We start from the raw sequence: 54,790 nt of genomic DNA on the forward strand, positions 1-54,790 counted from the left end.
CTGCCCGTTAAACAGGAGGGCTTACGCCCCTGTTCGCCACCGATTGTACCCGTTCGCAGGCCTGCATGCACGGGATTTCGGGGGAGCGGGGTCCGGGACGGGCCTCGTCTCCCCCACGATCGGCGAGAAGAACGCCCGCTCGCGTCACCCCGTGTTCTGCAGGCCGGCGGCCACGCCGGAGACGGTGCAGAGGATAAGGTAGGTGAGCCGCTCGAGCTCCTCCGGCGCGAGGCCGCCCGCGCGCAGGCGACGCAGCGCGAGCGCCTGCGTCACGGAGAGCACGTTCACGAACGGCAGGCGCATGCGGATCACGGGCCCCAGCACGCGGCGGTTCTGCAGCGGCCAGTCATCGCCGGCGATCGCGAGGACCCAGCGCCGCGTGAGCTCCATCTCCTCCAGAACCTTGGCCGCCAGGTCGTCGCGGTCGCCGAGCGCGAGGTAGAGCCGCGCGATCCGCTCGTCCACCTTGGAGAGCGACATCTCGATGTTGTCGACGAACGTCTGGAAGAGCGGCCACTCGGCGTAGGCCGCGCGCAGGCGCGCGAGGTCGCCCACGCGCTCGCAGGCGGTGCCGAGGCCGTACCACGCGGCCAAGTTCACACGCGCCTGGCTCCACGAGAAGATCCACGGAATCGCGCGCAGGTCGTCCAGGGAGGCGGCGCCCAGGCCACGCTTGGCCGGGCGGCTGCCGATCGGCATGAGGCCCACCTCGGCGAGCGGCGTCACGGTGGAGAACCACGACGCAAAGCCCTCGGTGTGCAGCAGGTCCAGGTAGCGCTCGCGGCTGGCGGCGTCCAGCTCGGCCGCGAGGTCCGCGTACTTCTCGGTCATCTCGGTGTTGGTGAGCTCGACCGAGGGCGCGCTCGACAAAAGCGTGGCGCCCGCGACCGACTCCACGTGCCGGCGCGCCAGCGTGGGGTTGCCGTAGCGCGCGAAGATGACCTCGCCCTGCTCGGTAAGCTTGAAGCGGCCGTTCACCGAGCCCGCCGGCTGCGAGAGCACCGCGCGGTTGGCCGGCCCGCCGCCGCGCCCGACCGCGCCGCCGCGGCCGTGCATGAGGACGAGGTCGATGTCGTTGTCCTCCGCCCAGCGCGCGATCGCGCCCTGCGCGGCGTGCAGCACGAGCGTGGCCGCCGTGGGGCCCACGTCCTTGGAGGAGTCCGAGTAGCCCAGCATGACCTCCAGCCGGCGGCCCGTCTGGGCCAGGCGGCGCTGGACCTCGGGCAGGCGGACGATCTGGTCGAGCGTCTCCACCGCGTGCTCGAGGTCGGTGGCCTGCTCGAAGAGCGGGATCACGTCCAGCACGGGCACGTCCGCCTCGTGCGCGAAGGCCAGATGCGCGAGCTCGTAGACCGCAGCCACGTCCTCGGCCGAGCGCGTGAACGAGATGATGTAGCGGCGCGCCGCGTCCACGCCGTTCCTGCGCTGGATCTGCGAGATCGCGCGGAAGGTGTCCAGCACCTCGCGCGTCATGGGCGCGAGCTCCCCGCGCTCGCCCCAGCGGCCGTGCTCGCGGATGTCCGCCAGCGCGCGGGCGTGCACGAGCGAGTGCTGGCGGAACTCCATCTCCACGAGGTGGAAGCCAAAGGTCTGGGCCTGCCAGATCAGGCGCTGCACCGGGCCGTACGCCGCGCGGGCGGCACCGGCGCGGGCGAGCGAGTCCTGGACCACGCGCAGGTCGGCGAGGTAGTCGTCCACGCTGCGATACATCACGTCGGCCGTGCGGGCCACGGTGGCGTGCAGGCGCTCGGCAATGACGAGCATCGCGGCGCGGTGCAGCTCGCTCGCGGAGATCCCGAGGGCGCGCGCCGTGAGCTCCTCGCTCATCTCGACCTGGTGGTTCCAGAGGTTGACCAGGGCGTCGGAGGGCGGCGTGGACACGGCGTCGAGCGTGAGGTTGCGCCCGCAGGTCTGCGTGGCGTCGGCCAGGCGCTCCAGCACGTGGACGCGGAACTTCTCGGCCACCTGCCGGCTCACGCGGGCGGTGACGTTGGGGTTGCCGTCGCGGTCCGAGCCAATCCAGCTGCCGGGGTGGAAGAACGCCGGGCAGACGGGCGGCACGGTGCCGGCGCGCTCTCCGAGCTCCCAGTCGTCAAAGCGCCGATAGACGTCCGGCACCATGTCAAAGAGCGTGCTGTCAAAGATCTCGACGATCGTGTCCGCCTCCTCGACGGGCGTCGGCTTCTTGTGCGCGATCGGCGAGGTGCGCAGGAGGGCGTCGATCTCCTGCAGCAGGCGCCGCTCGTTCTCCGCGAGCGCGAGGCCGCCCAGACGCGAGCGCTCCTCCAGCAGCGCGGAGATGCGGCGAATCTTGCCCTCGACGGCCTTTCGGCGCGCCTCGGTAGGGTGCGCGGTGAAGACCGGGCGAAACTCCAGGCGCTGGAGCAGCGCGGCCGCCTTGCCGCGCCCGCACTCGTCCACCAGGCGGCGGTAGGCCACGGTGAGGTCGTTGATCGGGTCGGCGTCCGCGGCAGGGTCCACGGCCGACTCGCGCTCGCGCAGCGAGGTCACGCGGTAGTGCTCCTCGCAGATGTTGGCCAGGTGGAAGTAGGCCACGAAGGCGCGCATGAGCAGCGTGGCACCGCGCTCGTCCAGCGCGTCAATCGTGCGCTCGAGCTCGTCGAAGGCGGCGCGCTCGTCGGGCGTCTCCGCGGCGGAGTCCGCGCTCGCGCGGAAGGCGTCGGAGAGCAGGACGTCAAAGGTCTCGAGCAGAGACGGGTCAAACTCCTCGAGCACCGTGCGCACCAGCCGCAGGAACAGGTCGAGGTTCGCGGCGATGCTCTCGGGGACGTTGAGGGACGGCATGGTATCGGTCAGGTCTGCCGTGCGCACGTTCTTCTCGGCCAACGTTGCTCCTTTGCCGGACGGACGGTCACCCATACGATACCCCGAGCGCACGGGAACGCGGAAGCCCGCTCAAGAAAGACCCACGCGAGAAACGCGATGTTCACGTGCGGGCGGGACGAGGGCAGGCCGATCCGGGAATTGCTGCCCTTGTTCCGGTGGCTTCCGGGAAATCGCGCCCGTGTACCAAAATGGGGCCCATCGCCGTGACAAGGTCGCCGATTGCTAGAACCTGGGCGACAAGAACCCGGATTCTTAGAAGATTTTGCGACAAGGGCGGCGATTCCCGGACGCCCCCGGAACAACCCCGCGCTTTCCCGGACGGCGCGACCCAAACAAGGCCCGCTCCCGTGTTGCGCCCCCGCGACAGAATCGTTCCTGTCGCCCCTCGGCGCTACAATCAGGACCCGAGAAGAACGAGAGGAGTCCCAACAGCATGGCCTTCAATCCGCTCAGCCATCTGAGGCGCAAGGACCCGACGCCGGTGCGACCCGCCCCGGGCGCGCAGGTGAGCCCGCGCACCCCGCGCTACGGCGTGGTGACCAAGGGCCGGCGCGACCGGCGGGCGCAGCCGGGCCCCGACCGGCAGCCCACCTTCCTCGCCCGCGTGGCCAACGACTGGTGGAACCGGCTCATCTCGGCCGTCTTTGGCGGCAAGTTCTCCGAGCAGACCGAGCAGTACCTCGCGCACCAGACCAAGCGCGACTACATCTGCAACACGCTCGGCCAGGCCGCGTGGGGCATGCTCTTCCCGGTGCTCACGATGGTGGCCACGTGGCTCGTGGGCGCCGAGCAGGCAGGCCTCTTCTCGATGGCCTTCACGGTGGGCACGCTGCTGCTCTTCCTGGCCAACTACGGCGTGCGGACCTACCAGGTCTCGGACCTGGACGACATGCGCTCCTTCCTGGACTACCAGATCAACCGCTTCCTCACCTGCGCCCTGATGCTGCTGGTGGGGTGGCTGTGGTGCCGCTTCCGCGGCTATGACGCCCACATGTTCTCGATCTGCATGGGCGTGCTGGTGTTTCGCGCGGTGGACGGCCTCGCGGACGTCTACGAGGGGCGCCTCCAGCAGAAGGACAAGCTCTACCTCGCCGGCCTCTCGCAGGCGGTCCGGTGCGTGCTGGGGCTCGCGGCCTTCTCGCTCGTGCTGCTCGTGACGCGCGACCTCGCGGTGGCGAGCTTTGGCATGGCCGTGGGCGCCGTGGCCTCGCTCGTCCTGCTCACCGTGCCGCTCGCGTACTTTGAGACCGAGAAGAGCATGCCCGCCACGCTGCGCGGCGTGAGGGAGCTCTTCGTGGAGTGCTTCCCGCTCTTCGTGGCGCTCTTCCTCTACAACCTGATTGACTCGGTGCCCAAGTTCGCGATGGAGGGCGCGCTCTCCTACGACAACCAGCTCTACTACAACGCCATGTACTTCCCGGCGCACTCGATCCTCATGGTCGCGGGCTTCATCTACAAGCCGCAGCTCGTGCGCCTGGCGCGCATCTGGGACGACCCCGAGAAGCACCGGCGCTTCGACCTTTTGGTGCTGGCGATGGTGGGCGTGATCGCGCTGGTCACGGGCGCGATGGCGCTCTTCATGGGCACCGTGGGCATCCCGGTCATGAGCTTCATGTACGGCCTGGACTTCGAGCAGTTCCGGGGGCTGTGCCTGGTAATGGTTGGCACGGGTGGCGTGTGCGCGTGCATCGACTTCCTCTACCAGATCGTCACGGTGCTGCGCGCGCAGGGCGACGTCTCCAAGCTCTACCTCATCGCCTTCGCGTTCTCCGTGCCGGTGGCGATGCTGCTCGTCAACTTCGCGGGGCTCGCGGGGGCCGTGGTGGGCTCGCTCGTCTCCATGGCGATCCTGCTGACGCTGCTCGTGATGGAGTACTTTGGCATCCGCAAGCGGATGAGCCGCGGGTACTAGCGGCGCCGGCGCAGGCGCGCGTCGGCCGCTCCGGCGCCCGGCGCCCGTTTTCCGCCGCTGCCAGGCTTCTGGGCCCGCGCGCCACCCGTCACGCGTATGCTTGAGCATATCTGTTCGTACCATCTCCGGGAGGCGCCATGACACAGGGAGCCAACGCGCGCGGCGGCGGGGCGGCTGCCGCGCTCTTCTCCTGCACCTTCGTCCTGCTCGCAGCGCTGCTCGTGCCCCTCGCCTACCTGAGCGCGCTCATGGGCGGGGTGCTCGTCCCGTCCGGCGGGCCGCTCGGCACGAGCCGCCTCGACGCGGCGCTCTGCTCGCCCGTCACGCTCGCCATCCTCGCCGTGCTGGCGCTGCTCGCCGCAGGCGGCGTCGTCCTCGCGTGCGCGCGGCGACTCCGGGGCGTCCTGCTCGCGCTCGGCCTGTCGCTGGTCGCGGTCGCCGCGCTGACGACGCTCGTCGCCCTCCTGTGGGCGCCGATCACCGGCCTTCTCGGCGACGCCTGGGGGCAGGCCCTCGCCGGGACCTCCGACTTCTACGCGTCCTGGGCGCTGCCATGCGCCTGCGTCCTTGCGGCCGTGGGGGCGGTGCTCCTCTCGGCCTACGTGAGCGTCAGACTCGTTGAGAGGAGCCGCGCATGAGCGGGCAGCGGAAGGGCAGCGGCGCGCGTCGCGGCAGAAGGGGCCCCGTCGTCGCGATCGTGGTGGTGGCCTCGGTCGTTATTGTCGCGTGCGCGGCGGTGGCGATCGCCGTCGGCATCGACCGGAGGAGCGGGTCCAACACGGTCACCACGCCCCTGGAGGAGCTCGCCGAGCAGAGCGAGCGCGTGGACATCGACGAGTCGAGCGGCATCGTCTACGTGAACAACGAGATCCTCGTCTACACGACCACGGACGCCGACCCCGACGAGGCCAAGGCGCTCTTCTCGTCCGTCGGCGCCTCGGACGTGGACGAGACGATGGCCGACATCGGCCTCTATCGTCTGGTCTTCTCGGACGCGATGAGCTACGAGGAGCTCAACTCCGTCGTGGAGACCCTCTCGGAGAGCCCGCTCGTCGACACCGCCTCGATCGACCCGGTCTCCACCCTCGAGAACGACGACGCCGGTGCCGAGGGCGGCGAGGGCGAGGCCGCCGCGCCGCAGCCCGTGACGCCCGACGACCCGTGGAACAACGCCTCGTGGGACGTCGACGTGCCCCGTGACGAGAACTGGGGCATGGAGGCGATCGACGCCCCCGGCGCCTGGGCCTACCTCGACCAGCTCTCCGACGTGCGCCTGGGCCTCATCGACACGCCCCCCAAGACCGACCACCCCGACCTCGACGGCTCGCTGGCGGACTGCACGTACCTGCTGGTCGACGACGACGCGGGCACGATCAGCGAGGCGCCCGCCTTCGCTGCGGAGGACCACGGCACGCACGTCGCGGGCATCATGGCCGCCGAGTACAACAACGGGAGCGGCGTCTCGGGCGTGACGGGTGGAAAGGGGTCCGTCTCCTACTGCGCGGTCTTCTACCAGGCCGAGGGAGGAGCCGAGCAACGCTACGGGACGGCGTACAGCTACCTGCTCGAGGTCGACCGGCTGCTCGACCAGAACGTGCGGGCGATCAACATCAGCCAGAACACCAACCGCCTCATCGGCTTTGCCGCGAGCCGCGGCAACCAGAACGCGCTCAACTACCTCCAGAAGCAGGCCGACCTCTTTGGGAAGGGCCTCGCGCGCATCGTCGCCCAGCGCCAGGCGGCGGGCCTTCCCGACTTCGTAATCTGCGTCGCGGCCGGCAACAGCAACACCATCACCTACTATCCCGACGCGAACGAGACCTACGGCTACCGCACGGAGCCCAAGTGGTCGGAGTCCCCCGCCAACGGCGAGGTCGGCAACTCGCTCGCGGTCTACAACAACTTCATCAGCCTCGCGGACGAGGAGAGCGTGCGGGACCGCGTCATCGTCGTGGGCTCCGTCGACATAGACCCCAACGCCTCCACCTCCTCCCAGACGCGCCTCGAGTACTCGGACTACTCCTGCGTCGGTGATCGCGTTGACGTCGTGGCGCCGGGCGGCAACAACAACGGGAGCCTCGTCTACAGCTGCGGCGTGAGCCAGGAGTACCTCGGCGCGGCCGGGACGTCCATGGCGACCCCGCACGTCACGGGCGTGGCGGGCCTCGTCTTTGCCGCGAACCCGGAGCTCTCCGGACCGGACGTCAAGCGCATCGTCGTGGCGTCGGGGGACGCCACGAGCCGCTACTACCACGGCAGCAGCTGGAGCACCCTCGTCGACGCGCGCACCGCCGTGGAGAGCGCCCTCAGGACCCGCGAGGAGTCCGTGAGCCGCGTCGTCGCCAACAACCAGACCAACGGGCTCGACCTGTGCTTCGTCGTGGACACCACCGGCTCCATGGGAGACGACATCGACAACGCGCGCCAGAACATGGAGCAGATCCTCTCGAACCTCGCCACGCGGACCGAGAACTACCGCGTCGCCCTCGTCGACTACCGCGACTTTGCCTCCCGGACCAGAGATTCGGACGACTACGCGAGCAAGGTGCAGCTCGACTTCACCAACGACGATGCGGCCATCACGGCGGCCATCGACCAGCTCGACCTGGGCTACGGCGGAGACAACGAGGAGACCGTCTACTCGGGCCTCATGCAGGCCGTCAACCTGGGCTGGCGCGACGACGCAAAGAAGGTGGTCATCATCCTCGGCGACGCGGCGCCACTCGACCCGGAGCCCTCGACCGGCTACACCTACGAGGACGTCGCGCTGGCGCTGTTCAACGGCGGCATCGGCATCGACTACACGAGCTCGGACTCCCGCGTGCTCGGGACGCCGGACGAGAGCCTCATCAACGTCTATTCCATCGGCGCGGATGCGAGCTCGGACGCGCTGGACTTCTTCGAGGACATCTCCTCCTCGACGGGCGGCAGCAGCGCCGACATCGACGACGCCTCGGGCGTGAGCGACGCCATCACGAGCTCCATCGACCAGATCGAGGTCGAGGCGGGCGTCACGGCGGAGCTCGACTTCGGCGGCGACATGGCGGGCCACCGCGTCGACCTCTACGCGGCGACGGGGACGGCCGACGCCGTCACCGATTCCACCGATTCCACGGGCGCGGGCGAGAAGGACGACGGCCCAACGGCGGGCACCTACCTCTTCTCGTTCACGACCGACGAGTCCGGCCGCTTCACCCTCGACGCGCTGCCCGCCGGCAGCTACGTGTGGACGACCGACGGCCCCTCGGGCGGCGGCACGCTGAGCGTGGCGACCGGCGGCACCGCTCCGGCGCTCAGCACCTCCGGCTCGTTCTGGTTCTCGCCCGTCACGCGAGCCTGGGACCGTGCGGCCCCGCTCATCGTCAGCGGGCTGCTCGTTCTTCTTGCCCTCTGTGTGGCCGCGCCGCTCGTGATCGTGCGGCTCGCCGCGCCGCACAGGCCCGGCAGGCCCGGCGGGGGCGGCGGCCCGAGGCGCTGCCCGTACTGCGGCGGCGAGATCCCGGCCGGCGCCCGCTTCTGCCGGCACTGCGGCCGGACCCTCGGCTGAGGCCCGCGCGGCGGACGGCGCTACCGGCGCCGGCGTCCCCTCCCCTTGGGCGGGCGCCGGCGCACGGAGTAGCCAAAGCTCCCGATGCGCCGTCCCAGCTCGAAGTACTCCCCGTGGCTGTAGGCGGTGAGGTTGGCGCGCGCCAGGTCCAGCCGGCCGCCCTCGTCGAGCAGCGCCTCCTCCACCTGCACCGCCAGGACGTCGGCCAGAAACAGGTGATGGCTCCCCAGCTCCAGCACGTCGCGCACGCGGCACTCGATGCTCACCGGGCTCTCGGCGATCGCGGGCGCCAGCTCGAGCGCCGTGGCCGGCGCGGGCGTGAGGCGGCACTCCGTGAACTTGTCGTGGTCACGCCCGGAGCGCACGCCGCACCAGTCGCACGCGCGCTGCAGGCGCGCGGTCACGAGGTTCACCACGAACTCGCCTGACTCGCGCACGATGTGGTAGCTGTGCCGCTCCGGGCGCAGGGAGATCGAGAGCATCGGCGGGTTGGTGCAGACGGTCCCCGCCCACGCCACCGTGACGATGTCCTTCTCGCCCGCCGCGTTTGCGCAGCTCACCATCACGGCGGGCAGCGGGTAGAGCATGTTGCCGCCCTTCCAGGCCTGCTTTGCCACGTTGTTCTCCCTGCGTCAATGAACCCGAACCGGGTGCCCAGTCTAGTCCAGCTCCTTGGCGCCGGTCCAGAGCTGCCAGTACTCGCCGCGCTGGGCGAGAAGCTCCTCGTGCGTGCCGCGCTCCACGATCCGGCCGTGCTCCAGCACCATGATGGCGTCGGCGTTGCGCACGGTCGAGAGCCGGTGCGCGATCACGAAGACTGTGCGCCCCGCCATGAGGGCGTCCATGCCGCGCTGGATGAGCGCCTCGGTGCGCGTGTCGATGCTCGAGGTGGCCTCGTCGAGGATCAGCACCGGCGGGTCCGCCACGGCTGCCCGCGCGATGGCCAACAGCTGCCGCTGGCCCTGGGAGAGGTTGGCGCCGTCGGCCACCACCGGCGTGTCGTAGCCGCGCGGCAGGCGCGAGATGAAGCCGTCCGCGCAGGCCAGCCGCGCCGCCGCGCGCACCTCGTCGTCCGTGGCGTCGAGCTTGCCAAAGCGGATGTTGTCCGCGATCGAGCCCGAGAAGAGGTGCGTGTCCTGCAGCACGATGCCGAGCGAGCGGCGCAGGCTTGCCTTCTCGATGTCACGCACGTCGATGCCGTCGTAGGTGATCACGCCGGAGCGCACCTCGTAGAAGCGGTTGATGAGGTTGGTGATCGTAGTCTTGCCGGCGCCCGTGGAGCCCACGAAGGCGATCTTCTGGCCCGGCTTGGCGTAGAGCGAGAGGTCCGCGAGCACGGTCTGCCCCTCCTCGTAGCCAAAGTCCACGTGGTAGAACTGCACGTCGCCCTGGAGCGGCACGTGCTCTCCGCAGATCTCCCATGCCCAGCCCGCGGCTCCCGCCGCCGCGCGGGCGGCCTCCACGTCGTCGGCGTGGACGAGGCGCACCTTGCCCTCGTCCACCTCGCCCTCACGCCGCATCACGGCGAAGATCCGCTCCGCGCCCGCGAGCGCCGTGAGCAGGAAGTTCCCCTGCTGCGTGAACTGGTTGAGCGGTGCCGCCGCCTGCCGCACGAAGACCAGGTAGCTAGCGAGCGAGCCCACGTCCGTGAGCCCCCGCACCGCAAGCAGCGCCCCCAGCACGCACACGATCGCGTAGTTCACGTAGCCCACGCAGACCGTGACCGGCACCATCGTGGAGGCGTAGGCCTGCGCCGTGGTGCCCGCCGCGCGCAGCCGCTCGTTGAGCTGCCCAAAGCGCGCGAGGTTGGCCGCCTCGTGATTGAAGACCTTGACGACCTTCTGCCCGGCGATCATCTCCTCCACGTAGCCGTCGAGCCCGGCGAGCTCCGCCTGCTGGCGCGAGAAGAACCGCCCGCTGCGCCCGCCCGAGAAGCGCACGTAGAGCGCGATCGCCGCGTCGCACGCGACCGTGACCAGCGTGAGCCGCCAGTCAAGCACCAGGAGCAGCACGAGCGTGCCCACGATCTGCACCGCCGCCTGCACGAGGTTGGCAAAGCTGTTGTTGAGCGCCTCGGAGACCGTGTCCACGTCGTTGGTGAAGTAGCTCATCACGTCACCATGGCGCGCCCGGTCGAAGAACGAGAGCGGCAGCCGCTCGATGTGCGCGAAGAGGTCGCGCCGGATGTCCAGCACCACGCGCTGCGCCGCGCGCACCATGAGCTGCGTGTAGCCGGCGGCCGAGGCCACACCCACCACGTAGATTACGGCGGCCACGGCCACCCCGCGCAGAAACGCCGCCTGGTCGCCCGCGCCCACCGCGTTCACCACGGGCTTGATCATGTAGGTGCCGAGCAGGTTGGCGAGTCCCGCCAGCGTGACCAGCACCGCCACCATGAGCATGAGCCAGCGGGCGTGGCTCATGTAGGACAGCAGCTCGCGCAGCGTGGCGAGAAGGTCGTGCGGCCGCGACGGGGCGGCGTTTCCGCGAGCGGGCATCTAGGCCACCTCCCCGCTGATCCCCGAGCCCACCTGGGACGCGTAGATCTCCTGGTAGATGGGGTCGGTCGCAAGCAGCTCCTCGTGCGTGCCGCACGCGTGGACGCGCCCGTCGTCGAGCACCACGATCTTGTCGGCGTCCATCACGGAGGCCACGCGCTGCGCGATCACGATCTTGGTCACGTCGGTGAGGCGAGCCAGGTTCGCCCAGATCGTGGCGTCCGTGGCCATGTCCACGGCGCTCGTGGAGTCGTCCAGGATGAGGACACGCGGGTGCTTGAGCAGGGCGCGCGCAATGCAGAGGCGCTGGCGCTGCCCGCCGGAGACGCCGGCGCCGCCCTGGCCCAGTGACCCGTCCAGCCCGCCGATGCGCTCCAGAAACTCGTCCGCGCGCGCGAGCCGGCACGCCTCGAGCATCTGCTCGTCCGTGGCTGCCGCGTCCCCCCAGGCTAGGTTCTCGCGCACCGTGCCGCTAAAGAGCACGTTCTTCTGCAGGACCACGGCCACGGCGTCGCGCAGGGCCGCCAGGTCGTAGGCGCGCACGTCGTGGCCGCCCACGCGCACCGCGCCCGAGGTCACGTCGTAGAGCCGCGCCACGAGCTGCACGAGCGTCGTCTTGCCCGAGCCCGTGCCGCCGAGCACGCCCACGGTGGAGCCGGCCGCAATCTCCAGGCAGACGTCCGAGAGCACGTCCTTCTCGGCCTCCTGGGCGTACTTGAAGCAGACGTGGTCGAAGACCACCGAGCCGTCCGGCACCTCCGTGAGCGCGTCCGGCGGCGAGACCAGCGTGGGCCTCTCGTCCAGCACCTCGCGCACACGCTCCACGCTGGTCACGGCGCGCGCGAGCATGAGAAAGACGTTGGAGATCATCATCAGCGAGTTCACGATCTGCAGAACGTAGCTCATGAAGCCCGTGAACGCGCCCACGGTGAGCGTCCCCGCCAGGATCATCTGCCCGCCAAAGAGCAGGATCGCCACGCTGGTGGCGTACATCGCGCCCTGGAGGATGGGGACGTTGAGGACCGCAGTGCGGAAGGTGCGCGTGGCCGTGTCCGCCAGGTGCTCGTTCACCTGGGCAAAGCGCGCAGCGACGTGGCCCTCGCGCACGTAGGCCTTGATCACACGAATGGCGGCGAGGTCCTCCTGCAGGGCGTCGTTCAGCTGGTCCATCGCGCGCTGCAGCACGCGGTAGCGCGGCGCCACGCGGGCCACCACGGAGAGCATGGCCACCGCGAGCAGCGGCACCACCACGCAGAACACCACCGCGAGCTCCGGCGACATGAGAAACGCGTAGACGATGCCCGCCACGAGCGCCGAGGGGCCGCGCACGAGCGGGCGCGTGCCCGTGACCAGGGCGTTCTGCACCACGGTGACGTCCGTGGTGAGGCGCGTCACGAGCGAGGAGGCCTCGAAGTCGTCGATGTTGGCGAAGGAGAAGGTCTGGAGGTGCGCGTACTCGGCCTCGCGCAGGCGCGCGCCCAGGCCCATCGCCGCGCGGGCCGAGAAGCGCGCGTAGGCCAGGCCCAGCGCGAGCGCCGCCACCGCGCAGAGCAGCATGAGCGCACCGTCCACGAGGACCACGTGCAGGTCGCCGGCCGTGATGCCCTGGTCCACAACTTGCGCCATGAGCAGCGGGATGAAGAGCTCGAGCGAGGTCTCCGCGGCCACGCAGAGCACCGCGAGCAGGAAGTCCCGCCGGTACGGTCCCAGGAACTTTGCTATGAGCCGCACGCCGTCCGTTCTTCTCGCCTCCCCCGCCGCGCCTTACACCGTTATAACGCAGCCGCGCCTTCCCGCGTGGCTTAGGCGTCCTGAAAATCGAGGCTGCAGCACGGGCGGACTTGCGCGACCTGTGCGTTCCTGCTCGCGCGTCCTAAAAAACGAAGCTCCGGCACGACGGCACTGCCGCAGGTTCGGTTTTCAGGACACGGCGAGAAGAACGGTCGGGAGCGGGGTGGGACACCCAAGAAACGGCAAGGTTGTCCCAGCGGCATCCGGAAATCGGCACCCTTGTCCCGGCTGCGCCCGGAAGTCGGCACCCTTGTCGCGGCGCCCGTGCCCCGACGGTCCCTCTTTCCTGGAATTCGGGACCGTGCACGCCACGCACTCCATAAAACGGCGCCCTTGTTGCGGAGCGAGGCCGCCAACCGCAACAAGGGCGCATTCTTCTAGAAGGTCCCGCGCCAACCCCGGCATTTCCCGGAGGCGCACCACCCACACTGTAAATTGGGGACTGTCCCCAATTTACAGCAGGCGCAGGCCGACCTCCTTGAGCTGCTTGCCGGAGACCTCGCTCGGCGCCTCGGACATGAGGTCGGAGCCGCTGGACGTCTTGGGGAACGCCATGACGTCGCGAATCGAGTCCTCGCCGGCGAGCAGCATGCACACGCGGTCGAGGCCGAGCGCAAAGCCGCCCATGGGGGGCGCGCCGTACTCGAGGGCGTCCATCAGGAAGCCGAACTGCTCGCGCGCACGCTCCACCGTAAAGCCCATGAGCTCGAGCATGTCGAGCTGCAGCTGCGAGTTGTGGATACGCATGCCGCCGCCGCCCGCCTCGCAGCCGTCCATGACGAAGTCGTAGGTGGCCGAGCCGATGGCCAGCGGGTCCGCCTTGATCTTCTCCACGTCGAGCTCGGTGGGCAGGGTGAAGGGCTGGTGCTCGGCCTCGTAGCGCTTGGCCTCGTCGTCCCAGTGGAAGAGCGGGAAGTTGACCACCCAGAGGAAGTCGTGCCCCTCGCGCGGGACGTTCAGCGCGCCCGCCATGTGCAGGCGCATGCCGCCCAGGATCTCGTCGGCCGTCTTGCGGTCCGCCACGGCAAACATCACGAGGTCGCCCAGCTCGACGCCCATCTCCTCGCGCAGCGCCGCCATCTCCTCGTCCGAGAAGAACTTGACGATCGGGCTGTTCACGGAGCCGTCCTCGCGGAACGCGATCCACGCGAGGCCCTTGGCGCCAAACTCGGCGGCCACGTTGGCGAGCTTGTCGATCTGCGCGCGCGGCCAGGCACCGGCGCCCTTGGCGTTGATGGCCTTGACGTACTGGCCCTCCGTGGCCGCCGCGCTCGCGAAGAGCTTGAACTTGGACGCCGAGAAGATCGACGTCACGTCGTGGAGCTCCATGCCGATGCGCGTGTCCGGCTTGTCGGAGCCGTAGGTGTCCATCGCGTCCCAGTAGTCTAGGCGGCGCAGCGGCGTGGGCATCTCGACGCCCATCTTGGCAAAGGCGTCGGCCAGCACGTCCTCCAGCTCGCCCATGACGTCGTCCTGGTCCACGAAGCTCATCTCGATGTCCACCTGCGTGAACTCGGGCTGACGGTCGGCGCGCAGATCCTCGTCGCGGAAGCACTTGGCCACCTGGTAGTAGCGCTCCACGCCGCCGACCATGAGGAGCTGCTTCAGGAGCTGCGGGGACTGCGGCAGCGCGTAGAAGTGGCCGGGCTGGGTGCGGCTCGGCACGAGGAAGTCGCGCGCGCCCTCGGGCGTGGACTTGAAGAGCGCCGGCGTCTCCACCTCGAGGAAGTCGCGGCCGTGCAGGGCCTCGCGCAGCGCGAAGGTGAAGTCGGAGCGCATCTTGAGGTTGGCCGTCATGCGCGGGCGGCGCAGGTCGAGGTAGCGGTAGCGCAGGCGGACGTCCTCGGAGGTGTCCACGTGGTCCTCGATCTGGAAGGGCGGCGTCTTGGAGGAGTTGAGGACCTCGATCTGGTCGATGAGCACCTCGACCTCGCCGGTGGCCAGCTTGGGGTTGTCCATGCCCTCGGGGCGCTCGCGGACCACGCCCGTGACCTTGATCGGCCACTCGGAGCGGATGGTCTCGGCCGCGTGGAAGGCCTCGCCGCCGGAGTGCTCCGGGTCAAAGGAGACCTGCGTCACGCCGTCACGGTCGCGCAGGTCCACAAAGATCAGGCCGCCGTGGTCGCGACGGTGCCAGACCCAGCCGGTAAGCGTGACCGTCTGGCCGATGTGCTCGAGGCGCAGCTCGCCGCAGGTGTGGGTGTGCATGGTGTGGGAGTCCATTGGGGTGACCCGCCTTTCTCGTCCCGCCGCCCCGTGCCGGACGGGCGGCTCCTGCCGGATGGTCGCGGCGCACGTAGACGGCGCGCGCCGCAGCGGGGCTGATTGTACTACGGCCGCCGTCGCCGCTGCCCCCGCGAAAGCAGACAGAAACGTGGGGCCGCGCGCATGCGGCGCGAGGTTATGCGCAGTCGCGGAGGATATGCGCAGCGCCGCGGGCAGAGGTTCTTCTCGGCAATGCTGTGAGCTGCGGATATATACGACGCAACTGTGCGCATACCCTCCGCAGGCGCGCACAACCTCAGCGGGTGCGCATAACCTGAGCAACGGCGAGAAGAACGGCGCCGCCCGACGCCCGACGTGCTACCCTGTTCGGCGGTCAACCGAAGGAGCGCCCATGGCCGCCTATGCAACCGCCGTCTTTGACCTTGACGGCACCCTGCTCAACACCCTCGAGGACCTGCACCTCTCCACCAACGCCGCGCTCGCCGCGCACGACATGCCGCCGCACTCGATCGACGATGTCCGCCGCTTCGTGGGCAACGGCATCCGCCTGCTCATCGAGCGCGCCGTGCCCGCCGGCACCCCCGCCGCCGAGCGCGAGGCCGTCTACCAGGACTTCTGCACCCACTACGCCGCGCACTGCGAGGACCACACCGGCCCCTACCCCGGCGTTCCCGAGCTCTTGGCCCACCTGCGCGCGGCCGGCGTGCGGCTGGCCGTGGTCTCCAACAAGGGCGACTTTGCCGTGCAGGAGCTCATCGCGCGGCAGTTCCCCGGCGCCTTCGACGCGGTCCTCGGCGAGAACGAGGCCGCCGGCATCCGCAAGAAGCCCGCGCCGGACATGGTGCTCGCCGCGCTGCAGCGCATGGGCGCCGGGCGCGACGGCCTCGTCTACATCGGCGACTCCGAGGTGGACGTCCAGACGGCGGCGAGCGTGGGCTGCCCGTGCGTGAGCTGCACCTGGGGCTTCCGCGCTCCGGACGAGCTCGTTGCCGCCGGGGCGACCACCTTCGTGGACACGCCCGCCGAGCTGGAGCGCGTTCTTCTCGGCCGCCAGAGCTGACCGCCCACCTAACAATTCGCGAACATCCGCATAACTGTCAGCCCCGCGGGTTACACTCTTGCTAACGTCCGATTGGCCTCCGACGAAAGGGGATCGCCATGGGAAAGAAGGCAGCCGAGGCTCTCGACATCAACTACGAGGGTCTGGTCGAGTACCTGCACTGCAATCACTCCGTCTACATGAAGATCGGATCGAGCGTCTACTACCTCACGGATTGCAACTACGAGTCCTGGCGCGCGCAGGACACGAGCCGTCGCAACGAGAAGAACCACTTCGTGGACTGCTCCGAGCTCGTCCCCACGGTCGACGAGTTCCTCGCGCTCCCCTTTGTCAACGGCCAGACCATCAAGGACGTCTTTGACCACGCCACGTTCTACGCCTCCCTCCAGGGCGAGAAGGACGCGTAACCGCAGCTCACACGTTGCGCGCGGGGCCGGCACCTCAACGGGTGCCGGCCCCCTTTTGGTCTGTCGGCGCGCGCAGGTCGGGATTGCCGGTAATGCCGAGTTACGCGCGCAAGGCGCGGCGCCACAGCGCGCGTAAGCCGAGAAAACCGTCCGTCCGGACAAGAATCCCGACCTGCGCGCTCTTCTCGGCGTACGCAAGTCGGGATTTCCGGTCCTGTTAATTGGGGACTGTCCCCAATTAACAGACGCTACTCCTCGCCGAGCGCCGCGCGACCGTAGGCGTCGGCGGCGAGCATGGCGGCGGCGACCTTCTCGGGTGTGACCTCGAACGGCATGTTGCCCAGGGTGTCGCTCGGCGCGCAGGCCAGGCGCGCCACCTCGAGCACGCGCTCGTAGCTCGCGTCCTCGACGCCGAGCTGCGCGAACGTCACCGGCAGGCCGACCTCCACGCAGAAGTCGAGCACCTCGTAGAGCTCGTCGGCGTTCTCCAGCACGAGCTGCGTGAGCGTGCCAAAGGCGACCTTCTCGCCGTGGTAGTAGGCGTGGGTCTCGGGCATCGCGGTCATGCCGTTGTGGATGGCGTGCGCGCCGGCCAGTCCCGCGGACTCGAAGCCCAGACCGGAGAGCAGCGTGTTGGCCTCGATGATCTTCTCGACCGACTCGGTGCAGGCGCCGGCCTCGAGCGCGAGCTTGGCCTTGAGGCCGTCGGAGATGAGCGTCTCGTAGCAGAGGCGGGCGAGCGCCAGGGCGGCCTCGGTCACGTGGCCGCCGGCGCAGGTGGTGGCGTCGGAGCGCTTGCAGGCGCGGGCCTCGAAGTAGGTGGCCAGCGCGTCGCCCATGCCGGAGACCGTCAGGCGCACCGGACTCTTGGCGATGACGTCGGTGTCCATCAGAACGAGGTTGGGGTTCTGCTTGAAGAACTGGTACTCCTTGAACTGCCCCTCGTCGGTGTAGATGACGGAGAGCGCCGAGCACGGGGCGTCGGTCGCCGCGATCGTGGGGACGATCACCACGGGCACGTCCACGGCGGCGGCCACGGCCTTGGCGGTGTCGAAGATCTTGCCGCCGCCCACGCCCACGACCACATCAGCGCCGCACGCGCGCAGGACCTCCACGAGGCGGTCGATCTCCGCCTGGCAGCACTCGCCGTTGAACTCGTCGTAGGTGCAGGCCACGCCGGAGGCGTCCAGGCTGGCGGAGATGACCTCGCCGGAGCGGCGCCGGCCGCCTGCGGAGATCACGACGAGCGCGTGGGTGCCGTAGGCCTTCACGTACTCGCCGATGCGGGCGAGCTCGCCGGGACCCTGGACGTACTTGCTGGGGCTGATGAAGACGCGTGCCATGGTTGGTGTTCCTCTCTCTTTCTCTCATGACGAGGGCCCGCACGCGAGGCGCGGGCCCTCCAGGTCCTGACGGGTGCGGGCGGCGCCTACGCGCGGCGCGCCACGAGCAGCGGGTCGCCGATCTTGACGAGCGGGCGGCCGTCGAGCAGCGTGCCGGTGTCGCCCACGTGGTCGATCTGCGAGAACTCGTCCGGGTTGGAGATGGTGCAGCAGACCACGTCCTCGTAGCCGGCGAGCTTGATGGAGTCGTCGTTGAAGGTCATGATCGGCTGGCCCGCGCGGACGGTCTCGCCCTCCTCGACGAAGCGCGCGAAGCCCTTGCCGCCCATGTTGACGGTGCCGATGCCGATGTGGATGAGGACCTCCATGCCACCCTCGGCCGCGATGACGATCGAGTGGTTGGTCATCGTGGTGGCGCCGATCACGCCGTCGACGGGCGCGTAGACAACGCCGGTGTTGGTCGTGGGCAGGATGCCGTAGCCGTCGCCGAGAAGGGCCACGGGCAGGACCTCGTCCTTGACCTCCTTGAGGCTCACGAGCATGCCGGAGACCGGCGCGTACACGACGTCCGGGCGCGTGGCGAACGTGGCGGACGCCGGCGCGGCCTTGCCGTCACCGGAGAGCATCTTGCTGCGGATCTTGTCGAACAGTCCCATGTGGGCCTCCTTTTTCGAGTGCGCGCGACGGCGCGGTCCTTCTCGTCCCATGGTAGGCGAGAAGGACCGCGAGGAGGCGGCGCATTCGGCAACCGGTCCCTATGCGCTAGGACCTAGGAGTGCCCCCCCCCGAGCGGGAGATCATGGACCGCGAGGTGAGGTAGGTCACGAGGAAGTAGCCGCCGTAGAGCACCACCACAAAGCAGACCGTCCCCACGAGCGCCGTGCCGATCTGGTAGCCCGTGAGCAGCGCCACGATGTCGTTCACCACGCTGAGCGCCACCGCCGCGTGCGCCACGGCCACCACCAGCGGGAAGAGGAAGTACACGCCGATCTGGGCGAGAAGCGCGCGGTCGATCAGGCGCCGCTCGGCGCCGAGCTCGGCGAGCACCCGGTAGCGGCTCACGTTGTCCGCCGCCTCGGAGAGCTGCTGCAGAGCGAGCACCGTCGCGCAGCACACGAGCAGGGTCACGCCGATGTAGATCGCCAGGTAGGTGACAGACACGGTGGTGCCGGAGCTCTGGTCGAGAAGCCCCTGGGCGGTCACGAGGTTCCAGACCGGCCAGGCGTCGAGCGTGGAGCCCTGGCCGATGAGGTCGCCGTAGGCTTTGTTGATCGCGGCACTGGCGGCGTCCTCCGTTTGTTCACGCCCGCCGTTGTACATGAGGTCCACCACGGTCATGGAGGGCCCCAGCCCCTCGGGGACCACGTCATCGGGCACCACGAGCGCGCCGGAGACGGTGCCGCTCGCCGCCGTGTCCGAGTAGAGCAGGCTCACGACGGGGTCGTCGACGAAGTGCAGGGTCTGGCCGCAGGCCGTGACCTCGGGGTGCTGCTCGGTTATGGCCGCCCAGAAGTCGTTGATGGAGGTCATGTCGTTCCAGAGCGCGCACTCATCCGGCCCGAGCTCCAGGGTCTTCTCGCCCGCCATCTCGGCGAGGGCGTTGTACTCGGAGACGGGCACGAGCGTGAGGGACTGGTCGGTCTGCCCCTGGACGAGCGTCTGGACCGTCGCGTTGCTCGTGAAGTCCGTGGTGTCGACGAGCTCGGAGAGCGTGGGCTCCACGAGCGGCCGGCCGCTGGCGTCGAGCTGGTACTGGTTCACCTGCACGGCAGCCGAGAAGAGCTCGTCGAACTCCGGGATGTCCGCGCGCAGGCGGGCGATGGCGTCGTAGTCGTCCGCGGCGGCCGGGCCGTCGGAGCGCTGCTCGCCCAGCATCCCCGTGGGGTAGCTCACGAGCGACATGTCGTAGCGCGTGCCGGCGGCCAGGCTCTCGTTCATGCCCGTGGCCACCGAGAAGCCGGTGCACACGCCGCAGATGGCGATGAAGAGCATCGCGCAGACCAGGCTGATGGAGAGCCACGCGGTGTTGATGCGGCTGTTGAGCTGGCGCATCACGAACATGTTGAGGCCGGAGAGATAGGCGCGGGGGCTCGCCTGGAGCGCGCGCAGCAGAAAGCCGGAGATCGAGAAGAAGAAGAGCAGCGTGCCCACCGTGACCAGGCCCGTGGCCAGCGCGAAGTACGGGCCCTCCTCCATCATGCCGTGCTCGAGCAGCGTCTGGTACGCCACGCCGATCAGGGCCACCGACACCACGAAGAGCGCGACCGACAGCGGCAGGCTGCGCAGACGGACCTTCTCGCTCACCTTGTCCGCGTTGATGAGGTCGATCAGCTTGTAGCGGCTGACCGTGGACACGTTGAAGACGAGCGTCACGAGGAAGATGCCCGCGAAGCAGCCGACCGTGGAGAGCGCGGCGGAGGGCGAGAACGCAAAGACGAAGCCGGAGATCGTGGCCTCGAAGAGCCCCGCCGTCACGTACATCATGACCTGCGAGAGCGCGAGGCCCAGAAGCAGGCCCACCCCGAGCGCGACCACGCCCACCGCGAGCGTCTCGATGACGATGATCCAGGAGACGTGGCGGATGTCCATGCCCAACGTGAGGTAGACACCAAACTCGCGCTTGCGCCGCCGGATGAGGAAGCGGTTGGCGTAGACGACGAGAAACCCGAGGATGATGACAACAAAGACGGAGAGGCCGGACAGGATGTCCGTGAGCGCCTGCACGACGCGGCGCTGGTCCTCGGCCATGTTGAGGACGGCGGCTTGGTCGGTGATCGAGCCGAAGGCGTAGAACACGCACACGCCAAAGGCCAGCGTCAGGAAGAAGACCGAGAAGTCCCGGAAGGACTTGCGGACGTTGCCGAGCGCGATCTTAGCGTACATCGGCGCCCTCCCCTCCCAGGAAGGACACGACGTCCATGATCTCGTTGAAGAACTGCTTGCGCGTCTTGGACCCGCGGACGAGCTCGTTCCAGACGCGACCGTCCTTGAGGAAGAGCGCGCGGCGGGCGTAGCTCGCGGCGAAGGAGTCGTGCGTGACCATGATGATCGTGGCGCCGGCGTTGTTGAGGTCCTCGAGGCTCTCCAGCAGCAGGCGCGAGTTGCGCGAGTCGAGGGCGCCGGTGGGCTCGTCGGCCAGCACGAGCGAGGGGTCGGTCACGATGGCGCGGGCCGCGGCGACGCGCTGCTTCTGGCCGCCGGACATCTCGTGCGGGAACTTGTCGAGCACCTCCGTGACGCCCAGGCGCTGCGCGACGCCGGTCACGCGCGCGACGACCTCCTTGGGCGGCACGCGGTTGATCGTCAGCGCGAGCGCGATGTTCTCGCGCGCGGTGAGGGTGTCGAGCAGGTTGGAGTCCTGGAAGACGAAGCCCAGGCGCTCGCGGCGGAACTTCGAGAGCTGGCCGGGGCGCAGGGCGGTGATGTCCTGGCCGTCCACGTAGATGTGGCCGGAGGTGGGCCGGTCGATCGTGGAGATGCAGTTGAGCATCGTGGTCTTGCCCGAGCCGGACGGGCCCATGATGGCGATGTACTCGCCGGCGGCGACGTCGAAGGAGACGCCGTCGAGGGCGCGCGTGACGTTGTCGCGGGTGCCGTAGAGCTTCTCGACGTCCTGACAGGACAGGACGGGTCTGGTGTGAGCAGGTGCCATTGCGGTTCCTCTCAAGCGTGGCCGTTCGTACACGACCATACTCGCCCGGCGAGAGGGACGGTGCCATCGACGGGGCTTATCGCTCCCTTACGCTTTCGCAAGGTTGCGGGCGGGCGGCGAGCTCGCCCCCGCTGCGCCACCGGCTGCCCGCCCGGAGCCGATTAACGTGCAGAATCAAGCACAACTTTCTATATCCGCAGTTGAGAATAACGTACATGTTCGATTCTGTACGTTATTTCGCGGGGGCGGGGGCGGGCGCTACGCGCGGTCGGCGCTGTCGGGGAAGCCCAGATAGACCGTCGTGCCGACGCCCTGCTCGGACTCCAGCCACGCCGAGACGCCCATCTTCTCGCAGAGCTCGCGCACGAGGTAGAGCCCCATGCCGGTGGAGCGCGCGTAGCGCCGGCCGTTCTCGCCGGTGAAGCCCTTGTCAAAGACGCGGCCCACGTCGGCGGCCGGGATGCCGATGCCGTCGTCGGCGATCGCGAGCCGCGTCTCCCAGGCGTCGAGACCCGTCTCCTGGCGCTCAGCCCAGATGCGCACGCGACCCCCGCCGTCCTTCTCGCCCTGGTACTTGGCTGCGTTGACGAGAACCTGGCCGATCACGAAGGCCAGCCACTTGGGGTCAGCGCGCACCGTGTAGTCAAGGTTGCCCAGCTCGGGGGCCACGTGGGCGCCTATCAGCGTGCGGGCCTTGTGGCGCAGCGCGTCGCGCACCACGTCGGCGAGCGCGACCTGACGGATCTGGAAGTCGCGCTCCAGCGAGGTGCCGCGCGAGTAGTAGAGCGCCTGCTCCACGTAGCCCTCGATCTGGTCCAGCTCGGCGTCCATGGACTCGGTGGCCGGCGAGGGGTTGTTGCGCGCCACGAGCCGTGCGGCGGCGATCGGCGTCTTGATCTCGTGCACCCAGGTCTCCACGTACTCGCGGTACTCGCGCGAGCGGCGGCGCGCGGCGGCGATGCGGTCGCGCATGGAGCGGGACTCGCGCTCGAGCGCGTCGTAGAAGAGCTGGCCCTCCAGAAAGCCGGGGCGCTCGGTGAGCTCCGTGGCGAGGTAGGTCTCGTCGAGGGCGTCCAGCGCGTCGGCGAGCCGCCGGTAGAACGCGCGCCGGTGCAGCCAGTCCAGCACGAGCGCCACGGCTGCGGCCACCACGAGCACGCCGCAGACAAAGGCCACGGCCGCCGGGTCGAGCCCGTAGACGGTCATGACCAGCGCGCAGAACGCGAGCGCCACCGCGCCCACGACGAGCGGCACCAGCCGGTCCGCGACGTACGCCCCAAAGCCCACGCGCTTCTCGCCCTCCTACTCCACCAGGTAGCCCATGCCGCGCTTGGTCCGCACGAAGTCCTCAATGCCGATCTTGGCGAGCGTGGCGCGCAGGTGGCTCACGTTCACGGTGAGCGTGTTGTCGTCCACGAACTCGTCCGAGGCCCAGAGCTCCTCCTGGATGCGCTGGCGGGAGACCACCGCGCCGGCGTTGCGCATGAGCAGCGCCAGGATGCGCAGCTCGTTCTTGGTGAGCTCGGCCGTGCGGCCCTGGTAGCTCACGCGGCAGCGGGCCGTGTCCAGCGTGACGCCGCCGTGCGCGATCTCCGCCGACGCGGCCCCCTCGCCGTAGCTGCGCTTGAGCACGGTGGCCACGTGGGCGAGCAGGACCTGGTCGTTGTAGGGCTTGGGCACGAAGTCGTCCGCGCCAAAGGAGAGCGTGAGCAGCTCGTCCATGTCGTTGTCGCGGGAGGTCACCACGACGATGGGCACGGGGCTCGCGCGGCGCACCTCGCGGCAGACGTAGGTGCCGTCGACGCCGGGCAGGTTGAGGTCGAGCAGCACCAGGTCGGGCGCCGCAGCCAGAATCTGCGCGGCCACGTCGTCAAAGCTCGTGAGCGCCTTCGCCTCGTAGCCGTTGCGCCCGAGCAGCACGCAGAGCTCGTCGCGCAGGCGCGCGTCGTCCTCAACCACGAGCAGCCGTCGCATGTGTGCCTCCCGAGTACGCGGTCTTCTCGCCACGAGGGTAGCATACGGCTCGGGGCACATCCGGCAGTACGCGACTTCCAACGTTTTGGCCGCCGGAAACGTTGGAAGTCGCGTACCGGCAAAACCCAATACGCGATTTCACACGGAATCGAGCCTCAAAACGTTGGAAATCGCGTATCGGGACGCCAGGCGAGAAGAACGTCCGCCCGCGCGCCGGCACGTCACGGGTCCGTTACCGCCCGGCGAGCCGCCCGTCCCTCTCGTCCGCCGTCGGTCTATGATGGTCAGACTGTGTGACGAGACCGAAAGGCTCCCCATGACCATCGTCGACATGCTGCGCGCCAACGCCGAGCGCTACCCCAGCGAGGTCGCCCTCGTGGAGGTCAACCCCGAGCGGCGCGAGAACCGCCACATCACCTGGCGCGACTACGACCTGGTAGAGACCACCGACGACGAGCCGTTCCGCCGCGAGATGACGTGGTCGGTCTTTGACGAGAAGGCCAACCGCTTTGCCAACCTGCTGCTGTCCCGCGGGGTGCGCAAGGACGACAAGGTGGCCATCCTGCTCTACAACTGCATCGAGTGGCTGCCGCTCTACTTTGGCGTGCTCAAGTCCGGCGCCACGGTGGTGCCGCTGAACTTCCGCTACTCCGCCGACGAGATCGAGTACTGCCTGGACAAGGCGGACGTGGACATCCTGGTGTTTGGCCCGGAATTCATCGGGCGCGTGGAGGAGATCGTGGACCGCATCCGGCAGGGGCGGCTCCTGTTCTACGTGGGCGACGACTGCCCCACCTGGGCGGAGAGCTACCGCGAGCTGGCTTCCCTGTGCTCCTCGGCGGACCCGCGCGTGCCGCTCAGCGAGGACGAGGACGCGGCCATCTACTTCTCCTCCGGCACCACGGGTTTTCCCAAGGCGATCCTGCACCACCACCAGAGCCTCACGCAGGCGGCCGAGATGGAGCAACACCACCACGGCCAGACCCACGACGACGTGTTCCTCTGCATCCCGCCGCTCTACCACACGGGCGCGTGCATGCACTGGCTGGGCAGCCTCATGGTGGGCGGGCGCGGCGTGCTGTTGCGCGGCGTCTCCCCCAAGACCGTGCTGGAGACCGTCTCCAGCGAGCGCTGCACCATCGTGTGGCTGCTCGTGCCGTGGGCGCAGGACATCCTCGTGGCGCTCGAGGAGGGCACGGTGAGCCTCTCCAACTACCACCTGGACCAGTGGCGCCTCATGCACATCGGCGCGCAGCCGGTGCCGGAGAGCCTGATCCGCCGCTGGCGCGCGGTCTTCCCGCACCACGCCTACGACACCAACTACGGCCTCTCGGAGTCCATGGGGCCGGGCTGCGTGCACCTGGGCCTGGAGAACATCGACCACGTGGGCGCGATCGGCGTGCCCGGCTACCGCTGGCGCTGCAAGATCGTGGACGAGGCCGGCGCCGAGGTGGCGCCCGGCGAGGTCGGCGAGCTCTGCGTGCAGGGCCCCGGCGTCATGGAGTGCTACTACAAGGACCCCGAGGCCACGGCCGAGACCCTCGTGGACGGCTGGCTCCACACCGGCGACATGGCCCGTCAGGACGCCGACGGCTTCTACTGGCTCGTGGACCGCAAGAAGGACGTGGTCATCATGGGCGGCGAGAACATCTACCCCGTGGAGATCGAGGACTTCCTGATGGGCCACCCCGCGATCAAGGACGTGGCTGTGATCGGCCTTCCCGACGAGCGCCTGGGCGAGATCCCGGCCGCCGTGATCGAGCTCAAGCCGGACGCCACGCTCACCGAGGACGACGTCATGACGTTCTGCGGGCGGCTGCCGCGCTACAAGCGGCCCCGCCGAGTGATCTTTGCCCCCGTGCCCAGAAACCCCACGGGCAAGATAGAGAAGCCGGCGCTGCGCGCAAAGTACGGGGCGGACGCCCTCGTCGCGCGCGAGACGCGCCGCTAGGAAGCAGCACTGCCGAGAAGAACCTGGCAGCCGCACGTTCTTCTCGGCAGGCAAACGAGGAGAGGAGCAATATGGACAAGCACCTCATGTCCGGAAACGAGGCCATCGCCCAGGGCGCCTGGGAGGCGGGCGTGGCCGTGGGCGTGGGCTACCCCGGCACGCCGTCCACCGAGACGCTCGAGGCCCTCGTGCGCCACGAGGACGTCTACTGCGAGTGGTCGCCCAACGAGAAGGTCGCCTTTGAGGTGGGCCTCGGCGCCGCCATCGCCGGCGTGCGCTCGCTCGTCACGATGAAGCACGTGGGCGTCAACGTGGCCGCCGACCCCTTCATGGCCGCCGCGTCCACGGGCGTGAACGCCGGCCTCGTGCTCCTGGCCGCGGACGACCCGTCCTGCTACTCGTCCCAGAACGAGCAGGACTCGCGCTTCTACGCCGCCTTCGGCCGCATCCCCTGCCTCGACGTCACCGACTCGCAGGACTGCTACGAGATGACGCGCGCCGCCTTTGCGCTCTCCGAGCGCTTTGACACGCCGGTCATGCTGCACGAGACCATGCGCATCGCGCACACCCGCACGCTCGTGGCTGCGGCCGGCGCGCGCGAGGACGTGGCCCCGCGCGACTACGCGGACGACATCCCCAAGTACGTCATGATGCCGGCCAACGCCGTCAAGCGCCGCGCCGTGGTGGACGAGCGCCAGGCCGCGCTGGAGGCCTACGCGGAGACGTGCCCCTTCAACCACGTGGAGATGCGGGACGAGAAGATCGGCGTCATCTGCGCCGGCGCCGTCTACCAGCACGTCCGTGAGGCGCTGCCCGAGGCCTCCACGTTCAAGCTCGGCCTTGCCTGGCCGCTGCCCGCCCGCGCGCTCGCCGACTTCGCCGCCTCCGTGGACGCGTGCTACGTGGTGGAGGAGGCGAGCGACTACTTCTCCTCGCACGTCCGCGCCCTCGGTATCGCACTCGCCGAGCCGCCCGCCGCGCCGCTCCCTGTGGCCGGCGAGCTCAAGCCCGAGCTCATCCGCGCCGCCTTCGGCGAGGCGCTGCCTACGCACCTGGCGCCCGCCACGGACCTGCCGCCGCGCCCGCCCGCGTTCTGCCCGGGCTGCCCGCACCGACTCGTCTTCTGCGAGCTGCGCCGGCTCAAGGCCATCGTGACCGGCGACATCGGCTGCTACACGCTCGGCGCCGTCGCACCCTACGGCGCGTGCCACACGGTCATCGACATGGGTGCCTCGCTCTCCATGGCGCACGGCATGGAGCTTGCGCACGCGCCCGAGCGCGCGGGCCGTCCCGTCGTGGGCGTCATCGGCGACTCCACGTTCGCGCACTCCGGCATCACGAGCATGCTCGGCACCATCTACAACGGCGGCACCGGCACCCTCTGCATCCTGGACAACCGCACGACGGCCATGACCGGCACGCAGGGCAACCCCGTGAACGGCGTCACCCTCACGGACAGCTCGCACAAGATCGGCCCGCTGGACAACCCCACCGGCAAGGCGCTCGACCTTCTCGCCCTGTGCCGCGCGATGGGCGTGGAGGACGTGGCTGAGGTGGACGCGCAGGACCTCCAGGCCGTGCGCTCCGCGCTGCGCGCCGCGGTGGCCGCGACCGACCGCCTCTCCGTCATCGTGTTCAAGGCGCCGTGCCGCCTCATCGACCGCAGCCGCGGCAAGGAGCCCACGATTCGCAACTGCCGCGCGTGCGGCCAGTGCGTCAAGATCGGCTGTCCCGCGCTCGGGCGCGCCAAGGACGGCACGGCCGTGATCGACCCCACGCAGTGCGTCGGCTGCGACCAGTGCGTCCAGTCCTGCCCGTTCGGCTGCATCACGAAGGAGTAACCATGGCAGACACCGAGAAGAACGTGGAAAAGGGACAGTCCCTTTTCCACGGCACCAAGACCATCCTGCTCGTGGGCGTGGGCGGCCAGGGCACCATCCTCGCCGGCAAGCTGCTCGCGAGTGTGGCCGCCGGCGCGGGCCTCGACGTCAAGGTCTCCGAGATCCACGGCATGAGCCAGCGCGGCGGGTCCGTGAGCACGGTCATCCGCCTGGGCGAGCACGTGTCCACGATGGTCTGCGACGACGGCTGCGCGGACGTGATCGTGGCCTTTGAGGCGGTGGAGGCCCTGCGCGCCCAGCACTACCTCGCCGAGGGCGGCCGCATGTTCGTGAACGACGAGGAGATCACGCCCGTCTCGGTGAACATCGGCAACTTCACGATGCCCGAGCGCGTGGACGAGCGCCTGCGCGAGCTGGGCGCGCACCTGCTCGACGCCGGCGTGATCGCGCGCGGGCTGGGCTCGCCCCGTTCCACCAACGTGGTCCTCGTGGGCGCGCTCTCCACGGCGCTGCCCTTCGACGCCGAGCTCTGGCGCGACGCTGTGCGCGCCTGCGTGCCGGCCGCCACGGTGGAGGCCAACCTCGCGGCCTTCGAGGCCGGCCGCGACGCCGCGCTGCGCGGCGAGGCGCGGTAGGGGCCGCGGCGGGAGACTCTTCTCGCCCGCACACACGACGGGACCCCGGCCGCCACGGCGACCGGGGTCCTTCACGTCCTGGTGGGCCGGCGCGTCCCCCGACCACGCCGACCCGTCTGTTCGGGGGATGTAAAGAGATAGTACCCCAAACGGGGCTCGCATATCTAGCGGGAGCGGAACCGCCGGCGCACCGTCCTTCTCGCCGTCCTTCTCCCCGAGCAAAACCGACCGCCCGCGTACTTCTTGCCGATGTGCGGCGCGCGTCACGGTAGGGTAAGGAATAATCTGTTCGCTGCGATCATGTGGTGGTGATTTCCCATGGGACAGTACGTCGTGGTTGAGAACGAGGGCCGCTACTGCTTCAACCTCTGCGCCTCCAACGGGCACATCCTGATGTCGTCGATCATCTTCCCGTCCAAGGACGAGTGCCTGCACGGCATCGAGTGCGTGCGCGCCACCGCCGAGCAGGCGGAGGTCGAGGACAGCACGATCGATGCCTTCGACCGCGAGCCCACGCCCAAGTTCCGCATCTACGAGGACTTTGACGGCCACTACTTCTTCCGCTACATCACGCAGGAGGCCGGCGACATCGCGCGCTCGCACACCTACGAGCACAAGGAGTCGCTGCTGCGGCGCATCGAGCGCACGCGCGCGGAGGCCGACTCCTCGCTCGCGGCGGACGAGAACTAGCGGCATCAATCGGCACAGAGCGACCGACTCGGCACGCCCCCGGGACCTGCGCCCGGGGGCGTCTGCAAATTGGGGACAGTCCCCGATTTACAGAAAAGTTTTATGTGATTTGGGGACTGTCCCCAATTTGCAGACACACGGAGGAAGCGATGGACATGACGGGCGTGCGGCTTACGGAGCTCGTGGAGGCGGCCGGGTGCGCGGCCAAGATCGCGCCGGGCGAGCTCGCGGGCGTGCTCTCCGGCCTGCCGCGCCTGGACGCGCCGGAGCTCGTGGTGGGCTTTGACGCCTCCGACGACGCGTGCGTGTGGGACCTCGGCGACGGGCGCGGCCTCATCGCCACGACGGACTTCTTCCCGCCGATGGTGGACGACCCGTTCCTGTTTGGCCAGGTCGCGGCCACCAACGCCCTCTCGGACGTCTACGCGATGGGCGGCCGGCCGGCGCTGGCGCTGAACCTCCTGTGCTTTCCCAACTGCCTGGGCATCGAGATCGCAGGGCAGATTCTGGCCGGTGGTGCGGAGACGTGCCGGCGCGCGGGATGCGTCGTGGCGGGCGGCCACTCGATCAACGACCACGAGCCCAAGTACGGCCTCGCGGTGACGGGCTTCGTACAGCTGGACGAGCGCCTGGAGAACGGCGGCGCCCAGGTCGGGGACGCTCTCGTGCTCACCAAGGCACTCGGCACGGGCGTCCTCACCACCGCGCGCAAGGGCGGCATCCTGGACGACGCCGGGCTCGCCGTGGCCACGGACTCCATGACCACGCTCAACGAGGCGCCGATCCGCCTGGCGCGCGAGCTGGGATGCTGGCCGCACGCGGCCACCGACGTCACGGGCTTCTCGCTCATGGGGCACGCCTGCGAGATGGCGGAGGCCTCGGGCGTCACGCTTGCGCTGGACGCCACGGCCGTGCCCGTCATGGCGCACGCCTGCGAGATGGCGGCGCTCGGGCTCATCCCGGCGGGCGCCTACCGCAACCGGGACTTCTTCGGCCCGCGCGTGGAGCTAGCGGAGGCTCTGCCGCGCGACCTCGCCGACGTGCTCTTTGACCCGCAGACCTCCGGCGGCCTGCTGCTGGCGCTGCCCGAGTTGGACGCGGAGCGCCTCACGGACGCCCTGCGCGCCGAGGGCCTTCCCGCCGCCGTCATCGGCCGTGCCGTGACGCGCGGCAAGAAGAGCGTCGTCGTGGCCTGAGACGGGAGCAGCTCATCGAGGCCCATGGCCTCGCGTTCTGATGTAGTACGGAATGGCTAGAGCATCGCGGCGATCTTGGAGAACGGCGTGATCTTCTTGAGCTCGGGCTCCAGCTTGCGGCGTGCGACCTCGATGTCGTAGGCGGCCTGCGCACGCAGCCAGTAGCCGTCCGAGAGGCCGAAGAACCGACAGAGCCTGAGGTCCGTGTCTGCCGTGACCGAGCGCCGGCCCAGCACGATCTGTCCGATGCGCTGAGCGGGGATGCCCGTCTCCTTGGCCAGGCGATACTGGGAGATGCCCATGGGCTCGAGAAACTCCTCCTTGAGCAGCTCCCCCGGCGTGACGGGAGCGAGCGCGACGGCGTCCTCCGCCCGCTCAGTGGTAGTCGACGATCTCGACATCCTCGGCACCTCCCTCGGCCCATCTAAAGCAGATGCGGAACTGGTCGTTGATTCGGATGCTGTGCTGTCCCGCCCTGTCGCCCGTGAGCGCCTCCAGCCGGTCGCCCGGAGGAACACGCAAGTCAGCAAGGGTCAGCGCAACCTGCAGCTGACGCAGCTTCCTTAGTGCAACCCGCTCGAACGCCACAAAGCGAGCAACCCGAAACCCCGCAGCCAGCCTCTCCGTATCCCTGTCCGCAAACGTCCTAATCATAGTATCGTCTCACGTTACTATTGTCAATGTGTCCACAGTATAGAACATATGTTCTTATTTAGCAAACACGAGACGTTTGACGTTCGCAAGGAGGGACGAATCAACACGCACCCAGGGCTCTGTCACCCAACGGTTAATTGGTGCGCAACGCCGCGCGGAGGCGCCACAGGTGGTCGACGGGACCGGAGCCGTGGCCCAGGCCGAGCCCGGCCGAAAGCGCGCCGGTGAGGTAGGCCTTCGCGCGCGCCACCGCCTCGGGAAGCGCACGGCCCTCCGCCAGGCTGCAGGCGATGGCGCTCGAGAGCGTGCAGCCCGTGCCGTGGGTGTTTTCGGTCTCCACGCGCGGGGCGCGCAGCCACGTCACGCGCGGGGCGCCATCGTCCTCGACGGCCGGCTCCACCAGCACGTCGTTGGCGTCCGCCACGCCGTGCCCGCCCTTCACGAGCACCGCGCAGCCCAGACGCCCGGTGAGCGCCACGGCGGCCGCCTCCTGCTCGCCCTCGTTGCGCACCGGCTCGCCGAGAAGCGCCTCGGCCTCGGGGATGTTGGGCGTGACCACGCGCGCGAGCGGCAGCAGGCGCCCCACGAGTGCCGCGTCCGCGCCCTCGCCCATGAGCCGCGCGCCCGAGGTGGCCACCATCACCGGGTCCACGACCACGTTCTCGGCGTTCCAGCGCTCGAGCCGCTCGGCGATGGCCTCGGCGATCGCCGCCGACCCCACCATGCCCACCTTGACCGCGACGGGCGGGATATCCTCGAAGACCGCGTCGATCTGCTCGGCCACCATCTGCGGCGTGGCCTCCATGACGTCGCGCACGCCACAGGTGTTCTGCGCCGTGAGCGCGGTGATCGCGGTCTCGGCAAAGAGCCCGTGCGCGGCGATGGTCTTGATGTCCGCCTGGATGCCCGCGCCGCCGCTCGAGTCCGAGCCGGCGATCGCGAGCACTGCGGGAACGCTCCAGCCTCCCATGCCCATGAGACCCCCTATCTCGACCCCACGGCCGCCTCGGCAAGACCGCGCAGCTCGCGCGTCGCCGCCTCGATGTCCCCAGCGGCAAAGATGGCCGAGACCACCGCCGCCCCGTCCGTGCCCGTACCGGCGAGCGATCCCATCGTGCGCGCGTTGATGCCGCCGATGGCCGTCACCGGGATGTCCACGGCGGCGCAGATGCGCGCGAGGCCCTCAGGGGACACGGCCACGGTGTCGGGCTTGGTGGACGTTCCAAACAACGCCCCCACGCCCAGGTAGTCGGCGCCGGCCGCCTGCGCGGCGAGCGCTTCCTCCACCGTGTGGGCGGAGACCCCCACGATGGCGTCCGGCCCGAGCGCCTTGCGCGCGGCGGCGCACGCCGTGTCCGACTGTCCCACGTGAACGCCGTCCGCGCCGCTGCGCCGGGCCGCCTCAACGTCGTCGTCGATCACAAGGGGCACGCCCGCCGCGCGACAGACGGGGAGAATCTCCGCCGCCTCCGCCACGATCTGGTCCGTCGAGAGGTGCTTCTCGCGCAGCTGGACGAAGGTGGCTCCGCCGGCGACGGCCTCCCGCACGCAGTCGGCGAGCGTCCGGCCGGCGAGCCAGGCCCGGTCCGTCACCGCGTAGAGCAGCATGCCGTGCCGGATGGCCTCGGGCGAGAAGGACCCGCGGGCGACGGGGCCAACTTCCCTGTTATCGACATCCATGAGGGGTGTCTCCTTTCCTAGGCGCACGCCATTGCGCCGGACATGCGGACGGCACCGGCGGCGCCGGCGGCGCGGACGGCAAGCTCGGTGGCGTCGGTGATGCCGCCGAGGGCGAGCACAGGCACGTGGGCCGCAGCGATAACCTGCTCGAGAAACGCGACCCCGCGGCCCGGGAGCGGCTTGCACGACGGTGCGAAGACAGGGCTCGCCACAAGATAGTCGGCGCCGAGCCCCTCGGCAGCCGCCACCTCGGCCACCTCGTGCACGTTGGTGCCGACGAGGTCGAACCCCTCCGGGCGACCAGCGCGCCCGAGCGCGGGCAGCGGCAGATGCAGGCGCGACACGCCGAGCTCGCGGGCGGCGGGCACGTGGCCGTGGGCGACAAAGGCGACGCCCGCGCGCCCGCAGGCCGCCATGACCTCACGGGCGAGCGCGACGTACGCACCGTCGTCCAGGTCCTTCTCGCGCAGGATGAGCGCGTCGTAGGTGCCGGCGATCCGCGCCACCTGCTCGGGCAGCGGCCGCGCGCACCGGCGCCGGTCCGTCATGGCAACGCGCAGGAAGCCTCCGTCAAAGAGCGAGCCCATGGGCGCCCTCACACCAGAACGTGGTCGTTCATGACCGGCTCGAGCCCCATGCGGCGCATGGCCGAGCACATCTCGGCCAGGCTGCGGCTGTCGTCGATCTCAAACTGGTCGTCGCCCTCCTCGGCCTGGTGCGTGTGCTCGCCGATGCCCGTGGACACGCCGGCCGAGACCTTGGTGGCCGTGATCGTGGCCACGTGGTCGCGGAAGCGGGCGGACTCGCGCGACGAGACCGTGACGCCGGCAAAGGGCATGAACAGGCGGTAGGCGCAGATGACCTGCAGGAGCTGCGCCTCGCTCACGTGCGGCCCGTTGGGCGTGACGGCGCCGGCCGCCGGTCGCAGGCGCGGGCAGGAGAACGAGATCTCCGCGTGCGGGTAGGCGCGGCTCACGTAGTAGGCGTGCAGCGCGCAGGCGAGCGCGTCGTGGCGGAACTCCGAGAGCCCGAGCAGCGGCGCAAAGGCCACGCCGCGCATGCCGCCCCTGAGCGCGCGCTCCTGCGCCTCAAAGCGGTAGGGCATGATGCGCTTGCGGCCGCGCAGGTGGAGCTTGGCGTAGCGTGCCGGGTCGTAGGTCTCCTGGAACACGGTCACGAAGTCAGCGCCGGCCTCGTGCAGGCGCGCGTAGTCGGCCACGTTGGCGGGGTACACCTCGACGCCGACGTTCCTGAAGCGCGCGGCCGCGAGCTCGCAGGCGCGCGCGATGTAATCGATGTCGGACGTCACCGGGTCCTCGCCGGTGAGCAGCAAGATCTCCTCCTGGCCCGTGGCGGCGATGGCGTCGAGCTCGGCGATGGTCTGCCCCTCGTCCAGGCGCGCGCGGCGGATGCCGCTCTCGCAGTTGAAGCCGCAGTACACGCAGCGGTTCTCGCAGTAGTTGGCCAGGTAGAGCGGGGTGAAGAACTGGATGTTGGTGCCAAACCACCGCAGGCGCTCGGCGCGGGCCCGCCGGGCCATCTCCTCGAGGAAGGGCTCGGCCGCAGGCGAGACGAGCACGCCGAAGTCGGCGGGCTCCACCACGTCGGCGTCCAGCACGCGGCGCACGTCGACGGCGGTCACGGCATCGGGGTCGTAGGCCTCCACGGCGTCCAGCACGCGGTCGAACATGCCGTTGTCCAGGACGTCCATGTCGGGCAGGAAGGTCATGGGGTCCAGGCCGTAGTCCGTGTGGATGGCGCGCTCCAGGTCCTTCTCGCCCATCGCGGTGATGCGCCGGCAGCGCTTGCCCACGGGCACGGTCTCGGGCTCCGCGGCCCGCACGCTCTTCTCGTCCTCGCTCATCGCGCCTCCTCCCCCAGAAAGCCGGTGAGCGGGCTCGAGGCCTCGCCCGTGCCGTCGAGCACGCGCCCGGGGCCCGCGAGGAACCCGGCGCGGCCCGCGCGCACCGCCTCGCCGAAGGCCCGTGCCATGAGCGGGATGTTGCCGGCGGTGGCCACAGCGGTGTTGGCCATGACGGCGGCGGCGCCCATCTCCATGGCCTCGCATGCCTGCGACGGACGTCCGATGCCCGCGTCCACGATCACCGGCAGGTCGACCTCCTCGATGAGGATGCGGATGAAGTCGCGCGTCACCAGGCCGCGGTTGGAGCCGATGGGCGCGCCGAGCGGCATGACGGCCGCCGCGCCCGCGCTCACCAGGTCGCGCGCCACGTTGAGATCGGGGTACATGTAGGGCAGCACCGTGAAGCCCTCGCTCGCCAGCATGTCGGTGGCACGGACGGTCTCGGCGTTGTCGGGCAGGAGGTAGCGAGCGTCGCGGATGACCTCCACCTTGACGAAGTCGCCGCAGCCGAGTTCGCGCGCCAGCCGCGCGATGCGCACCGCCTCCTCAGCCGTGCGCGCGCCCGAGGTGTTGGGCAGAAGCGTCACGCCCTCGGGGATGGAGTCCAGGATGCTGTCCTGCTGGTCGGTGTTGGCGCGGCGCACGGCGAGCGTGACGATCTGCGCGTCCGCGTCCTCGACCGCAGCCTTGACCACGTCGAGCCTGAACTTGCCCGAGCCCAGGATGAAGCGGGAGGTGAACTCCTTGCCCCCGAGGGTCCAGGTGTCTGCGGTGGGCGCGACGGCGTCCGATGTGATGTGTTCCGTCATGGTGCTTCCCTTCGTTGATGGGCGCCTCGGGCGCTGGGCCCCGCAGAACAGGTCAGCCCGCGGCGCGCTTGGTTGCCAGATAACCGGGGCGTCACGAGCCCTCGAACCCCAGGATGATCCTCACGGCGAGAAGGGACTGCTGGGCGGCGCAGAGCGTGACGCGCGGCGAGAAGAGCGCCTCGCCGTCGGCCACGTCCGACGTCCCGTCGCCGCAGAGGTAGAGGCGCCTGCCCACCCGCCGGGTGACGACCTCCGCCGCCGGGCCCAGCCCCGCCATGCCGTTGCCGGAGACGAGCGTCGGCCCGTCCGGGACCGTGAGCAGCCGCTCGACGAGCAGCGCCTTGGCCTCGGGGTCGTCGAAGGCCTCGCAGACGATGTCGCACCCCCCGAAGATCCCCCGGACGTTCTCGGCCGTGACGCGGGTGCGTAGCGCCCGCACGCGCGTGCCCGCGCCGATGGCGCGAATCTGCTCGGCCAGCGCCTCGACCTTGGGCCGTCCCAGGTCGGACCGGAAGTAGTGCTGGCGGTTGAGGTTGCTCTCGTCCACCGCGTCAAAGTCGGCGACCACGAGCTCGCCCACCCCGCTGCGCGCGAGCATGACGGCGATGTTGGAGCCGAGCCCGCCCGCCCCCGCCACGCCGATGCGCGCCGCGCGCAGGCGCTCCCGCGCCTCACGCCCGATGCGCCGCTCGAGGGCATCCGGGGGCGCGACCGAGCCCTCGCGCTCCAGCCTCGCCCCGGACGGGACGTTCTTCTCGCCAGCCATCAGCCGCCCCCCACGAACCGCACGACCTCGAGCGCGTCCTCGGCCGTCAGCCGGCGAGCGTCGAACTCCGCGCGCGGCAGGATCTCCCCGTTGAGCTCGCACGCCACGCGGGCACGCTCGTATCCCATCTGCTCGAGCAGTTCGGCGACGGTCCGGCCGTCGGCCTCGGGCGCGGGCCTGCCGTTTATCCGTACCATGGCGGTCCCCTATTCCAGGTCGAGGTCGATCGTGGTGCCCTCGAAGACCTTGTTCACCGTGCGGACGGCGCACATCTTGCCGCACATGGTGCAGGTCCCCTCCGTCGAGGCGGGCGAGGCCTCGTAGCGCGCGCGGGCCGTGTCCGGGTCGAGCGCGTAGGCCCACATCTCGTCCCAGGCCAGGCGACGACGGGCGTCCGCCATGCGGTCGTCCGCCTCGCGCGCGCCGGGCACGCCCTTGGCGATGTCGGCCGCGTGCGCTGCGATGCGCGTGGCGATCAAGCCATCGAGCACGTCCTTGGCGTCCGGCAGGCAGAGGTGCTCGGCCGGCGTGACATAGCAGAGGAAGTCCGCACCGGCGCTCGCCGAGATAGCCCCGCCGATGGCCGCCGTGATGTGGTCGTAGCCCACGCCCACGTCGGTCACGAGCGGCCCGAGCACGTAGTAGGGCGCGCCGTGGCAGAGGCGCTTCTCCATCACCACGTTGGCGGCGATCTCGTTGATTGCCATGTGGCCCGGCCCCTCGATCATCACCTGCACGCCCGCGTCCCAGGCGCGCTTGGCGAGCTTGCCGAGCTCGATCATCTCGGCCGTCTCGGCGGCGTCGTTGGCGTCGTAGAGGCAGCCCGAGCGGCACGAGTCGCCGAGCGAGATGGTCACGTCGTACTCGTGGCAGATCTCGAGCACCTCGTCGTAGTGCTCGTAGAAGGGGTTCTCGTTGCCCGTGACCTCCATCCAGCCAAAGAGAAGGCTCCCGCCCCGGGAGACGATGTTCATGAGGCGGCCGGTCTCCTTGAAGGTGCTGATGACGGAGCGGTTGATGCCGCAGTGGATGGTGAGGAAGTCCACGCCGTCCTCCGCGTGGGCGCGCACCGTGGCGAGAAGGTCCTCGGCGGTGAGCTTGACGAGCGGCTTCTCCATGTAGCCGATGGCGTCGTACATGGGCACGGTGCCCACCATGAGCGGCGTGCGCGCGACGAGCTCCTGGCGGAAGAAGCGCGTCTTGCCGGAGTTGGAGAGGTCCATGATGGCGTCCGCGCCGTACTTCTCAGCCGTGCGGACCTTCTCCCACTCCACGTCCGCATCGGCCACGTCCCCGGAGATGCCCAGGTTGACGTTGACCTTGGTGGAGAGGCCCTCGCCCACGCCGCGCGGCACGAGGCCCTTTTCGAGGTGGCGGACGTTGGCCGGGATGGCGATGCGCCCCGCCGCCACGCCCGCGCGGATGAACTCCGGGTCGCGCCGCTCCACCTCGGCAACGGCGCGCATCTCGGGCGTGACCTGCCCGGCGCGGGCGTAGTCGAGCTGCGTGACGAGGTCCTTCTCGCCGCGCGGCGTCCGTCCGCCCGATTTCTCTACAGCTGTGCTCATACGCAAGACTCCCTCCGTTGGCATTACCCATGTCAGGTTCCTCGGGTCGGGGCGGGCGCGCCCCCTCTCAGCCTGCCGTCCTGCAAGCTCCCCGCGCTATGCGATTGTCCGGCGGCGCGCCGTCCGTGCGCCGGCCGCCTGCGGGCAGTATAGCGCGCCGGCGCGCGGGGCGCGGCGACAAAATCCGCGCGGGCGGCCGTGGGCCAGGCGCCGGGCGAGAAGGACGCCGCGCCGCAGCCGGTCACCGCCGTGCGAGCCAGGTGTACGCCGTCACGGCGTCCCAGGCGTTCTGCCCGCTGTCCTGCGCGCCCGGCGCGTGCGCCGTCACGAGCACGTAGAGCCGGCCGTCGACCTCCGCGGCGCTCGCGAGGCACAGGCCCGCACCCTCGGTGTAGCCCGTCTTGCCGCCCAGGATTCTCCCGTCCGGCACCTCATAGCTGGTCAGGCTCTCCGAGAGCGTGCTGCGCAGCGTGAAGCCGCCAGGGTGCTGGTTGGTCGGCGGGACCACGTGGGTGGCACACGTGAACGCCGCGCGGAAGTCCTCGTTTTGGAGCGCCGCGCGCAGCAGCGTGGCCATGTCGGCGACCGTCGAGTAGTGGCCGTCCTCGTCCAGCCCCGTCGTGTTGCAAAAGTGCGTGTCCGTCATGCCGAGCTCCGCCGCCCGCTCGTTCATCAGGGCGACGAAGGCGTCCGTGGACCCGGCCGTGACGCGGGCGAGCGCCTGGCAGCACTCCGCACCCGACGGCAGCAGCGCCCCGTACACGAGCTCGCGCGCCGTGGTCCGCTCGCCCGGCTCAAAGCCCGCGAGCGAGGCGTTCGCCTCGTAGAGCCCGGCAAAGTCGTCGCCCGTCACCGTGACCGGAGCGTCCAGGTCGCCGATGCGCTCGACGGCCACGAGCACCGTCATCATCTTGGTCATGCTGGCGGGCCGCATGCGCTCGTGCGCGCCCTTCTCGGCAATCACCGCACCCGAGGCGTCCTCGAGCACGGCGTACTCGCTGTACAGCTGGGGCAGGCCGGAGCCGTCGGCCCCGAGGTCCCCGACGCCCCGGGCCGCGCCGCCGGCCCACAGGACCACGAGGCCCACGATCAGGGCCGCCAGCAGCGCCACCGCGAGCGCGGCGAAACACCCCCTCCGGCGCCGCGCCCTTCTCGCAAAGATCATGCGCCCCCTCGAGCGAACCATGGAAGCCTCCCCCTGCCGCGCGGCCGTCTGTCAGGCGCCACGCTACCGGAGGAGGCCCCGTCGTTCGTTATGGTCGGGTTGACCCTTGCTTAAGGTTGTCCTAAGGGCGCCGGGCGAGAAGGACCTCGCGCCGCGTCACGCCTCCCAGCCGGGGCCAGGAAGGCCACGCCGCGCGACGGAGCGCAGCGCCGCCAGGCCCGCAGCGGCCGCGACGAGCGGGGCCGCGAGGTTCACCGCCACGGACGCCCACGCGCCGAGCGCGCCGCACGCCATGACGGAGAGAAATCCGCAGCCCAGCGCGGCAACGATGCCGCCGAAGACGCCCACCATCATGGGCAGGCCGCGCTTGACGACCTCGGCGGGCGTGGTCCAGGCGAGGTTGGGGCGGGACGCGTCGATCGCGAGGGCGAGCGCGGCAAAGCCCGTGAGCAGGCCGAGCGCGGCCACGGCGCACTGAAGCACCGTAAGCGGCGCCATGCCGCCCGCGAGCAGCGCCACGACGCAGACCACGACCGCCGCCCCGCCGAGCGCGAGGTTGGCGAGCAGCTTGGACGCCAGCACGGTCCCCGCGCCCACCGGCGCCGTGAGCATGAGCCAGGCCGCGCGACCCTCGAGCGAGACCGACGGCCCCGCCGTGAGCGACATGGCGCCGCAGAAGCCGAAGACCCAGGGCAGCGCGGCGTCGATCTGGTCGCGCAGGGCGGCCACGGTGCGAGCGTCGAGCTCCACGCCGTTCACGGCGCCGCTCGCGAGCAGCGCGTCCACGCCGACCACGGCCATCGCGACCGCCGCCACAACCATGAGAATCATCCCCACGCAGCAGTTCATCGCGTAGAAGGGCATGGAGCCGATGCGCCGCAGCTCCTTGACCGCGAGCGCGACGAGCGGGCTCGCGGCGGCGGACCCTGCCGCGACAGCCCGGCGAGAGGAGCGGCGCGGCCCGGACATGGCCACGGCGTTCACCGCCGGGTAGCAGGCCGCGAGCCCCGCGGTCACGACAGCCGGCAGCGCGAGCGAGAGCGCCGCGAAGCCGGCGAGCCCCGCGAGCGAGCCCTCCCCCACCGCCGCCGCAGCCCAAGCGGCCGGCGGGTAGGCTGCCGCCACAGCGGCGGAGAGCATGGCCGCGACGTCGCCCATCGCGGCGAGCGTCGCGGCGTCGTCCTTCTCGCCGGACGCCCCGCCGAGCGCGAAGGACCCGGCCACGATGCCCGTCACCAGCAGCACCGAGAGCACGAGCTGCACCGCGCCCGCATGTCGGAACCGCACGGCCACGGCCGTGAGCGCGAGCGAGACCAGCGTGGCCACGGCCGCCGGCGCGAGCGGCGCCAGCACCGCGCAGAGCAGCGCGGACAGGACCGCCGGCGGCGTCGGCGCGACCGCCGAGAAGTACGCCGCGTAGAGGGGCGCCGCCAGCAGCACCGAGACCGCCACGCCAAAACCGTAGAGCGGCGCCGTCCGCGCGAGCACCACCGTGCGCGTGGGCACCGGCAGTGCCGCCACGAGGTCGTAGTCCCGGCAGCCGAAGACCGTGCCGGGCGCCTTCACAAAGACGAGCGCCACCGAGGCGAGCGAGCCCATGAGCGCGGCGAGCGCCGGGATGGCTCCCGCAGCCCCGGCGGCAACCATGCCAAAGCCGAGCGCCCCCAGGTAGACCACGGCCATCCCGGCGAGCAGGACCACGAGCGCCGCCACGCCCACGGCCCGCAGCCGGCCGGAGCCGCGCCGGACGCCGAGGCCGTAGAGGAGCGCGCGCACTTGGAGAAAGAGCAGTGGACCGAGCGCGCGGCCGGCGGATGACGTCGTTGCCATGGCGCTCACCTCGTCCTTCTCGCCGGATCGGCGGACGCGGCCGCGGCGTCCTTCTCGTCCACCAGCTCGAGGAACACGTCCTCGAGGGACTCCGAGCCGCGCACCTCGTCGGTGGGGCCCGAGGCCACGAGCTCGCCGCGCCGGATCACGGCCACGGTGTCGCAGAGCTTCTCCACCACCTCGAGCACGTGGGACGAGAAGAACACCGCGCCGCCGGCCTCGGCGCGCTCGCGAAGTATCGCCTTGAGCTCGTGGGAGGCCGACGGGTCCAGGCCCACGAACGGCTCGTCCAGCACGAGGAGCGTGGGGTCATGGAGGAACGCGCCCACGAGCACGAGCTTCTGGCGCATGCCATGGGAGTACGCGGAGACCGGCTCGCCGAGGGCGTCCGCGAGCTCCAGGCGCCCCGCGAGCTCGTCCACGCGCCGGCGGCGCACGTCCGCCCCCACACCAAAGACGTCGGCGATGAGGTCCAGGTACTGTACGCCGGTGAGGAAGTCGTAGACGTCCGGGTTGTCCGGCACGTAGGCCATGCGGCGCTTGGCGGCCACGGGCTCGGCCCAGACGTCCGTGCCGCAGACGCGGATCGTGCCGGACGTGGGCGGCTGCGCGCCCACGACCGAGCGGATCAGCGTGGTCTTGCCCGCGCCGTTGTGGCCGATGAAGCCGCAGATCTCCCCGGGCGCCACCACGAGCGAGAGGTCGCGCACGGCGACCTTGCCCCGGTACTCCTTCCGATAGTGACTGACCTCGAGCACGCGTTCCATCTCTCCTCCTTCGGGAACGTGGAAAAGGGACAGTCCCTTTTCCACATCTGCTATAGCTGGTCTATAACAGATGACGGGTATGCTAGCACTTCTCCGCGCAGACTGCTATAGTTCACATAGAACAGATTTCCGCAACAAGAGGCTCATGGTCATCTCGGTCGACAAGCTCTCGGACACGCCGCTCTACCTGCAGCTGCGCGACGCCGTCATCGCCGGCATCGCGTCCGGCGGGCTGCGCCCCGGCGACGCCCTGCCCTCCGTGCGCTCGCTCGCCGAGGACCTGGGCATCAACCTGCACACCGTCAACAAGGCCTACGCGACGCTGCGCGACGAGGGCTACGTCATCATGCTCGGCCGGCGCGGCGCCTACGTGGCCGACGCCCCCGCCGACCCCGCCGCCGGCATGGACGAGGCCGCGCTCGCCGAGGCACTCGCCAAGCTCGCCACGGAGTTCAAGGCGTCCGGCGGCACGCGCGCGGCGTTTCTCGCGGCCGCAGGGCGCGCGGCGGCGGACCTGGACTAGGAGCCGCCCATGTCACCCGACCTCATAGCGCTGGTCACGAGCGCGTCGATGGCGCTCATCACCTTCCTCTCCGGCTGCCTCATCGCCGCGACGCCCTGGCTCACCCGCGGGCGCGAGGCCTTTGCGGTGAGCGTGCCCGAGGCCGCGCAGGCGGACCCCCGCATCCGTCGCATGCGCCGGGTCTTTCTCGCCTGCGTCCTCGCGGTCTCGGCCGCGTCCGCCGGCGCCGCCCTGCTGCTCTACGCCACGCACCCGCTCGCGATGGCGGCGGTCGTGTGCGCACCGGTTGTGACGGGCTTCGTGCTCATGCTGGTCTTCCGCGCCCGCGTGCAGGCCATCAAGCGCGCCGAGAGCTGGGAGACGCGCACGACCCGGCTCGCCGCCGTCGCCGGCGCCGCCGAGACGAACGCGCCCCGCCCGCTCCCGCTCGCTTGGAACCTCCTCTACGTGCCCGTGATCCTGGCGACGCTCGCCCTCACGCTCGCGCTCTACCCGCAGATGCCCGACCCGGTGCCCGTGCACTTTGACGCCGCAGGCGTGGCCGACGACTGGATGGCCAAGGGCTGGCAGGTCGTTGCCATGCCGGTCGCCGTGCAGGCGTTCATGGCGCTCTGCCTCACCGCGTCTCACTGGCAGATCCTGAGGAGCCGCAGGCCGACCTCCCCCGAGCACCCCGTTGCCTCCGCCATCGCCTACGGCATGTTCGCCCGCGCCCAGAGCGTGGCGCTGCTGGTCTCGGGCATCGTGATATGCGCGTCGATCGCGATCATGCCGCTCGCCTTCGCCGGCGTCGTCACCTCGGACCAGTCCTTTGTGGCGCTCATCGTCATCATCGTCGGCGCGATACTTCCCAACCTCGCCGTCGCGCTCGTCTACGGCCAGGCCGGCTCGCGGCTGCTGCGCCGCATGACGGCCGCCGGCGAGCTTGCCTTTGACGACGACGCGCACTGGCGCCTGGGCCTCTTCTACGTGAACCGCGAGGACCCCTCCGTCGTGGTGCCGCGCCGCTTTGGCGTGGGCTGGGCCATGAACTGGGGAAACCCGCGCGCCTGGGGTCTCGTGGCGGCGTTCGTGGTTGTGGTCGCGGCGTTCGTGGTGGGGCTGGAGGTTCTTCTCGGCTGATTAACGTACATAATCTGATTCCGCTTCATATAAGTGCAGGTTTCAGGTTTGTGGATTGTCGAATTATGTACGTTAATCGCCGGGCCGCCGACGGCGGCGCCGCTCGTCCTCATCGTGGACGACGAGCGCGACATCGCTGACCTGCTCGAGTCGTACTTCCGGCTCGAGGGGTACCGCACGCTCGAGGCCCACGACGCCGCCGGCGCCGTGGCCGCCGCCCACCGCTCCCCCGACGTCATCCTCCTGGACGTGAACCTGCCCGACGCCGACGGCTTCTCCGTCTGCCGAGAAATTCGTGAGCTCGTGACCTGCCCGATCATCTTCCTCACCGCCCGCGTGGAGGACGCCGACGCGCTCACCGGCTTTGCCGCCGGCGGGGACGACTACGTGACCAAGCCCTTCTCGCTCGACGTGCTCGGCGCCCGGGTGCGCGCCCAGCTCGCACGCGACCGCCGCCAGCTCGACCGGGCCACCATGCGCTTCGCGAGCGGAGTGGCGGTTGACCTCGCGCGCCGCGAGGTGCGCGTGGGCGGCCAGAACCCGCAGGTCGCAGAGCTCGCTCGGAAGGACTTCGGCATCGTGGCACTGCTCGCCAGCCGACGACGGGCCGGGCTTTGTCGAAGCCGCCCTCGCACGCGCCGCCGAGCCTTTCTGGGGCGAGTCCAAGGGGTCGGGCGGGCACCTGGGCCTTGGGCTCTACGTCGCGCGGACGCTCGCCGAACGGCACGGCGGCAGGCTTGAGCTTGCCAACCGCACGGGCGGCGGTGCCCTCGTCCGGGTGTGCGCCCAGGCGCCCGGGACCCCGCAACGTGACGAAAACGCCACCTCCCGTTGAGAGTTTCTTGACCTTCGTCCCGTAGGCTTATGCCCGGACAGCAACGAGCGAGAGGAGCCCCCGATGGCGAGAAGAACGACGCGGTTCGGCACGGTCGTGGCGGCGGTCGCCGCCGTCCTGCTCCTCGGCGCGGCCGTCGTGGCGTTTGGCCCCAGCCTCTGGGCGTTCTTCACCGACGGCGACGCGGTGCGCGCGTGGGTGGACGCGCAGGGCCCGCTCGCGCCTGTGGCCATGGGAGCGCTCGTCGTGGCGCAGATCGTGGTGGCGGTGCTGCCCGGCGAGCCGGTGGAGCTCGCGGCGGGCTACCTCTTCGGCGCGTGGGAGGGCACGCTCGTGTGCCTGGCGGGCGGGCTCGCGGGAACGCTCGTCGTGACGGCGCTGGTCCGGGTCCTCGGCATACGCCTCGTGCGGACGTTCTTCTCGGCCGAGCAGCTGGAGGGCGTCGCGTGGCTCAGGGACTCCGCGCGCTTTGAGCTGCTGATGCTCGTCGTGTTCCTCATCCCCGGCACGCCCAAGGACGTCCTCACCTACGCGGCCGGCCTCACCACGTGCCGCTGGTGGCGCATCGCGCTCATCGCCACGGTGGGCCGGATCCCCTCGATCGTGACCTCGACGCTGGCGGCGGGCTTCGCCTCTGCCGGCAACTGGGGCGCAGCGGGCGTGACCCTTACCGTCACCCTCGCCCTCGTGGCCGCCGGCGGCGCCGGCTACGCCGCCCTCCGCCGCCGCGAGGCCGCTCGCTGATTCACGTTCTGATATATCAGACGTAGCGCGCGTAGTCCTGCAGCGAGTGGAAGATGTGGGCGATCACGACCTTGCCCTCGCGGAATGCGTACAAGACGACATAGCGCATGACAGGCATCACGCGATAGCCGCGCGCGGCGACCTCCGGCATCTGGCTGAGCGGATGCATCTCCGGATGCTCGCAGGCAAGAAGGACCTTTGACTCAAACTCCTCGACAAAGCGCCGGGCAGCCTTCCTGCTGTCGAGCTCAACCGACAGGTAGCGCACGATCTCCTCGAAGTCCGCCTGGGCGCGCGGGAGAAGGACGTAGTCACAGGCCATACCTCTCCCTCACGCTCGAGACGAACGCGGCGCCATCGACGTAGTCGCCCTCTTCGTACGACCTGTCCGCATCCGCGAGCACGCGCAGGAGGCGCGCCTTGGCAACCTCCTCACGCATGAGGTCGTAGTCCTCGGCGCGCATGACCACGAACTCGCTGTAGCCGTTCTTGGTGACGGTGACGGGTTCGGAGGACTCCCTCACGAGCTTTGCAAACGCCGCCGTGTCCTTCATGTCGCGAACGGGAACGCAGACTGCCATGTCAGCACCTCTCCTCATGCACGCGTGACCGTGGCCCAATAATACCACGCTGGCGCAGACGCACCGATTGGCTGACAATCATCTCAATGTAAGCAAATTAGATTTCACCTACACGGGCCACAAACTACGGAAGCTAAACTGCTACGCCACCTGGTGTCGGCGGAAGGAGAGCGCGGCCACCGGGGTCGCCACGAGCGCGCATGCCACGTAAACGACGAGCACCATGCCGATGAGATCGAGCACGACCGGACCGAGCGGGTAGGACTCGAGCGCCGAGAAGAGCACGCTGAAGTTGGCAAAGTTGAGCGGGAAGAGGGCGAGCACGCGCTCGAGCGCGCCCACGCCGGCCGAGGGGACGAGCCCCGTGAGCAGCACGAGCACCACGTCCGCGAGAAAGACCGCGAGCGTGGAGCGGGTGCGCGAGGACGCCGCCAGCGTGAGGCACGCAAAGCCCAGGCACGCGGCGTACATGAGGCCCACGGTTGCGAGCGCGGCCTGGCCCGCCGTGAGCGGGTACGGCGAGGTGAGCGCCATGCTCTGGACGGAGAGCCCGAAGCCGTCCGCCCCGTAGAAGGCCAGGGACACACCCACGATGATCGCCGCGCAGAGCGCGAAGTAGGCCGTTACGTAGGCGAGCGCGGCCACGACCTTGGCCACCACGAGCGACGAGCGCCCGCGCCGGGTGGCGAGCACCACCGCATCCGCGCCGGAGCTGTACTCGAAGGAGAACGTGGGCGCCAGCGTCACGGTGACCGCCAGGATCGCAAAGACGAGAAACGCCGCGCAGTTGACGATGTTGTCCCAGCCGCCCGAGTAACCGTACGTGATCGGCTCGGGCACCCCAGCGCGCAGGTCCGTCCAGTAGGCGCGCTCGGCGTCGGAGTACTCCCACATGCCGCCCTGGCCGTCGTCGAGCGTCTGCTGGGTGAGCTCGGCCGCCGCGCCGTACCAGTCGGCCGCCATCTCCGGCGTTACGCGGGCCGCCGTCTGCGCGGGCTCCTCCCTCGCCACGCGCCAGGGACGTAGGAGCCAGCTCCAATAGGGGTTGTAGAGCTCATCCACCTCCTCGGGCGAGAAGCTCTGAGCGATGAGGGAGTAGACCGCTTCGCCCGTCATCTGGTTCACGGCATCGCGGTCGATCCGCGAGAAGAGCCGCTCCTGGTAGGCGGCGATGTCCGATGCGGCGCGCTCGGCGGTGACGACGCCCGCGTACTTCTCGGCCTCCGCACGGTTGTACGCGATGGCATCGATGCCGTTGTACTCCTCGCCGGCAAAGCTCACCGTCCGGTTCTGCGTCACGTTGAGCGCCATGATGGCCACGAGAAACACGAGCACACCGACGTTGGCCGCGAGCGCCACGCGGCGGGAGAGCATCTTCTTGAGCTCGAACAGGATGAGCCTAGGCATGGCGGTCCTCCTTGAAGTGGGCGCCGCGGGAGGCGCGCGGGGCACCGGCCCCGGCAGCCGCACCGTCGCGGAACAGATACAGGTACAGGTCCTCGAGCGTGGGCTCCACCGGCGCCGAGCCCGGCACGCGCGGTTCGTCGGCCACGTAGCGCAGCAGCACGCGCCCGTCCTCCGCGTGGCGGACGTTGCCCACCGTGAGCGCGGCCTCCAGCGCCTCGGCCCGCTCGGCCGGGACCGCGGCCTCCCAGACCTTGCCCTCGGCCTCCGCCACGAGCGCGTCAGGCGGTCCAGACAGCACCACCGAGCCCGCGCGCATCACGAGGATCTCGTCGGCGATGTGCTCCACGTCAGAGACGATGTGGGTGGAGAGCAGGACGATCTTGTCGCGCGCGAAGCCGGCGATGAGGTTGCGGAAGCGCACGCGCTCCTTGGGGTCGAGCCCGGCCGTGGGCTCGTCGAGCACGAGGACCTCGGGGTCGTTGAGGACGGCCTGCGCGATGCCCAGGCGCTGGCGCATGCCGCCGGAGAAGGTCCGGATGCGGCGGCGCTCCTCGCCCGCGAGGCCCACGCGCTCCAGCAGCGCAAGCGAGCGGTCGCGCGCGTCGCGCCGTCCCAGGCCCTTGAGCGCCGCCAGGTACTCCATGAAGTCAAGCGCCGTGAACTCCGGGTAGTAGCCAAAGTCCTGCGGCAGGTAGCCGAGAAGCGCGCGGTACTCGTCGCCCATACGCGCGACGGGCGCGCCATCGTAGCGCACCTCACCCGAGGTGGGGCGCAGCACCCCGCACACCATCCGCATGAGCGTGGTCTTGCCGGCGCCGTTGGCACCGAGCAGGCCGTAGACGCCGGGGGTGAGCGTCGCGCTCACGCGGTCCACGGCGATCTTGGGCCCGAACTCGCGGGTCAGCCGATCGAGCGTCAGTTCCATCCTGCACGTCCCTTCTCATCCATGTTCTTCTCGCCTGGTCTCAGAGCGCCCCAGCGGGGGCGGGCGCGTCGGCAAAGCCGGATGCCGCCGCACGGAGCCACGCGCGGGCCTCGGCCGCCGCAAAGGCGAGTGCGAGCGCGGCGGCCACCCACCAGGCGAGCGCGGCGGTCGGACCGAAGGCCGTCGGCCAGAGCGTGCGCGCCGCGACGCAGAACGCGCACACCCCGGCTGCAGCGACAACGGCGGCGACGGTCGCGTCCGGGCTCGCCGCGCGGCGGGCGGCGAGCAGTCCCGCCCCGAGCGCCGCGAGGTAGGGCGCGAGCCCCTGAGCGAGCACGGCCCAGGGCGTCCCACCCGCCGGCCCCGCGAGGACGGCGAACGCCGCGATGACGAGCGCGTCTGCGCCGCAGAGCGCGAGCCCCCGGGCGCACGCGGCGGCTTGGGCGTTCACCGGGCAGGCCGCCTCAAGCTCGGCCATGCCGCAGGAGCGCGAGCGCGTGACCCCCGCGACCGAGGTCAGCGCGAGCGCCGCCCCCAGGACGGCCGCCGCCGTCCCCACGCCGACCCCGGAGAGCGCGCACGCCATGGCGAGAAGGACGAGCGCCGCGTGCAGCGCCCACGTCCCCGCCCCGACGTGGCGGGCCTGCTCGGCGACGACCTCCAGCGCGTGCGGGCGCGCGGGCCGGGCCAGCTCGGCCGCGACCGCCTCCACGAGCGCGCGGGGCACGACGGCGCCTGCCGTGGCACCGGCCGCCGTCCGGTAGTGCTCCCGCAGCGCGTCCTCGAGGGCACGTCTTTCTCGCCGTCTCATCGTGTGCCTCCCCGCTCGTCCGTCGTAACGCCCAGGTCCGCCCGCAGCGCCTCGAGCGCCGCGTTCAAGGTCCTTGCCGCCGCGAACCTGCTCATCCCCAACACGGCGCCCACCTCGCCCACCGTGAGGCCCTCCCCGTAGCGCAGCTCCAGCGCCTCGCACTGGGCGCGGGGCAGCCGGGCGAGGGCGGCGGCCAGGTCGCGCGCGTCGTCGGCGTCCCCCGGGTCGCCCCCGCCGGGAAGCGTCTCCGGCAGCGGCTCCCAGCCGACGGCGCGGCCGCGCGCCAGGTCGGCGCAGACGTTGCGGGCGATGGTGACGAGGTAGGCGCGGGCCCGACCCCGCTCCCGGTAGCGCGAGCGCGCACGGACGAAGCGCAGAAACGTCTCCTGAGCCGCGTCCTCGGCGAGCCCCGCCGGCGCGTGGCGGCGGCAGTACCGCAGCACGTCCGCGTAGTGCTCGCCGACCAGCCGCTCCGCCTCGTCGATGTGACCGTCCTTCTCGCCCACGCGCTCACCCCCTCTATTCGTAATAACGTCGCGAGGGCCCGCCATGAGCGGAAGAATTTGCGTTCCCGGCTGCGCCGACCCGAAAAAACCTCACAGGTGGTGTCTCTTTTCCTGAAAGTCTCCGACGTTTTCCCAGTTGGCGGAGAAACTGGTTTGAAAAAGATTCACCACCTGTGAGGTTTTGCCGCAGGTCCAAAGAGCCGAGCGGTCACGCGCCCTTGCGCGCGACCGCGACACAGGCGGTCGAGCCCACGCGGCGCCAGGAGACGTCGCTGAACCAGGTTCCGAGGATGCGGCGCAGCTCGGCCTCGGAGTAGATGCGGACGTCTCCCTCGCGCGAGCGCGGCATCCAGGCGTTCATGATCGCACGGGCCGGGGCCGGCTGCCACGCGTCGCCGACGACGAGCGCGCCGCCGGGCGCGAGCACGCGCCACACCTGGAAGGCCGCGCGCTCGGGGTCCGGGTAGTGGTGGAAGGAGTCGTTGCACCAGGCGGCGTCGAAGCTGGCGTCGTGGAATGGCAGGCGCTCCGCGTCGGCGAGAAGAACGTCGGCCCGGTCGCGCAGGCGCGAGCGGGCGGCCTCGACCATGCGCAGCGAGAGGTCGACGCAGGTGAGTCGCGCATCCGGCAGCGCGTCGAGCATGAGCTCCGCGAGCGCGCCCGTGCCGCAGCCCAGATCGAGCAGGCGCGGCGCGGAGTTGCCCGCCACGGCACGCATCACCTCCGCGAGCACGTGCGGGTAGAGCCGACGCGCGTGCTCGCCCTGCATGCCGGCGTCGTAGGTCGCCGCCTGCGCGTCGAAGGCCGCGCGGGAGCGTGAGCGCAGCAGCTCGGCGTTCTTCTCGTCCATCTTGTTCCCTTCTGTTGAGCAATGTTCAATACTGTCGACCGAAAGAAGCCCCGGCCGCAGCCGGGGCGAGGTCCCTAACCCGTGGCACCCGTCGAGCGGAACTCGGCGAGAAGGACGCGGAGGTAGCGGCGGGCAGCCGCAACGGCGGCCTCGTCCGGCATGCCCGGGCCCGAGGCAAGTCCCACGCAGGCGTAGACCATGATCGCCGCGAGCTCGTCGGCGTCCCCGGCCGACGCGCCCCGCCCCGCCGCGTCCGCCTCGAGCGCCGCGCGCAGGTGCGGACGCACCGCCTCGCACATGGCGAGCGAGAGCCGGTCGTGCAGGGCCCCGTGCCCCTTGGCGTGGAAGAACTCGGCATAGGGGTAGCCCCCGTGCCGCGCGCCGGTGGCGAGCGCGCGTTCGAGCTTCTCGTCCAGCGGGAGGTCCTTATCGTCCAGAATCTCGCAGACGCCCTCGGCGCAGCAGCGGGCATAGTCCTCGATGGCTTCCGCGAACAGGCGCTCCTTGGAGTCGAAGTAGTGGTAGGCGAGCCCCGGCGCCACCCCAGCCGCGCGCGCCACGGCACGGACGGACACGTTGTCGTAGCCCTCCTCGGCGAAGAGCCTCATGGCGCACGCCAGCAGCTCGCGCCGGCGCTCCTCGGGGTCCATCACGGTTCTGGGCATGGCCGCCACCTCCTCTCCCGGCATCGTACCCCACTATTGAACATTGGTCAATACCGAGAACTACCTCGTTGGAGTGGGCCCGGGAGCCGCGTCACGCGCACGCGTGGATCGCGTCGCGCAGGAACTGCGCGGCGCCCGGTACCACCTCGTCGTAGTAGGCGCGGAACCGCTCGTCGGAGACGTAGCTGTCCGCCAGGCTCTTGTGGGCCTCGGGCGTATAAGTGCCTTCCGGCCAGTACCTGCGCAGCCAGTGGCCGTGCATCGCCACGAGCCGGCGCGCCTCGGGGCCCGCCGCGTCGCCCGTCTCCATCGCGCGACGCAGCTGCTCCTTGATGGCGACCGCCAGCTCCTCTGCCTGCAGGTGCGCCGCCTCGCCCATCGAGAGGTACTTCTCGTTGGCGGCATCCACCACCTCGTCGCCGTACGCCGCGCGCACCTCCTCGCCGTAGGCCTCCTCGTTCTTGGTGACCTCCCGCCAGCGGCGCAGCGTCGGCAGGATTGCGCCCAGAAGGGACGCCGCCTCGTCCACGCTCCAGCCCATCGCCTCGGCCATGCGCGGGGCGCAGTCCTCGATCATCTCGTCCATCGTGACGTCCTCGGTATAGCGGCCGTCCTCGTAGCACCAGCGGCAGAGGTCCTCGGCCTCGGAGCCGTCCGCCTCGTGGCCGTACTGGTCAGGCGCGGTGAACATCATGCCGCAGCTCTGGCAGTAGTGCTCGGGCATGTCGAGCAGGGCGCTCACGGGCACGTCCAGCTCGCGCGCGATGAGCTTGATCATGTCGATGGACGGCTCCGTCGTCCCGACCTCCCAGCGGCTCACGGCCTGGCGGGTGATGTAGAGCCGGCGCGCCAGCTCCTCCTGGGTGAGCCCGCGCTCGCGGCGCAGGCGGGACAGGGCGTCTTTCAGCATGAGCATGTGGTGCTCCTTCCAACGTCTCGATCTTCTCGCCACCCATTATCCGGGCGAGAAGGACGGCGGAGCAAGCAACGGATTGTTGCGGCGTCCGTCCCGCGGTCTCGCGCCCTGCGCGCCTGTTTCGACTCGGGAAACACTTGGTGAAAGAAGCCGGCCTCATTCGGCGTGGAGCCGCCGAACGGGGATACTTGTCCACGTCGTACGCCTCGGGAGGTGGCAGCGTGAAGGGTAAGGGTTGGAGAACGCTCCAGGTCGTCCAGCTTGTCGTGTTCCTCTGCTTCAGCGTCTTCCTGTTCGTCAGGCCTGTGGACGGGCACGGGGCCGTCCAGACGCCCGAGGCAAAGCTGATCAGCTTTGCGGTGTGGGCCCTCTTCTATCTGGGCATCCTGGCCGTGGAGGGATTGATCTACCTCATTGGTCGCCGCGCCAGGAGGTAGGCCTCGCCGCCCACAGGACGCCGCCGCGCACGCTGCGGCTACCCGGACCGCCACTCCCGCTAGAGCCGCACGAACATGCGCCGAGAATCGCTCGACAGGCGTTGGAACCCAAAGTGGGCGTAGAAGCCCTCGGCATACTCGTCGGCCGGGTCAACGACCAGCGCCCGGGACGCCACGATGCGCGACGCTGCGGACGCACGGAGAATGGCGTCCTGCAACAGCCGTGCACCGGCGGACTCTCCCTGGTAGCGCCCATCCACGGCAAGCTGGCCGAGCAGCGTGCAGGGGATCGGGTTCGGGGCGTTTCGACGCAGCGATCCCACAAGCGTCCCAACGCGCGCAACCGCATGGGCACTCAAGGCGTAGAAGCCGCAAATCTCGCCGGTCGCGAGCGGCAGGACGTACACGCGTGCCGTCCCGTCGCGAATCGAACAACGCGCCCGCTCCTTGAGCCAGGCGTCGTTGTCACTGTTGCCCGAGCAGAACCCGCTCAGATCATCCTCGTCAAGCAGCGGGCGAATATGGCGAAACGCTAGCCCTCCCATGCGTATTCGCGATCAAGCAGCTCACGGGTTGCCGTGGGGACGGCCGCGTCGAGAGCAGCCGCAAAGCGCTCGTAGTCCTCTGCGGAGAGGTACGTCGTGGCCTCGTCGCTCATCTGCCTGCGAACCTCAAACGGGAAGCCGCCGCACTGGTTGAACATGTGGACGAACACCTTGATCGCAGCGGACGGCGTCAGGCCCAGGGCGGCAGTGTTCCTGACGAAGGCGTCCTTCTCCTCGACGCTCAGCTTGGTGTTGAGCGATGCTACCGTCGTTGCCATGATGCCTCCTTCGCAGCTCTTCCAGATGGCGTCCTACAGCTGAGTTTATACCACGACAGACCACAATGTAGTCGATTTGGGTATTGTCAAGGCACCGCTGGCCATCACAGCAGATGCTACTGGCGCATCCCCGTGCGCCTGGGGCAGACGCGTCACACCACGAGGTACGAGGGACGGCGCTTCGCGCACTTGAGCGTGAACGCGGCGCGGGCGGCCGTGAGCGCCGTGCCGCTGAAGTAGACGACCGTGGCCGACCTGACCTCCATGAGACCCCCTCGCCTCGCGTTTTCCTCGCGTAGAATTGAAGCACATGCAACCACCTCTGCCGACGAGGTCCTGCGGCCGGCAGCCGTCCGAAGGGGGTCCCATGGCGCGCCGGTCCATCGCAAAGATGTCCTTCTCGCAGGTCTACCCGCTGCTCGTGCAGAAGGCGGAGCGCAAGGGGCGCACGCGCGCCGAGGTCGACGCCGCGTGCTGCTGGCTCACCGGCTACGACGAGGCCGGGCTCGCCCGGCAGCTCGAGCGCGGCGTCACCTACCAGGAGTTCTTCGACGAGGCGCCGGCGATGAACCCCGACCGCGCGCTCATCACCGGCAAGGTCTGCGGCGTGGACGTGACGACGATCGAGAACCCCGTCGAGCAGAACGCCCGCTACCTGGACAAGCTCGTGGACGAGCTCGCCCGCGGGCGCGCCCTGGAGAAGGTGCTGCGGCGCCGGGCGTAGCGCGGACGGCAACTCTGGTCTCAGCGCTCCCGATATCCGATAGTTTTACTTTTTTCGTACTCCAACAGATGCGTAACGCGGGTTTTATGGTCATGCGCTCTGCCGGGATGCCGTCTCCGCGCGCTTCTCTGCGGTATTGGGCAGCATGTTTTATGCTCGGCACACTGGAGCTCGGAAAACGGCGCCCCGCCGGAGGAAGCGGACGATGTTTCCGCAGGTCGTTCTTCTCGCTGGGCGTGCCTTAACGTGCAAGGGCGTCCGCTGCATAAAACTTGCCACCCAATACCGGAGAGAGTGCGCCAGGCGAGAAAAACGGTGGGGCCGAAGCCCCCTGTCAGCCCCTCGCGGCGCGTGCGAGCCATGCCGCGACGACGGCGGTGGCTGCGGCTGCCGCGAGCGCGATGGCCCACGCGGGGACGAGGTCGAGCGCCACTCCGTAGCCGAGCTGTCCCAGGGGCGTGGCGAAGTTCGCCAGCATGAGGGTGAGCGCCATGACCTTGCCTACGAGGGTGCCAGGGCTCTCGGTCTGGAGCCAGCTCGTGGCCACGACACTCATGCACATGCAGACCGCCATCGTGGGGAGGTAGAGGGCGGCGAGCGCCCCGAAGGTGCCGAGCGCCGGCAGCGGGGCGGCGAGCGCGCCGGCGATGAGCGCGATGCCGCCGGCAACGCATGCAAGCAGGTCCGGAACCGAGCGGATGGAGAACCTGCCGGGCGCCGCCGCAACGACCGCCCCTCCGACGAGCCCGCCCACCGCGAGCGCGCCCTGCAGCGCACCCATGAGCTGGTTGGGCAGGTCGAGTGTCTCGGTCACGATGTAGGGTGAGCAAACGTTGAAGAACGACGAGCCGAAGAGGTTCACGAGCGTCGCGCCCAGGATGGTACGCCACATGAGCGGGCTCGAGCGCAGGAAGCCGAGCGCGTCGGCGAGGTCCGCGCGGGCGGTGGCGAGGGCGCCTGCCGTGCGCTCGGGCGGCTCGTAGGGGACGCACACGATGAGCGCCGCCACGACGGCCGACGCTGCAAAGCAGGCCACGCACGCGACGACGATGGGCGCGAGGCCGAGGAATCCGAAGGCCAGCCCGCCCACCACGGGTCCTCCGATGCCCGTGAGCATGCCCGCCTGGTTCACGAGCGCCACGGCGCGCCCGACCTCCGACGGCGCCACGAGGTGTGGGATCGCCGACTGGACGCAGGGCTGCTCGAGCGCCTGCGCCGCGAAGGCGAGCATGAGAACGGCGACCGTCGCCGGCACGACCGCGGCCGTCCCCGCGAGGGGGAGGTAGGCCGCCATCGCCGTCGCGGACGCCGCGCCCACGGCGACCATGACGCCCCGCTTGCGCGTGCGGTCCGCGATGACGCCGCCCACGGGCGCGAGCAGTGTGTAGGGCACGAAGCCGGTCGCGACCACACCGCCGTAGAGGGCGCCCGACCCCGTGAGGTTGAGCAGGTGCAGGGGCAGCACGAACTGCAGGATCTCCATGCCGAGGAGGCTCAGCGCCTGGGACGCCATGACCGCCACGAAGCGCGGGGTGGCGACGCCTCCGTTCTTCTCTCCCACGCGGTTCTTCTCGTCTCCAATGCGCCAATTATAGCGCGCGGCGGTCCGCCCGTGCGGGCGCCCCGCCTAGACGCTGAGGTCACGGCGCGAGAAGCGCGCAATCCCGAGTGCCGAGAGCGCAAGCCCCGACAGCGCGAGGATGACGGACCCCGAAATCGCCGCAGCGTCACCTGATGCGACTCCGAGCGGGTCGAAGAGCGCGAGCGGGGTGAGGTCGGCGAGCCACGAGAGGCCCTCCCCCACTCCCGAGGCCATCTTGACGAGCACGAAGGCGACGCAGACGGCCACACCCGCCCAGCGCGCGGCCGCCGCGTTGGGCAGCGCGCAGGCGCTCAGCCAGCAGACGCCCGCGAAGAGCGCCCAGAGGCAAAGCGTCGCCGCGTTGGCAGCGAGGAGGTCCGCCGCCGCGAGTTCTCCGGGGAAGAGCGCCCCCGCGACGGCGAGCTCGAGCGCCGTGAGCGACGCCATGAGCACGATCAGGCAGGCGACAAGAACGAGCAGCTGCGAGAGCGCCAGACGCACGCGCCCGACGGGCTGCGCCAGCAGGTAGGTGATGCTCCCCCGCTCCACATGGCGCACCATGAGCCGGTCCGCAAGCATAGCCACGAGCACGAGCGGGAACGCCACAAGCAAAAAGCCATAGAGGTAGTTGACGAGAAACTCCAGGAGCGTGGAGCCCTGGTCGGC

Annotated in this window: 53 protein-coding genes, 1 pseudogene and 1 riboswitch (1 of these 55 running past the window's edge); of the genes and pseudogenes, 17 read left to right on the forward strand and 37 right to left on the reverse strand. The window is 70.0% G+C overall.

All coding sequences use genetic code 11. The features are described from left to right. Window positions 1-144 precede the first annotated feature (144 nt). Window positions 145-2,880 (reverse strand): phosphoenolpyruvate carboxylase, encoded by a 2,736-nt coding sequence (locus H6A07_RS05940; protein ID WP_204814015.1) that lies wholly within the window; start codon window positions 2,878-2,880, stop codon window positions 145-147. A 400-nt stretch (window positions 2,881-3,280) separates the two neighbouring features. On the opposite strand from H6A07_RS05940, the gene H6A07_RS05945 reads away from it, so the two are divergent. The 3 genes from H6A07_RS05945 (at window position 3,281) to H6A07_RS05955 (ending at window position 8,306) form a co-directional block, all read left to right on the forward strand. After that, entirely contained in the window at window positions 3,281-4,759 is a 1,479-nt protein-coding gene (locus H6A07_RS05945) for a lipopolysaccharide biosynthesis protein (RefSeq protein ID WP_204814016.1), read from the forward strand. 137 nt (window positions 4,760-4,896) lie between these two features. Next, window positions 4,897-5,397 carry a hypothetical protein gene (locus H6A07_RS05950; protein WP_204814017.1) on the forward strand — a complete coding sequence of 167 codons (501 nt, stop codon included), beginning with the start codon at window positions 4,897-4,899 and terminating at the stop codon, window positions 5,395-5,397. Further along, entirely contained in the window at window positions 5,394-8,306 is a 2,913-nt protein-coding gene (locus H6A07_RS05955; RefSeq protein ID WP_204814018.1) for a S8 family serine peptidase, read from the forward strand. Before H6A07_RS05950 ends, H6A07_RS05955 begins: the two co-directional genes overlap by 4 nt. Before the next feature lie 20 nt (window positions 8,307-8,326). Here H6A07_RS05955 and H6A07_RS05960 read toward each other — a convergent pair whose 3' ends face one another. From H6A07_RS05960 to aspS, 4 genes are all read right to left on the reverse strand, one after another. Further along, on the reverse strand, window positions 8,327-8,923 hold the full coding sequence (locus tag H6A07_RS05960) for a flavin reductase (protein ID WP_204814019.1): 597 nt from the start codon (window positions 8,921-8,923) through the stop codon (window positions 8,327-8,329). A 42-nt stretch (window positions 8,924-8,965) separates the two neighbouring features. Further along, entirely contained in the window at window positions 8,966-10,804 is a 1,839-nt protein-coding gene (locus tag H6A07_RS05965) for an ABC transporter ATP-binding protein (protein WP_204814020.1), read from the reverse strand. Continuing rightward, complete coding sequence (locus H6A07_RS05970; RefSeq protein WP_204814021.1) at window positions 10,805-12,535, reverse strand: ABC transporter transmembrane domain-containing protein; 1,731 nt, start codon at window positions 12,533-12,535, stop codon at window positions 10,805-10,807. 513 nt (window positions 12,536-13,048) lie between these two features. Then, window positions 13,049-14,818 carry an aspartate--tRNA ligase gene (gene aspS / locus H6A07_RS05975; protein WP_204814022.1) on the reverse strand — a complete coding sequence of 590 codons (1,770 nt, stop codon included), beginning with the start codon at window positions 14,816-14,818 and terminating at the stop codon, window positions 13,049-13,051. 394 nt (window positions 14,819-15,212) lie between these two features. Here aspS and H6A07_RS05980 point away from each other — a divergent pair, with 394 nt between their 5' ends. Both H6A07_RS05980 and H6A07_RS05985 read left to right on the forward strand, forming a co-directional pair. After that, entirely contained in the window at window positions 15,213-15,881 is a 669-nt protein-coding gene (locus H6A07_RS05980; RefSeq protein ID WP_204814023.1) for an HAD family hydrolase, read from the forward strand. Between the two features lie 98 nt (window positions 15,882-15,979). Beyond that, the gene (locus H6A07_RS05985; RefSeq protein WP_204814024.1) at window positions 15,980-16,288 is read left to right on the forward strand and encodes a CDP-alcohol phosphatidyltransferase; all 309 of its coding nucleotides are present in this window, start codon (window positions 15,980-15,982) and stop codon (window positions 16,286-16,288) included. A gap of 248 nt (window positions 16,289-16,536) precedes the next feature. Here the strand turns inward: H6A07_RS05985 and H6A07_RS05990 are convergent, their stop codons facing one another. From H6A07_RS05990 to H6A07_RS06015, 6 genes are all read right to left on the reverse strand, one after another. Beyond that, a complete protein-coding gene (locus tag H6A07_RS05990; RefSeq protein ID WP_204814025.1) occupies window positions 16,537-17,631 on the reverse strand; it encodes a glycerol dehydrogenase in 1,095 nt (364 codons plus the stop codon). Between the two features lie 86 nt (window positions 17,632-17,717). Further along, a complete protein-coding gene (locus tag H6A07_RS05995) occupies window positions 17,718-18,287 on the reverse strand; it encodes a PTS sugar transporter subunit IIA (protein ID WP_204814026.1) in 570 nt (189 codons plus the stop codon). A 106-nt stretch (window positions 18,288-18,393) separates the two neighbouring features. After that, entirely contained in the window at window positions 18,394-20,514 is a 2,121-nt protein-coding gene (locus H6A07_RS06000) for an FtsX-like permease family protein (protein ID WP_204814027.1), read from the reverse strand. Then, window positions 20,504-21,283 carry an ABC transporter ATP-binding protein gene (locus H6A07_RS06005; protein WP_204814028.1) on the reverse strand — a complete coding sequence of 260 codons (780 nt, stop codon included), beginning with the start codon at window positions 21,281-21,283 and terminating at the stop codon, window positions 20,504-20,506. Before H6A07_RS06005 ends, H6A07_RS06000 begins: the two co-directional genes overlap by 11 nt. A gap of 258 nt (window positions 21,284-21,541) precedes the next feature. Next, window positions 21,542-22,570, reverse strand: coding sequence for an ATP-binding protein (locus H6A07_RS10380; RefSeq protein ID WP_204814029.1), 1,029 nt, complete (start codon window positions 22,568-22,570; stop codon window positions 21,542-21,544). A 15-nt stretch (window positions 22,571-22,585) separates the two neighbouring features. Continuing rightward, the gene (locus tag H6A07_RS06015; protein WP_204814030.1) at window positions 22,586-23,257 is read right to left on the reverse strand and encodes a response regulator transcription factor; all 672 of its coding nucleotides are present in this window, start codon (window positions 23,255-23,257) and stop codon (window positions 22,586-22,588) included. 316 nt (window positions 23,258-23,573) lie between these two features. Here H6A07_RS06015 and H6A07_RS06020 point away from each other — a divergent pair, with 316 nt between their 5' ends. The 5 genes from H6A07_RS06020 (at window position 23,574) to selD (ending at window position 29,570) form a co-directional block, all read left to right on the forward strand. Beyond that, window positions 23,574-25,208: a class I adenylate-forming enzyme family protein gene (locus H6A07_RS06020; RefSeq protein ID WP_204814031.1), complete on the forward strand. Its 1,635-nt coding sequence runs from the start codon at window positions 23,574-23,576 to the stop codon at window positions 25,206-25,208. Between the two features lie 71 nt (window positions 25,209-25,279). After that, complete coding sequence (locus H6A07_RS06025; protein WP_204814032.1) at window positions 25,280-27,049, forward strand: thiamine pyrophosphate-dependent enzyme; 1,770 nt, start codon at window positions 25,280-25,282, stop codon at window positions 27,047-27,049. A 2-nt stretch (window positions 27,050-27,051) separates the two neighbouring features. Next, window positions 27,052-27,684, forward strand: coding sequence for an indolepyruvate oxidoreductase subunit beta (locus H6A07_RS06030; RefSeq protein ID WP_204814033.1), 633 nt, complete (start codon window positions 27,052-27,054; stop codon window positions 27,682-27,684). A gap of 318 nt (window positions 27,685-28,002) precedes the next feature. Then, on the forward strand, window positions 28,003-28,374 hold the full coding sequence (locus tag H6A07_RS06035; protein ID WP_204814034.1) for a DUF1508 domain-containing protein: 372 nt from the start codon (window positions 28,003-28,005) through the stop codon (window positions 28,372-28,374). Between the two features lie 155 nt (window positions 28,375-28,529). After that, complete coding sequence (selD, locus tag H6A07_RS06040) at window positions 28,530-29,570, forward strand: selenide, water dikinase SelD (protein WP_275100618.1); 1,041 nt, start codon at window positions 28,530-28,532, stop codon at window positions 29,568-29,570. Window positions 29,571-29,626: 56 nt separating this feature from the next. Here the strand turns inward: selD and H6A07_RS06045 are convergent, their stop codons facing one another. The 13 genes from H6A07_RS06045 to H6A07_RS06105 all read right to left on the reverse strand — a co-directional run bounded on the left by H6A07_RS06045 (window position 29,627) and on the right by H6A07_RS06105 (window position 40,673). Continuing rightward, window positions 29,627-29,971, reverse strand: coding sequence for a HigA family addiction module antitoxin (locus H6A07_RS06045; RefSeq protein ID WP_204814036.1), 345 nt, complete (start codon window positions 29,969-29,971; stop codon window positions 29,627-29,629). Further along, window positions 29,946-30,224 (reverse strand): type II toxin-antitoxin system RelE/ParE family toxin, encoded by a 279-nt coding sequence (locus H6A07_RS06050; RefSeq protein ID WP_204814037.1) that lies wholly within the window; start codon window positions 30,222-30,224, stop codon window positions 29,946-29,948. The genes H6A07_RS06045 and H6A07_RS06050 overlap by 26 nt, the downstream gene beginning before the upstream one ends. 133 nt (window positions 30,225-30,357) lie before the next feature. Beyond that, a complete protein-coding gene (thiD, locus tag H6A07_RS06055; protein WP_239471107.1) occupies window positions 30,358-31,200 on the reverse strand; it encodes a bifunctional hydroxymethylpyrimidine kinase/phosphomethylpyrimidine kinase in 843 nt (280 codons plus the stop codon). Between the two features lie 8 nt (window positions 31,201-31,208). After that, window positions 31,209-31,904: a thiamine phosphate synthase gene (thiE, locus tag H6A07_RS06060; RefSeq protein ID WP_204814038.1), complete on the reverse strand. Its 696-nt coding sequence runs from the start codon at window positions 31,902-31,904 to the stop codon at window positions 31,209-31,211. 17 nt (window positions 31,905-31,921) lie between these two features. Beyond that, window positions 31,922-32,491, reverse strand: a complete 570-nt coding sequence (locus tag H6A07_RS06065) for a thiamine phosphate synthase (RefSeq protein WP_204814039.1) — start codon at window positions 32,489-32,491, stop codon at window positions 31,922-31,924. An 8-nt stretch (window positions 32,492-32,499) separates the two neighbouring features. After that, window positions 32,500-33,768 (reverse strand): 2-iminoacetate synthase ThiH, encoded by a 1,269-nt coding sequence (gene thiH / locus H6A07_RS06070; protein ID WP_204814040.1) that lies wholly within the window; start codon window positions 33,766-33,768, stop codon window positions 32,500-32,502. After that, entirely contained in the window at window positions 33,765-34,577 is an 813-nt protein-coding gene (locus H6A07_RS06075; protein ID WP_204814041.1) for a thiazole synthase, read from the reverse strand. Before H6A07_RS06075 ends, thiH begins: the two co-directional genes overlap by 4 nt. Window positions 34,578-34,668: 91 nt before the next feature. Continuing rightward, window positions 34,669-35,343 (reverse strand): sulfur carrier protein ThiS adenylyltransferase ThiF, encoded by a 675-nt coding sequence (gene thiF, locus H6A07_RS06080; protein WP_204814042.1) that lies wholly within the window; start codon window positions 35,341-35,343, stop codon window positions 34,669-34,671. Then, entirely contained in the window at window positions 35,343-35,540 is a 198-nt protein-coding gene (gene thiS / locus H6A07_RS06085; RefSeq protein ID WP_204814043.1) for a sulfur carrier protein ThiS, read from the reverse strand. The genes thiF and thiS overlap by 1 nt, the downstream gene beginning before the upstream one ends. A gap of 9 nt (window positions 35,541-35,549) precedes the next feature. Beyond that, on the reverse strand, window positions 35,550-36,911 hold the full coding sequence (thiC, locus tag H6A07_RS06090; protein ID WP_204814044.1) for a phosphomethylpyrimidine synthase ThiC: 1,362 nt from the start codon (window positions 36,909-36,911) through the stop codon (window positions 35,550-35,552). Next, window positions 36,903-37,015, reverse strand: a riboswitch (TPP riboswitch). (Overlaps the previous gene by 9 nt.) A 137-nt stretch (window positions 37,016-37,152) precedes the next feature. Continuing rightward, window positions 37,153-38,097 (reverse strand): D-alanyl-D-alanine carboxypeptidase family protein, encoded by a 945-nt coding sequence (locus H6A07_RS06095; protein ID WP_204814045.1) that lies wholly within the window; start codon window positions 38,095-38,097, stop codon window positions 37,153-37,155. 135 nt (window positions 38,098-38,232) lie between these two features. Beyond that, the gene (locus H6A07_RS06100; RefSeq protein WP_204814046.1) at window positions 38,233-39,906 is read right to left on the reverse strand and encodes a hypothetical protein; all 1,674 of its coding nucleotides are present in this window, start codon (window positions 39,904-39,906) and stop codon (window positions 38,233-38,235) included. 5 nt (window positions 39,907-39,911) lie between these two features. After that, window positions 39,912-40,673, reverse strand: coding sequence for an ABC transporter ATP-binding protein (locus H6A07_RS06105; RefSeq protein WP_204814047.1), 762 nt, complete (start codon window positions 40,671-40,673; stop codon window positions 39,912-39,914). Window positions 40,674-40,818: 145 nt separating this feature from the next. Here H6A07_RS06105 and H6A07_RS06110 point away from each other — a divergent pair, with 145 nt between their 5' ends. The 5 genes and pseudogenes from H6A07_RS06110 (at window position 40,819) to H6A07_RS06125 (ending at window position 43,897) form a co-directional block, all read left to right on the forward strand. Beyond that, window positions 40,819-41,196: a GntR family transcriptional regulator gene (locus H6A07_RS06110; protein WP_204814048.1), complete on the forward strand. Its 378-nt coding sequence runs from the start codon at window positions 40,819-40,821 to the stop codon at window positions 41,194-41,196. A 9-nt stretch (window positions 41,197-41,205) separates the two neighbouring features. Further along, window positions 41,206-42,318 carry a DUF1648 domain-containing protein gene (locus tag H6A07_RS06115; protein ID WP_204814049.1) on the forward strand — a complete coding sequence of 371 codons (1,113 nt, stop codon included), beginning with the start codon at window positions 41,206-41,208 and terminating at the stop codon, window positions 42,316-42,318. 114 nt (window positions 42,319-42,432) lie between these two features. Further along, window positions 42,433-42,687 (forward strand): annotated as a pseudogene (locus H6A07_RS10440) (response regulator); the annotation flags it as partial. Between the two features lie 130 nt (window positions 42,688-42,817). Continuing rightward, window positions 42,818-43,153: an ATP-binding protein gene (locus H6A07_RS10445; RefSeq protein ID WP_369334320.1), complete on the forward strand. Its 336-nt coding sequence runs from the start codon at window positions 42,818-42,820 to the stop codon at window positions 43,151-43,153. 63 nt (window positions 43,154-43,216) lie between these two features. Continuing rightward, window positions 43,217-43,897, forward strand: coding sequence for a TVP38/TMEM64 family protein (locus H6A07_RS06125; protein WP_204814051.1), 681 nt, complete (start codon window positions 43,217-43,219; stop codon window positions 43,895-43,897). A 16-nt stretch (window positions 43,898-43,913) separates the two neighbouring features. Here H6A07_RS06125 and H6A07_RS06130 read toward each other — a convergent pair whose 3' ends face one another. From H6A07_RS06130 to H6A07_RS06170, 9 genes are all read right to left on the reverse strand, one after another. Continuing rightward, window positions 43,914-44,219, reverse strand: coding sequence for a type II toxin-antitoxin system RelE/ParE family toxin (locus H6A07_RS06130; protein WP_204814052.1), 306 nt, complete (start codon window positions 44,217-44,219; stop codon window positions 43,914-43,916). After that, entirely contained in the window at window positions 44,209-44,478 is a 270-nt protein-coding gene (locus tag H6A07_RS06135) for a type II toxin-antitoxin system prevent-host-death family antitoxin (protein WP_204814053.1), read from the reverse strand. The genes H6A07_RS06130 and H6A07_RS06135 overlap by 11 nt, the downstream gene beginning before the upstream one ends. Window positions 44,479-44,619: 141 nt before the next feature. Continuing rightward, complete coding sequence (locus tag H6A07_RS06140; RefSeq protein WP_204814054.1) at window positions 44,620-45,885, reverse strand: ABC transporter permease subunit; 1,266 nt, start codon at window positions 45,883-45,885, stop codon at window positions 44,620-44,622. Continuing rightward, window positions 45,878-46,810 (reverse strand): ABC transporter ATP-binding protein, encoded by a 933-nt coding sequence (locus tag H6A07_RS06145; RefSeq protein WP_204814055.1) that lies wholly within the window; start codon window positions 46,808-46,810, stop codon window positions 45,878-45,880. The genes H6A07_RS06140 and H6A07_RS06145 overlap by 8 nt, the downstream gene beginning before the upstream one ends. Window positions 46,811-46,850: 40 nt before the next feature. Further along, window positions 46,851-47,621: a hypothetical protein gene (locus tag H6A07_RS06150; RefSeq protein ID WP_204814056.1), complete on the reverse strand. Its 771-nt coding sequence runs from the start codon at window positions 47,619-47,621 to the stop codon at window positions 46,851-46,853. Further along, window positions 47,618-48,127 carry an RNA polymerase sigma factor gene (locus H6A07_RS06155; RefSeq protein ID WP_342636568.1) on the reverse strand — a complete coding sequence of 170 codons (510 nt, stop codon included), beginning with the start codon at window positions 48,125-48,127 and terminating at the stop codon, window positions 47,618-47,620. Before H6A07_RS06155 ends, H6A07_RS06150 begins: the two co-directional genes overlap by 4 nt. Before the next feature lie 208 nt (window positions 48,128-48,335). Next, entirely contained in the window at window positions 48,336-48,977 is a 642-nt protein-coding gene (locus H6A07_RS06160; protein ID WP_204814058.1) for a class I SAM-dependent methyltransferase, read from the reverse strand. A 74-nt stretch (window positions 48,978-49,051) separates the two neighbouring features. Then, complete coding sequence (locus H6A07_RS06165) at window positions 49,052-49,642, reverse strand: TetR/AcrR family transcriptional regulator (protein ID WP_204814059.1); 591 nt, start codon at window positions 49,640-49,642, stop codon at window positions 49,052-49,054. Window positions 49,643-49,733: 91 nt separating this feature from the next. Further along, window positions 49,734-50,558, reverse strand: a complete 825-nt coding sequence (locus H6A07_RS06170; RefSeq protein ID WP_204814060.1) for a TipAS antibiotic-recognition domain-containing protein — start codon at window positions 50,556-50,558, stop codon at window positions 49,734-49,736. Between the two features lie 221 nt (window positions 50,559-50,779). On the opposite strand from H6A07_RS06170, the gene H6A07_RS06175 reads away from it, so the two are divergent. Further along, window positions 50,780-50,995: a DUF3923 family protein gene (locus tag H6A07_RS06175; protein WP_204814061.1), complete on the forward strand. Its 216-nt coding sequence runs from the start codon at window positions 50,780-50,782 to the stop codon at window positions 50,993-50,995. Between the two features lie 59 nt (window positions 50,996-51,054). Here H6A07_RS06175 and H6A07_RS06180 read toward each other — a convergent pair whose 3' ends face one another. Both H6A07_RS06180 and H6A07_RS06185 read right to left on the reverse strand, forming a co-directional pair. After that, the gene (locus H6A07_RS06180; RefSeq protein WP_204814062.1) at window positions 51,055-51,540 is read right to left on the reverse strand and encodes a GNAT family N-acetyltransferase; all 486 of its coding nucleotides are present in this window, start codon (window positions 51,538-51,540) and stop codon (window positions 51,055-51,057) included. Then, complete coding sequence (locus H6A07_RS06185; RefSeq protein ID WP_204814063.1) at window positions 51,528-51,818, reverse strand: type II toxin-antitoxin system RelB/DinJ family antitoxin; 291 nt, start codon at window positions 51,816-51,818, stop codon at window positions 51,528-51,530. Before H6A07_RS06185 ends, H6A07_RS06180 begins: the two co-directional genes overlap by 13 nt. Before the next feature lie 367 nt (window positions 51,819-52,185). Between H6A07_RS06185 and H6A07_RS06190 the strand changes: the two genes are divergently transcribed. After that, window positions 52,186-52,542 carry a DUF2200 domain-containing protein gene (locus H6A07_RS06190; RefSeq protein ID WP_204814064.1) on the forward strand — a complete coding sequence of 119 codons (357 nt, stop codon included), beginning with the start codon at window positions 52,186-52,188 and terminating at the stop codon, window positions 52,540-52,542. 334 nt (window positions 52,543-52,876) lie between these two features. On the opposite strand, the gene H6A07_RS06195 is transcribed toward H6A07_RS06190, so the two are convergent. Both H6A07_RS06195 and H6A07_RS06200 read right to left on the reverse strand, forming a co-directional pair. Then, window positions 52,877-54,103: an MFS transporter gene (locus H6A07_RS06195; protein WP_204814065.1), complete on the reverse strand. Its 1,227-nt coding sequence runs from the start codon at window positions 54,101-54,103 to the stop codon at window positions 52,877-52,879. 66 nt (window positions 54,104-54,169) lie between these two features. Beyond that, window positions 54,170-54,790, reverse strand: partial view of an ABC transporter permease subunit gene (locus H6A07_RS06200; protein WP_204814066.1) — the 3' portion only. Its footprint extends 177 nt past the window's final position; only the last 621 of its 798 coding nucleotides appear in the window; the start codon falls outside the window, past its right edge; it ends in the stop codon at window positions 54,170-54,172.

It is taken from the genome of Olsenella uli, from assembly GCF_016899935.1.
Classification (GTDB): Bacteria; Actinomycetota; Coriobacteriia; order Coriobacteriales; family Atopobiaceae; genus Thermophilibacter; species Thermophilibacter uli_B.

Excerpts from the sequence above, each read along its gene's own strand:
- H6A07_RS06105 (WP_204814047.1), bottom strand. The coding sequence starts at position 40,673 with ATGGAACGCGTGCTCGAGGTCAGTCACTATCGGAAGGAGTACCGGGGC.
- H6A07_RS06015 (WP_204814030.1), bottom strand. The coding sequence starts at position 23,257 with ATGCGACGGCTGCTCGTGGTTGAGGACGACGCGCGCCTGCGCGACGAG.
- H6A07_RS06135 (WP_204814053.1), bottom strand. The coding sequence starts at position 44,478 with ATGGCAGTCTGCGTTCCCGTTCGCGACATGAAGGACACGGCGGCGTTT.
- H6A07_RS06020 (WP_204814031.1), top strand. The coding sequence starts at position 23,574 with ATGACCATCGTCGACATGCTGCGCGCCAACGCCGAGCGCTACCCCAGC.
- thiF (WP_204814042.1), bottom strand. The coding sequence starts at position 35,343 with ATGGCTGGCGAGAAGAACGTCCCGTCCGGGGCGAGGCTGGAGCGCGAG.
- H6A07_RS05955 (WP_204814018.1), top strand. The coding sequence starts at position 5,394 with ATGAGCGGGCAGCGGAAGGGCAGCGGCGCGCGTCGCGGCAGAAGGGGC.
- H6A07_RS05965 (WP_204814020.1), bottom strand. The coding sequence starts at position 10,804 with ATGCCCGCTCGCGGAAACGCCGCCCCGTCGCGGCCGCACGACCTTCTC.
- H6A07_RS06095 (WP_204814045.1), bottom strand. The coding sequence starts at position 38,097 with ATGGTTCGCTCGAGGGGGCGCATGATCTTTGCGAGAAGGGCGCGGCGC.
- H6A07_RS06150 (WP_204814056.1), bottom strand. The coding sequence starts at position 47,621 with ATGAGACGGCGAGAAAGACGTGCCCTCGAGGACGCGCTGCGGGAGCAC.
- H6A07_RS05950 (WP_204814017.1), top strand. The coding sequence starts at position 4,897 with ATGACACAGGGAGCCAACGCGCGCGGCGGCGGGGCGGCTGCCGCGCTC.
- thiC (WP_204814044.1), bottom strand. The coding sequence starts at position 36,911 with ATGAGCACAGCTGTAGAGAAATCGGGCGGACGGACGCCGCGCGGCGAG.
- H6A07_RS05980 (WP_204814023.1), top strand. The coding sequence starts at position 15,213 with ATGGCCGCCTATGCAACCGCCGTCTTTGACCTTGACGGCACCCTGCTC.
- H6A07_RS06125 (WP_204814051.1), top strand. The coding sequence starts at position 43,217 with ATGGCGAGAAGAACGACGCGGTTCGGCACGGTCGTGGCGGCGGTCGCC.
- thiE (WP_204814038.1), bottom strand. The coding sequence starts at position 31,904 with ATGGATGTCGATAACAGGGAAGTTGGCCCCGTCGCCCGCGGGTCCTTC.
- H6A07_RS06025 (WP_204814032.1), top strand. The coding sequence starts at position 25,280 with ATGGACAAGCACCTCATGTCCGGAAACGAGGCCATCGCCCAGGGCGCC.
- H6A07_RS06115 (WP_204814049.1), top strand. The coding sequence starts at position 41,206 with ATGTCACCCGACCTCATAGCGCTGGTCACGAGCGCGTCGATGGCGCTC.
- H6A07_RS06050 (WP_204814037.1), bottom strand. The coding sequence starts at position 30,224 with ATGATTAGGACGTTTGCGGACAGGGATACGGAGAGGCTGGCTGCGGGG.
- H6A07_RS05945 (WP_204814016.1), top strand. The coding sequence starts at position 3,281 with ATGGCCTTCAATCCGCTCAGCCATCTGAGGCGCAAGGACCCGACGCCG.
- H6A07_RS05940 (WP_204814015.1), bottom strand. The coding sequence starts at position 2,880 with ATGGGTGACCGTCCGTCCGGCAAAGGAGCAACGTTGGCCGAGAAGAAC.
- thiH (WP_204814040.1), bottom strand. The coding sequence starts at position 33,768 with ATGAGCGAGGACGAGAAGAGCGTGCGGGCCGCGGAGCCCGAGACCGTG.
- H6A07_RS06075 (WP_204814041.1), bottom strand. The coding sequence starts at position 34,577 with ATGACGGAACACATCACATCGGACGCCGTCGCGCCCACCGCAGACACC.
- H6A07_RS06180 (WP_204814062.1), bottom strand. The coding sequence starts at position 51,540 with ATGGGAGGGCTAGCGTTTCGCCATATTCGCCCGCTGCTTGACGAGGAT.
- H6A07_RS06005 (WP_204814028.1), bottom strand. The coding sequence starts at position 21,283 with ATGGCACCTGCTCACACCAGACCCGTCCTGTCCTGTCAGGACGTCGAG.
- H6A07_RS06065 (WP_204814039.1), bottom strand. The coding sequence starts at position 32,491 with ATGGGCTCGCTCTTTGACGGAGGCTTCCTGCGCGTTGCCATGACGGAC.
- H6A07_RS06030 (WP_204814033.1), top strand. The coding sequence starts at position 27,052 with ATGGCAGACACCGAGAAGAACGTGGAAAAGGGACAGTCCCTTTTCCAC.
- thiD (WP_239471107.1), bottom strand. The coding sequence starts at position 31,200 with ATGGGCATGGGAGGCTGGAGCGTTCCCGCAGTGCTCGCGATCGCCGGC.
- H6A07_RS06185 (WP_204814063.1), bottom strand. The coding sequence starts at position 51,818 with ATGGCAACGACGGTAGCATCGCTCAACACCAAGCTGAGCGTCGAGGAG.
- H6A07_RS06190 (WP_204814064.1), top strand. The coding sequence starts at position 52,186 with ATGGCGCGCCGGTCCATCGCAAAGATGTCCTTCTCGCAGGTCTACCCG.
- H6A07_RS05995 (WP_204814026.1), bottom strand. The coding sequence starts at position 18,287 with ATGGGACTGTTCGACAAGATCCGCAGCAAGATGCTCTCCGGTGACGGC.
- H6A07_RS06110 (WP_204814048.1), top strand. The coding sequence starts at position 40,819 with ATGGTCATCTCGGTCGACAAGCTCTCGGACACGCCGCTCTACCTGCAG.
- selD (WP_275100618.1), top strand. The coding sequence starts at position 28,530 with ATGACGGGCGTGCGGCTTACGGAGCTCGTGGAGGCGGCCGGGTGCGCG.
- H6A07_RS06145 (WP_204814055.1), bottom strand. The coding sequence starts at position 46,810 with ATGGAACTGACGCTCGATCGGCTGACCCGCGAGTTCGGGCCCAAGATC.
- H6A07_RS06160 (WP_204814058.1), bottom strand. The coding sequence starts at position 48,977 with ATGGACGAGAAGAACGCCGAGCTGCTGCGCTCACGCTCCCGCGCGGCC.
- H6A07_RS06140 (WP_204814054.1), bottom strand. The coding sequence starts at position 45,885 with ATGCCTAGGCTCATCCTGTTCGAGCTCAAGAAGATGCTCTCCCGCCGC.
- H6A07_RS06165 (WP_204814059.1), bottom strand. The coding sequence starts at position 49,642 with ATGCCCAGAACCGTGATGGACCCCGAGGAGCGCCGGCGCGAGCTGCTG.
- thiS (WP_204814043.1), bottom strand. The coding sequence starts at position 35,540 with ATGGTACGGATAAACGGCAGGCCCGCGCCCGAGGCCGACGGCCGGACC.
- H6A07_RS06045 (WP_204814036.1), bottom strand. The coding sequence starts at position 29,971 with ATGTCGAGATCGTCGACTACCACTGAGCGGGCGGAGGACGCCGTCGCG.
- H6A07_RS05990 (WP_204814025.1), bottom strand. The coding sequence starts at position 17,631 with ATGGCACGCGTCTTCATCAGCCCCAGCAAGTACGTCCAGGGTCCCGGC.
- H6A07_RS06130 (WP_204814052.1), bottom strand. The coding sequence starts at position 44,219 with ATGGCCTGTGACTACGTCCTTCTCCCGCGCGCCCAGGCGGACTTCGAG.
- aspS (WP_204814022.1), bottom strand. The coding sequence starts at position 14,818 with ATGGACTCCCACACCATGCACACCCACACCTGCGGCGAGCTGCGCCTC.
- H6A07_RS06100 (WP_204814046.1), bottom strand. The coding sequence starts at position 39,906 with ATGGCAACGACGTCATCCGCCGGCCGCGCGCTCGGTCCACTGCTCTTT.
- H6A07_RS06000 (WP_204814027.1), bottom strand. The coding sequence starts at position 20,514 with ATGTACGCTAAGATCGCGCTCGGCAACGTCCGCAAGTCCTTCCGGGAC.
- H6A07_RS05985 (WP_204814024.1), top strand. The coding sequence starts at position 15,980 with ATGGGAAAGAAGGCAGCCGAGGCTCTCGACATCAACTACGAGGGTCTG.
- H6A07_RS06170 (WP_204814060.1), bottom strand. The coding sequence starts at position 50,558 with ATGCTCATGCTGAAAGACGCCCTGTCCCGCCTGCGCCGCGAGCGCGGG.
- H6A07_RS06035 (WP_204814034.1), top strand. The coding sequence starts at position 28,003 with ATGGGACAGTACGTCGTGGTTGAGAACGAGGGCCGCTACTGCTTCAAC.